Here is a 54267-nt window from a genome sequence, read left to right as displayed (position 1 = left end):
TCTCGCTCCGACACTGGACTTCGGATGATCTGCAGACTTGCGGGTAAAGGGCAGTCCTAGCCCAGCCAGCGCCGGGCATTGCGGAACATCCGCAACCATGGCGAGTCGTGCCAGCCGCGTGCCTCCCAATCGGCCGGATGCCACGACATCTGCACGCTGCGGAAGACGCGCTCGGGATGCGGCATCATGATCGAGAAGCGGCCGTCGGCGGTCGTGAAGCCGGTCGCGCCTGCGGGCGATCCGTTCGGGTTGTACGGGTAGGTCACGCTCGGCCGACCGCGGTGGTCGACGTGGCGCATCGCCACCAGTACCCGTTGCTCGTCGTCGCGCGAGGCGAAGACGGCGCGTCCTTCGCCGTGGGAGACGACCACCGGCAAGCGGCTTCCCGCCATGCCCGCGAAGAAGATCGATGGTGATGGAGGCAGTTCGACGAGCGAGAAGCGCGCCTCGAACTGCTCGACGCGGTTGCGTGCGAAGTGCGGCCAGGCGTCGGCACCGGGAATCATGGCGCGCAGCGCGCTCATCATCTGGCAGCCGTTGCAGACGCCGAGAGCGAAGGTTGCCGGGCGCGCGAAGAAGGCGGCGAAGTTGTCGCTCGCACGCGCGTTGAAGAGGATCGTCTTCGCCCAGCCCTGGCCGGCGCCGAGCACGTCGCCGTAGGAGAAGCCGCCACAGGCGACGACGCCGCTGAAGTCGGCGAGGTGCGCGCGGCCGGCGAGGAGGTCGCTCATGTGCAGGTCGACGGCGGCGAAGCCGGCGCGGTCGAAGGCGGCCGCCATCTCGACGTGTCCATTGACCCCCTGTTCGCGCAGGATGGCGACGCGCGGGCGGGCACCCCGGTTGATGAAGGGCGCCGCGACATCTTCCGCCGGATCGAAGCTCAGGTTGAACGAGAGCCCCGGGTCGTCTTTGTCGAGCAGGCGGTCATACTCCTCCTGCGCACATTCAGGATGGTCACGCAGGCGCTGCATGTGGTAACTGGTCTCGGACCAGGCGCGTTGCAGGTCGATCCGCGTCTCATCGAGCACCGCGCGGGCGTTGCGGATGATGCGGATACGGTCCCACGGGTTCGGCGCCCCGATGAACTGGCTGCACGCGCCGAGCCCGGCGGTGCGCAGGACGTCCATGACGCGACGGCGATCGGCCCGGCGAATCTGCACGACGGCGCCGAGTTCCTCGCAGAAGAGCGCGCGCAGCAGGATTTCGCAGGAGCGGCCACGGAGCAGATCGGGTCGCTTCTCGCTGCCGTCGACATCATTGCTCAGCGGGTCGTAGCAGAGACCGTCGGTGTCGAGCGAGACGCCGCAATGGCTGGCGAAAGCCATCTCGCAGACGGTGGCGAAGAGGCCGCCGTCGGAACGGTCATGGTAGGCGAGCAGCAGGTGCTCGCCGGCGAGTCGGCGGATGGCGGCCAGGAAGGCCGGCAGCAGGGCGGCATCGTCGACGTCGGGCGCGTCGCTGCCGGTGGCCGCATACACCTGCGCCAGCGCCGAACAGCCGAGGCGATTGCGGCCGCGACCGAGGTCGATCAGCAGCAGGTCGGTCTCGCCGGCGTCGAGCACGAGTTGTGGGGTGAGCGTCCGCCGCGCATCGGCGACCGGTGCGAAAGCGGTGACGATCAGCGACAGCGGCGAGACCACCTGCTTCTCGCTTCCGTCATCGGGGTCGCGCCAGGAAGTGCGCATCGACAGCGAATCCTTGCCGACCGGGATCGCGACGCCGATGCTCTGGCAGAGGTCGGAAACCGCGCGCACGGTGTCGAACAGGCGGGCGTCCTCGCCGGGGAAGCCGGCCGCCGCCATCCAGTTGGCGGAGAGCTTGACATCGCCGAGGTGGCCGACGTCGGCAGCGGCGATGTTGGTCAGCGCCTCGCCGACCGCCATGCGGCCCGAGGCGGCGGCGTCGATCGTCGCCAGCGGCGTCCGCTCGCCGATCGCGAACGCTTCACCGAGGTAGCCGTCGAAGGACATCAGCGTCACCGCGACGTCGGCACAGGCCACCTGCCACGGTCCGACCATCTGGTCGCGCGCACTGAGGCCGCCGACGCTGCGGTCACCGATGGTGATCAGGAAGCTCTTGTCGGCCACCGCCGGCAGACGCAACACCCGGTAGGCCGCTTCCCGGAGCTCCACGGCGTCGATCGCCAGTGGCACCGCCAGTGACGGCAGGCGCGTGGCGCTGCGCGCCATGCGCGGCGGTTTGCCGAGCAGCGCGTCCATGTCCATGTCCACCGGATCGTTGGCGAAGTGGCTGTCGCTGAGCAGCAGTCGCCTGTCGGCGGTGGTCGCACCGACGACGGCGAAGGGGCAGCGTTCGCGCTCGCAGATCGCCGAGAACTCGTCGAGCCGCGTCGGCGGGAGCGCCAGGACGTAGCGTTCCTGCGCCTCGTTGCACCAGATCTCGGCCGGCGACATGCCAGGCTCCTCGATCGGCACGGCGCGCAGCTCGAAGTGCGCGCCGCTGCCGGCGCCGTGGGCGAGTTCCGGCAGCGCGTTCGAGATGCCGCCGGCGCCGACATCGTGCAGCGACAGGATCGGGTTGCCGTCACCGGCTGCCGAGCCATCGCCCGCCGGTGCTCCCAGCTGCCAGCAACGATCGATGACCTCCTGCGCACGCCGCTGCATTTCCGGGTTGCCGCGCTGCACCGAGGCGAAGTCGAGATCCTCGGTGTTGCTGCCGGTGCTCATCGAGCTGGCAGCGCCGCCGCCGAGACCGATCAGCATTCCCGGGCCGCCGAGCTGGACGAGCAGCGTTCCCGGTGGCAGCGTGCCCGCCTTGAACGACTGCGCGGCGGCAATGTTGCCGATGCCGCCGGCGATCATGATCGGTTTGTGGTAGCCGCGCAGCAGCGGCGCGTCCGCAGTGCCGGTGAGCTGTTCGTAACTGCGGAAGAAGCCGGCGAGGTTCGGGCGGCCGAATTCGTTGTTGAACGCCGCGGCGCCGATCGGGCCCTCGAGCATGATCGCCAGCGGTGACGCGATGCGGGCCGGGCGGCCGTAGGCAGCGCTCGGAAGCTCCCAGGGTTGCGGCAGAGCGGGGATGGCGAGGTGCGATACCGCGAAGCCGCAGAGCCCGGCCTTCGGCTTCGAGCCGCGTCCGGTGGCGCCTTCATCGCGAATCTCGCCGCCGGAGCCGGTCGCAGCGCCGGGAAAGGGCGAGATCGCCGTCGGATGGTTGTGCGTCTCGACCTTGGCGAGAATGTGCGTCGGCTGCTCGTGGTAGCCGTAGCGAGCATCGCCGTCGGCGTGAAAGCGGCGCACCGTTGCGCCGGCGATGACCGACGAGTTGTCGGCATAGGCGACGACGGTGCCCTGCGGGTGCCGGCGGTGCGTCTCGCGGATCATGGCGAACAGCGTTTCGTCGCGCGCCTGGCCGTCGACGGTCCACGCGGCATTGAAGATCTTGTGCCGGCAATGCTCGGAGTTCGCCTGCGCGAACATCATCAGTTCGACGTCGCTCGGATCGCGCTGCGCGCGGCGGAAGAGGTCGACCAGGTAATCGACCTCGTCGTCGGACAGCGCCAGCCCGAGCAGGCCGTTCGCCTCGACCAGGGCGGCGCGGCCACCAGCGAGAAGATCGACCCGGCGCAGCGGCTGCGGTGGGAAGTGGCGAAACAGCTCCCGGGCCTGGGCGAAGTCGTCGAGCACGGTCTCCAGCATGCGGTCATGGAGGAGGGGAGCGATGAGCGCCCGCCCGGCGGCGCCGAGCGCGTGCGACGGGCTCGCCAGACGGTAGGCGATGCCGCGTTCGATGCGCTCGACCCACTGCAGGCCGCTGTTGTGCGCGATGTCGGTCGCCTTCGAAGACCAGGGCGAGATGGTGCCGATGCGTGGCGTGACCAGGAAGAGCTCGCCCGGCGGTGCGTCGTCGGCCGGACGTTCGGCGAGCAATGCTGCGAGTTGCCGGCGCTCGTCTGCCGTCGGTGGTTCGTGACTGGCGACGAAGTGCCAGTGGTCGGCGCTGAGCACCTGTGTGCCCGCGACGACCCGCGCAAGTCGCTGCTGCAGGCCCTGCAGGCGGAAGGACGAGAAGGCGGTGGCACCGCGGAGAGACAGGAGTTTGGCCATGGCGGGCTGGGCTCGGGGGCAGGCAGGCTGCGTTGAGGGAAGCCGGGATTATAGCCGACCCGCCCGCTCTGCCGCGGTGCAGCATGACGACTGCCCAGGGCGGCGGGGTGTGGGCGGCAGTTCATTGCCGTGCCGTCAGCTGTGGCTGCGAGGACGCCGGCTGCATTAGAATCCCCCCAGGTCCGGCAGGCGTCAGGTGCCGCTCGGCACCTGTCCGCTGACTTCTGCCGCACCTTTTCCGGGCCGAGGAAACCGCCATGAAAACAGGAACCCGCTCGCAACCGCTCTATCGTTCCGACGCCTTGCGCAGCGTCGAGCTGCTGGCAGCCGAACAGCCGCTGATGCAGCGCGCCGGGCTCGCGGCTGCCGAGCTGGCGACCTCGCTCTGCCGCCTGCAGGGGGCAGCGCTGCTGGTCCTGGCCGGACCCGGCAACAACGGCGGCGACGCCTTCGTCGCCGCCCGACTCCTGCGCGAACGCCGCTTCGCCGTCAGTCTGGTCTTCGCCGGCGAGGTCGGCCGCCTGCCGCCGGACGCCGCGGCGGCTTGCCGGCGCTTCCTCGACGATGGCGGGACGCTGCTCGACAGCATACCGGTCGGCGAGCGCTGGGCGATGATCATCGACGGCCTCTTCGGCATCGGCCTGCAGCGGCCGGTCGCCGGGCGCCACGGCGAGCTGGTCCTGGCAGCCAACACGCTCGCCGCGCGCGACCGCTGCCCGCTGCTCGCGCTCGACTGCCCGAGCGGCCTCGATGCCGACACCGGCAGGCTTTGCGGTGCGACCATCCGGGCCAGCCACACGATCAGCTTCATTGCCGGCAAGCCGGGCCTGCATACCGGCGACGGTCCGGATCATTGCGGCATGATCTCGGTTGCGTCGCTGGATCTCGACGCCGAGCGCCTGGCGAAGGCGAGTGCGCGCACGGTCGGCGTGGACCTGCTGCTCGATCACCTGCGGCCGCGCGCGCGCAACTCGCACAAGGGCAGCAACGGTGGCGCCGGCATCCTCGGTGGTGCGGCGAGCATGGTCGGGGCCGCCTTTCTCGCCGGTCGCGCTGCGCTGCGGCTCGGCAGTGGCCGCGTCTACCTTGGCCTGCTCGACGGGCAGGCGCCGGCGATCGACCCGCTGCAACCCGAACTGATGCTGCGGCAGCCGGAATCGCTGCTGGCGGCGCCGCTGACGGCGCTCGCCTGCGGACCGGGGATGGGCAGCGGCGACGAAGCGCGGGAATTGCTGCGACGCGCCAGCACGTTGCCGCTGCCGCTGCTGCTCGATGCCGACGCGCTGAACCTGCTCGCCGCCGAGTCGGGCCTGCGGCAGGAGGTGCTGGCGCGTGCCGCGCCGACGCTGCTCAGCCCGCATCCGAGCGAGGCGGCCCGCCTGCTCGACTGCACGACGGCAAGCGTGCAGGACGACCGGCCGCGCGCCGCCCGCGAACTCGCCGCGCGCTACCGCGCGGTGACGGTGCTGAAGGGCTGTGGCAGCATCGTCGCCGCGCCGGGCGGCGAGTGGTTCGTCAATACCAGCGGCAACCCCGGGCTGGCGACCGCCGGCACCGGCGACGTGCTCAGTGGCTTCATCGTCGCATTGCTGGCACAGGGATGGCCGGCGCTCGAGGCCATGCTGGCGGCGGTCCACCTGCACGGCGTCGCGGCCGACGAGCGGGTTGCTGCAGGCTGTGGGCCGATCGGACTGACCGCCGGCGAGATCATCGACAGCGCGCGCGCCGCGTTCAACCGCTGGGTCGCGCGTGGTCGATAGCCATGCCGGCGCGCGGCTGCCGCTTGCCGGCATCCTCCTCTGCCTGCTGGCGCTGTTCCTGTTCTCCGCGCTCGATGCGACGGCGAAGTACCTGAGCGCCTTCCTCGCCGTGCCGCTGCTGGTCTGGGCGCGCTATCTGGTGCAGTTGCTGCTGATGTTGCTGGGCGTCGCGCCGCGGCTCGGGAGCAGCATCCTGCTCACCCGCCGGCCGGGGTTGATGGCGCTGCGTGGCGTCACCCTGGCAGGCGTGACGCTGCTCGGCCAGATGGCGCTGACGACGCTGCCGCTCGCCGAGACGACGGCGCTGGTCTTCGTCGCGCCGCTGCTGGTGGCCCTCCTCGCCGGACCGCTGCTGCATGAGCGGGTCGGGTTGCGGACCTGGCTGGCAACCCTCGCCGGTTTCTGCGGGGTGCTGCTGATCGCGCGGCCGGATGGCAGCCTGAGTCCTGCCGGGGTGGCCTGCGCCCTGGGCGCGGCCCTCTTCTATGCCGCCTACCAGCTGCTGACGCGCAAGCTCGTCGCCAGCGAACCACCGCTGCGCCTGCTCTTCCATACGGCGCTGTTCGGCACGCTGGCGCTGACACCGCTGCTGCCCCTGCACTGGGATGGGCGGCTGCCGAGCCTGGGGCAAGGGTTGCTCATCGTCTCGCTCGGCGTCTATGGCGGTGTCGGGCACTTTCTGCTGATCCGCGCCTTGCAGCGGACGCCGGCATCGCTGCTCTCGCCGCTGCTCTACGTCCAGCTCGTCTGGGCCACTCTGCTCGGCTGGCTGGTCTTTGCGCAGTTGCCGGATGCGCTGACGCTGGCCGGCATGCTGGTCATCGGCGCGGCCGGACTCAGCCTGGCGGTCGGTTCTCGCCCTGGCAGCCTGCCGGGCTAGTCACGATCGGGTTCGCGCAATTCGACACCGGCCATCAGCGCGGCGAGCTGCGGCCGCGGCGGCAGACCGCTGCCGATCATGCCCAGCCTGGCGCTGGCGCAGGCGATGGCGAGGCGCGCGCTGTCCGCCAGTGACCAGCCGCGCAGCCAGCCGGCGATCTGGCCGGCGAGCAGTGCGTCGCCGGCGCCGACCGTGCTGTTGACGATCGTCGGTGGCGGGATCGCCTGCAGGCAGCGATCGGCGGTGACGAACAGAGCGCCGCGCTCACCCAGCGAAACCACCACCTGCTCGATGCCGCCGGCGACCAGTCGCCTGGCCACGGTGGCGGCTGCCGCGGGGTTGGGCAGATCGTCGCCGACCAGTTCCTCGAGTTCGGCGAGGTTCGGCTTGATCAGCCAGGGCGTGGCGGCGACCCCGTGGCGCAGGGCCGCTCCGCTGCTGTCGAGTGCGACCCGCTTGCCGGCCGCCCGCAGCCGACCGATCAGCTCGCCGCAGCAGGTGGCCGGGATGCCGGCCGGCAGGCTGCCGGCGAGCACGAAACAGCTGCAGTCGTCGAGCAGCGCGTCGACCGCCCGCTGGACGCCGGCCAGATACCCTTCACCGGCGAAGTTTGCGGGGAAGTTGATCTCGGTCACCTGCGGCGGCGCGCCGCTGACGATCTTGATGTTGCTGCGCGTGCGACCCGGGAAGCGCACACAGCGGTCGTGGATCCCCTTGCTGGCAAACAGGCGCTCGAAGACTTCGGCATTGTCGCTGCCGAGCAGCCCGGTGAGGGCAACGCCGACGCCGAGGTCGGCCAGGCAGGCGGCGACATTCACTGCCTTGCCACCGGCGTGGGTTTCCTCGCGGCTGACGCGATTCAGCGCTCCGGCAGTGAACACCGCGATGCCGATGTGCTGGTCGATCGCCGGGTTCAGGCCGATCGCGGCGACAGCCAGGGGAGGACTCATCGCGGACAGCCGCCGCCGACCGTTGCGCCGCCAGTCCGAGGCTGACCGCGGCTCATGCCGCGGGTTGCCGGGTGGCGAGGTGGAGTTCCGCGGCGAAGCCGCGCTCGACCGCGGGCAGTTGCAGCGAGCCGCCGTGGGCGCGCGCAATGAGATCGACCAGCAGCAGTCCGAGACCGCCGCCGGCCGCGTCGACCTGGCCGCTCAGCGCGTTCTGCAGGCGCTCCCTTTCTCCCTCGCTGACGCCCGTGCCGTCGTCGTGGACGCGCAGGACGTTGCTGCCCGGCAGCGACAGATGGATGGTCGTGGCACCGTGGCGCAGTGAATTGTCGAAGAGGTTGAGCAACGCGGCGGCGAGCAGGTCGGCATCGGCGGTCAGCCTCGGCCGGTCGGGAAGCTCGAATGCCAGACCCTCGACCGCGAGCCGCGGGATCAATTCGGCGACGTCGATGTCCTGTGGATGCAGCGCAGCCGAGCTGCGGAAGAGTGCCAGGAGGGCACCGACGACGCGGTGCAGGCGGCGCGCGGCGGTTCGCACGCGCTGCAGGCGGGGCTGCAGACTCGCCGGCGACTCGCGCAGGGCGACGGCGAGCTGTGCGTCGATGCCGGCGAGCGGGGTGCGCAGCGAGTGCGCGGCATGGCCGGTGAAGGCTCTCTCGCGCTCCAGTCGGAGCGCCAGTCGGCGGGTCAGTTCGGCGATGGCGCGATGCACCGGTTGCAGTTCCCTGCGCTCGGCCGGGCCGAGCGCCGCGCCAGGGTCTTCCGGATCGCCATCGGCGAGGTGCTCCGCCAGGCGCTGCAGAGGTCGCAGTTCGTGGCGAATCTGCGCCTGCAGCCAGACCTGTGCCAGCAGGGTGATCGCCAGCGTCGCCAGCGCTGCGTTCAGCGCCGTTTCTGCCAGCGCCTCCTGGCGCTCGGCGTGCGTCTGCGCGACATAGAGCCAGCGCCTGCCATCGGTCAGGGGAATGCCGAAGACGCGCCACGCGTCGCTGTCGCTGAAACCTCCGGAGGCAACCAGGCGCAGCGGCGTGGCGGGTGCCAGCGCCGAGGCGGCGACCACCTGCGCCCCGCTCTCGGCGAGGTGATCGACCACCTGCCAGGCAAAGCGCCCGCTGGCGCTCGTTGCCGGGCTCTCTGCGGAGCCTGCCGGCCCGATCGCCGGCAACTGTGACAGCGGACCGCGCAAACCCTCGGCTGCCGCCTGCAGCGTGTCGTCGAGCAGTTCGTCAACCTCGTCGTGCACGGTCAGCCAGACGGCAGCGGCGACGGCGATGATCCACAGCATCGACGAGGCGAGCAGTACGAGGGTCAGGCGAGCCCGGATCGAAGGTGGCGGCAGGGCTTTCACTGACCGCTCGCGAGACGATAACCGATGCCGCGCACGGTTTCGACCATCGCTCGCCCCAGCTTGCGGCGCAGGGCGGCGACATGGACCTCGACGGCGTTGCTGGCCCATTCGGCGGCAAAGCCGAGTACCAGTCTCTCGAGGTCCGCCTTGCTGACGATGCGGCCGGGGCGCAGAAGCAGCGCTTCGAGAATGGCCCACTCGCGGCTGGTGAGCTCGACGCGCTGTCCGCTCACCCGGACCGCGTGGGCGACCAGATCCACCTCGACCTCGCCGAAGCGCCGCCGCGTGTCGGCGCTGCCGGCGATTCGCCGGCTCACCGCGCGCAGGCGGGCCGCCAGTTCCTCTGGTGCGAAGGGCTTGACCAGGTAGTCGTCGGCGCCGCTGTCGAGGCCGCGGACGCGGTCATCGAGGAGGTCGCGCGCCGTCAGCATCAGCGCCGGCGTGGCGTCGCCGCGGCGGCGCCGTCCGCGCAGCCAGTCGAGTCCCGAACCGTCCGGCAACTGCCAGTCCACCAGCAGGGCATCGTAGGGCTCACCTTCGTGGGCCGCGACCTGTTGCAGCGTCCGGCACCAGTCCACGCGATGGCCGTCGACTGCCAGGAAGTCGCGCAGTCCCTCGCCGAGGATGTCGTCGTCTTCGATCAGCAGCAGTCGCATCGACTTTCTCCGAAGCCTGGCCGAGGTGGCCAGGCTGGCGATTGTACCGGAGCCTGCCGGCTCAGGGCGGTCGACCGCGGGCGGCAGCGGCTCGCTTAAGCGGCTCTTCAGGAGCGGCGCGCAGCATTATTGCCATGCCCATCTTGCCCACTCCCCCGCTCCCGTCACGGCGAGGACAGGCGCTTGCCGCTGACGGTCCTTTCGCGATTCCGGCGACCATCGAGCAGTTGCTGCTCGTGGCGAGCATCTTCTGGGTGCTGACGGCCAACCGGCCCTTTCTTGCCGCGATCGTCGGCGAGCGGTCGCTGACGGCGACCGGCACCTGGGGTCTGCTGCTGGCAACCGCTGTCCTGCTGGTCGCCATCCACTTCGCCCTGCTCGCGCTGCTGGCGACGCGTCTGACGGTCAAGCCGCTGCTGGCACTGATGATCGTCGCGACCGTCATCGCCTCGCATTTCATGTCGGCCTACGGCGTCCTGCTCGATCCGACGATGCTGCGCAACGTCCTGCGAACGGATTTCCTGGAAGCGCGCGAACTTCTGTCACCGGCGCTGGCAGTGGAGCTTGCGCTCTACGCGCTGCTGCCGCTGCTCTTGCTCTGGCGCGTACGGATCGCGGTGCGCCCGCCGCTGCGTGCCTGCGGCGCACGCCTGCTGGCGCTGTTCCTGGCGGCCGTGGCGATGGCCGGCTCGCTGGCGGTGGTCTACAAGCCACTGTCGTCGCTGCTGCGCAACCACAAGGAAGTGCGCTACCTGATCACGCCGGCGAACTACCTCTGGTCGCTTGCCAGTGTCGCAGCTAGCGATGCCCGTGGCGTGGCGAGGCCGCGCGCGCCGATCGGCCTCGACGCCGTGGCCGGGTCTGGTGTGGAAAAGGGCGACCGACCGCGCTTCGTCGTCGTCGTCGTCGGCGAGACCGCGCGCGCGGCGAACTGGGGGCTCAATGGTTACATGCGGCAGACGACCCCCGAGCTGGCCCGGCTCGACGTGATCAACTTCAGCCGGGTAGCGAGTTGTGGCACGAACACCGACGTGTCGCTGCCCTGCATGTTCGCTCCGGTCGGAAGGCGCAGCTATGACGCCGAGCGGATCAATGGCAGCGAGTCCCTGCTGCACGTTCTGGCGCGGGCAGGCGTCGGCGTGCAGTGGCGCGACAACCAGTCCGGCTGCAAGGGTGTCTGTGACGGCCTGCCGAGCGAAAGCGTCGCGACCATGAACCCGCCTGGTTTCTGCGATGGTGGGCGCTGTCTCGATGGCGGCCTGCTGCATGGCCTCGACGAGCGCCTGCGGCGCGCACGGGGGAGCAACCTGATCGTCCTGCACCAGCTCGGCAATCACGGACCATCGTACTTCCGCCGCCACCCACCGGCCTTTGCCCGCTTCCAGCCGGAATGCACGAACGACGACCTGAGCCAGTGTTCGCCCGAACAGATCGTCAATGCCTACGACAACGCCCTGCTCTACACCGATCATGTTCTGGCCAGCCTGATCAACATCCTGCAGGCTCGTGCCGGCGAGGTCGATTCGGCGCTGATCTACGTTTCCGATCATGGCGAATCGCTCGGCGAGGGTGGGCTCTACCTGCACGGCGTGCCCTACGCCATTGCTCCCAGCGTACAGAAGGAAGTGCCGATGCTGATGTGGTTCTCCGACGGTTTCCGCCGCAGCGCCGCGATCGATGCCACCTGCCTGCAGCGGCGGGCTGCCGCACCCGCCAGCCATGACCACCTGTTCCACACGCTGCTCACCCTGCTCGACGTGGGGACGGCGCTCTACGAGGCGGACTGGGATCTGCTGCGGGGCTGCCGCGGTCGCGAGCTCGCCGCGGGTTGATCGCTCGCCGCGGGCCCGTCATGGCAGCGGCCCAGCCGCCAGCGGCGACGCTGCGCGATAGGGCCCGCAGGTTCGGCCCCCGTTGCCGTCGCCTGCGGTTCACAGGCCGGCGAACAATTGCGCCGCTGCCTTCTGGCCGAGCTCGAAGTAGCGCTTCTGGGCGCTGCTGTCCTTCAGCGAGATCGTCATGCTCTCGAGGTCCTTCGGCCGCAGGACGTGCAGTGGCTTGGCGCAGTAGCGCCGGCCATCGATCTCGGCACTCTGTCGGCCCATGGCCGCGAGCATGCCGTTGATCAGCTTCGCCTGCGCGAAGACGCGGGTGTTGGGCAGGGTCAGCTGCATGTCGCTGACCAGCAGGTGCGTGTCGATGCTGTTGAACGGCAGGTTGAAGGCGCTCGACTGGTAGAGCTTGTCGAGTTCGCGGTGATAGTCGTAATCGGTGAAGTCGATGGCAATGATCTCGTCGACCTCATCGTCCTCGAAAAGCGTGCGCAGCGGGCTGTTGTCGAGATAGCCGCCTTCGATGAAGTAGTCGCCATCGATGCTGCAGGCACGGAAGTAGGGGATCGTCGTGATGCCGGCGAGGAAGGCGTCCATGAAGCGGTCGAGGCTGGCATCGTCCACGCTGGCGAGGATCTCGTTGATCCGGAAGACGTGGCCCTGCCGCCGGCTCAGATTGGTGGCGCGGATGTCCCAGCGCAGGGTCGCGAGATGGCGGGCCAGCAGGTCGCGGCGCTGCGGGTCGTCGAGCAGCAGCGATTTGCGGCAACTGGCTTTGTCGACGGTGAACAGATGCGTGCCCGTCGGCAGCAACTGCGGCCGCAGGCCGAGGAAGTTGCCGAGGATGTGGAAGATGTCGCCGATGCCCAGCCTGACGGTGCGCGTCAGTACTGGTGGCAGTTCCTCTTTCTCCCAGTCCCAGAGCAGGTAGTCGACGACGATGTTGTTGCCCGAGCTGGTCGAGGCGATGTGTACCAGCGGCACACCCTGTTTCCTCATCCAGACCAGCACGCCCTCGCTGAAGAAGCTCCGATAGCCGCCGCCCGAGGCGACGAAGCCGTATCTGGTCATGCCGTTCTCCTTTCCCGGTGCGAAGAAGCGGCTGCCGGGAACAGCCGCAGTGCCAGTGTGGCACAATCTGACGGCTGCTGCAGGGGCACACCGGTTGACACCGGTCGCCGGGCCGCTGCCGCTGCAACCCCCCGCCGATTTCCGGCGGCGTGCGAAACGCTCTCCGAGGAGGTGACTGATGGACGGCCTGCAGATGCTTGCCGGTTTTCGCAGCAAGTTCCGTGTCGATGAACTGCTGGTGGCGCACAATGAGGCGTGGTCGTGGTCGGTGCGGCCGGGGCAGGTGACGCTCGGTGCCGGCATCCTGTCCCTGAACCGGCACGCGGCGCGCTTCGCGGAGGTGACGGCGGCAGAGATGGCGGCCCTGGCCGAAATCGTCGGTTCATTGGAGCACGCCCTGCGCTCTGCCTTCGACTATCAGGCGATCAACTATCTGATGCTGATGATGGTCGACCATCACGTGCACTTCCACGTCATTCCACGTTACGAAGGGCAGCGCAGCTTTGCCGGTGTGGCGTGGGTGGACCGGGGCTGGCCGGCAGTTCCCGTCCTCGCCGAGGTGCAGCACGCCGATCGCTCGGAGTTGCCGGATCTGCTGCGGCAGCACCTGCTGGCTGCCCTGCCGCCAGCCGGCGCGCCGCCTGCTGACCGCTAGTCGCCTGGGCTTCGGCGTCAGCCGGCTGACCTGCCAGGCGTCGGCGCGGGAGCGACTGCGCGAGGCCAGAACGGGCGGCACCGTCGATTCGCTTCCCGTTCCTGGTGTCGGCGCTGCGCCCGTCGCCGTGTTGCGTGCGGCTGCCGACGATCGCCCGGCCACGCCGACGCCATCAGCCTTCGTTGCGCCAGTCGTGCAAGGTCTCCTTGCGTGGTGGCAGCGGGCTTCTGCCGGGATCGTCGCGGCGCAGCAGCGGGATTGCGGCCGCCAGGACGAAGACGACGCAGATGCCGAGGACGATCCACAAGGTGCTCATTCATCTCCTCCATTGGCGTCAGTTGCGGCGCATCGCCAGCGACTCGCCCGCTGCCCCGGTCCAGCAGTGCCGCACCGCTGCCGCGGGCGCGCTGGCCGCGATGCTGGCGGCGGCCAGCCGCCCCGTTCCAGGGGCCGATTAGACCGCAGTGCATGCCGGCTGGCAAGCCGCGGCACGCTGACGCGGCAGCCGCCATGCCGCGCGACGGCGGCAGTCGCAAAGGGCGCAGCCGTCGCCGGCGCAGCGATCCGGGGCAAGCTGCGGGCCGGGGCTGGCGCATTGACAGAAGCACCGGCGAACGACACAATCCGCCGCCTCGTCGCCGTCAGTGGCTGTCCTTGGGGAGCTCGATGATTCTGCTGCACGGCGCCCTCGCGATGCTCAGCGGCGCACTGGCGGCCTTGATTGCGCTCAGTCATCCGCTGTGGCCGGCTTCACTGGCACTCGCGCTGCTCGTCTGGTGCGTCGTCGTCTGCCGCAACCCGGTGATCTGGCTGGCCTTGTTGCCTGCCGGTCTGCCGCTGGCCGGCTTCTCGCCATGGACTGGCTGGATCGGCGTCGAGGAGTTCGATCTGTTCTGCCTTGGGGCAGCGGCCGGGTCGCTGAGCCGCCTCGTCCTGCAGCGGTTGTGGCCAGCCCGCTGGCTGCGGGCTGCCGAGAGGAACGCCGACGGACATGGCGACGAGCGGTTGGCTGGCCGTGTCCTGCTGCTGCCGACGGCATCGCCGTCGCGACTGCCGCTCAGCCCCGACAGCCGGCGCGGGCAGTGGCTGGCAGGATGCGCCCTCGCCCTGCTCGCAGCCTCATGTCTTGCCGCCGTCTGGCGTGGCCTGATTGCTGCCGGTGGTCCGCCGCTGGACTGGTTCGAGAGCTATGAAGAGCCGCTGAACTGCCTGCGCGTGGCCAAGAGCCTGCTCCTGGTGTTGATGCTGCTGCCGTCGTTGTGCGATCTGTTGCGTTGCCAGCCGCGCTCGAGCACGCGATGCCTTGCCGCGGGTACGGTCGCCGGTTTGGCGGTGGTCGTACTGGCGGCGCTCTGGGAGCGCCTGGCTCATCCCGGTCTGCTGGACTTCACGACGGCCTATCGCACGACGGCGTTGTTCTGGGAAATGCACGTCGGCGGTGCGGCGCTCGATGCCTTCCTGGCGTTGACTCTGCCTTTTGCCGTGCGCCCCGTGTTGCGCGCCGTCGCACCGGGCAGCTGGCTGGCCGCTGCGCTGCTGGCGTTGTTCGCGTGCTACGCTTGTCTGACCAGTTTTTCGCGGGCGCTCTATCTTGGCGTGGCGGTTGCAGTGGCAGTCCTCGTTTACAGCCACGCGCGGCAGGCGGGGTCGGCGGGGAGCGGTCGGCAGCACTCGCCGCGCTGGCGGCAGCGGGCCAACCGCGTCCTGGCCGGGATCCTGCTCGCCGAGGTGCTGCTGGTTGCCGGCAGCGGAGAGTTCATGGGCAGCCGGCTGGCGAGCGGCGAGCGCGACTTCGTCGGGCGGCTGACGCACTGGCAGGAAGGTCTCGGTCTATTGCAGGACGGCAGCGACATCCTTTTCGGCAGGGGTAGCGGTCGCTTTCCGGCCGACTACTCGACGCAGGTCGCCGGGCGCGAGATGCCGGGGCGGCTTCATCTGATCGACGACGACGAAGGTCGTCATCTGGGTCTCTCGGGAGTTCACTGGCGGACGCCGCAGCGGGGTCGCTGGGAGGTCCTGCAACGGGTTCCGGCGCCGCTTGCCGGGACCTACCGCCTCAGCCTCGCAGCCCGTTCGACGCAGCCGGCAGTGCTGGTTGCCAGCGTCTGTCACCAGCACCTCCTGTACTCCGCCGCCTGCGCCGAGTCAGCGGTGCTCGCTACGGGCGGCGGGCAATGGCGACGCTTCGAGCTGTCGCTGCACGGCAGCGCCCGGCTGCCGGTGTCCAGGCCGTTGCCGGTACCCGGCTTCTTCTCCCTGCGGCTCCTGGGTCCGGCTGGCTTCGTCGAGGTCGATGAGCTCAGCCTGGTCGATGGCAGCGGTCGCGCCATCCTGGCCAACGGCGATTTCTCGCAGGGCCTGACGCGGTGGTTCTTCGCCGCCCGCCACTACTTCCTGCCCTGGCATGTCGACAGCCTCTACCTCGAGATGCTGATCGACCAGGGAGCGATCGGGTTGTCTCTGCTGCTTGCCCTGATGGCGCTGGCGCTGGTCAATCTCTGGCGTCTTTGTCAGCGCGGGCACGAACTCGCACCCTATCTCCTGGCTGCGCTGCTGGCCTGCATGGCGACCGGCGTCTTCGTCAGCGTGCTCGACATGCCGCGCGTTGCCTTCCTGCTGTACCTGTTGCTCTGTTGCGCGCTGTTCATCGATGACGGCTCGCCTGCCCAGGTGCCGTCGCTGCCACGTTCCGGCAAAGCGCCGGACTGGCCGTCCGGTGTATAATCACCTTGTCAAGCAACCGAGCAATATCAATAACTTGCAATTTTATCAGATGATTATGTCGATGCTTCAAGGTGGTTTCTCGATGGTCTCCAAGCAGGGTGGCGGGTCTTCGCTGCCCGATTCTCAGCGGCCTGTGCATTAGGTCACGGTCACCCGTTCGCCGCGCTGATAGCCTTCGTGTCATGCGTTTCGCCGCGCCCTGCCGATGAAGCAGCGGGAGGGCACGGGTGGATTCGCTTCTCAACGGCGCACGCGGGGCGATGTTCATGCTTGCAGGGGGTCTATCGTGATCAAGGTGTTCAATCATTGGTTTCACCGGAAGACTGTCGCCCAGGTTGCCGTCGATCTGATGTTCCCGGTCGTTTGTGTGGTTCTCGCCGCCGTCTGGCTTGGCGGCGGGGCGAACCTGGAACTCGACAGGATCGTCTTCTACGCGATCATCTTCGCCCTGACGATGATCGTCCTGAATTCCTGGCTGGGCATGTACCAGCGCGTACACAGCCGGACGCTGGCGGAGACCCGTGCCCGCGCCGTGCTTTCGCTCTATCTGGCGATTCCGCTGGCGTACGTGGTCTTTTCGTTGCTGGCGATCTCCGATGTGGACCGTGGTTTCATGCTTCTCTCCGGACTGGCGGCGCTGTTTGCGACCCTCGTACGGCGTGTCCACGGGGCACACAGCCTGCCCGGGTCGTTGCTGCGCCACCGTGTGCTGGTCTTTGGCGCGGGCGAAGAAGCCGAGAACGTCGGTCGCGTGCTTGCCAAATCGGATCCCGACATCCAGATCGTCGGCTTCTATCCCAGCTCGAACGATCCCGAGGTGGTCGTTCCGTCACAGGTGGTCCTCTCGCAGGCGATGTCGCTTTCGGATACGGCGCACTCGCTGAAGGTTGACGAGATCATCGTTGCCGTTCGCGAACGCCGCGGGGGTGCGCTGCCCTTGCGCGAACTCCTCGACTGCAAGCTGTCCGGGGTCAAGGTGCTCGATCTCGCCACTTACTTCGAACGTGCGCTTGGGCAACTGCGCCTGGATTCGCTGCGCGTCGGCTGGATGATCTTCGGCGACGGTTTCCGGCAGACCTGGCGGCGGACGTTCTTCAAGCGGGCCTTCGACATCCTGGTTGCGCTGGTCCTGCTGTTGCTGGCGCTGCCGGTGATGCTCGTGACGGCGATCCTCATCGTGTTCGAGGACGGGTTCCCGGTGTTCTATCGCCAGGAGCGGGTTGGCCTCGATGGCCGCCTCTTTGATGTGATCAAGTTCCGCAGCATGTGCAACGACGCCGAGAGCGACGGCAAGCCGCGCTGGGCAGCCACCGACGATGATCGGGTGACACGCGTCGGCCGCATCATCCGCAAGCTGCGCATCGACGAGTTGCCGCAGCTCTACAATGTACTGACCGGTGACATGAGCATGGTCGGACCGCGTCCCGAACGCCCCTACTTCGTTGACCAGCTGACGCGCGACATCCCATTCTACGCCGTGCGCCACAGTGTCAAGCCCGGCCTCACCGGCTGGGCACAGGTCAGTTACCAGTACGGGTCGACGATCGAGGATTCGGTCCAGAAGCTGCAGTACGATCTGTACTACGTCAAGAATCACACCCTTTTCCTTGATATAGTGATCCTTTTTCATACCGTCGGAGTGGTCCTGACCGGCAAGGGTGCCCGCTGACCGGGCAACTGCCGCTCCGGTTGCTGCTTTCGACCGACGAGGACTACGGGCGCTGATGGACAGCAAGATGGCAATCATCTCGGCTTGGAGCTATGGCTTGGCGGGCGTGCTGGCGGCGCTGCTGACGCTTTACCTGGCGTCCGGCCGGCGAAACAGCAGTCGCAGCGGCGCGATGTTCCTGGCGGTCGCCCTGTGCACCGTCTGGGGGATGCTGGGGCTGGCCTTCGCGCTCACCGGCCAGGGGATCTTTCTCGCCGGCAACCTGTTGGCCGACGTGCTGCGCTTCGGCGGCTGGTATCTCTTCCTGATCATGCTGATGCGCCCGGAGTCTCCTGCCGAAGGTGCTGCGCCGACGGCTGGCATCGGATGGCTGAGTGCGATTGCCGGGCTGCTGGTGGCGTGCGGCTTCGTCGTGCAGGCGATGGCCGTCTTCGGTGTCGACGTCGTCGGCTCGTCGGCAAGGCTGGCGCTGTTTGCCTCGCTGGCGATGAGCGTCTTCGGTCTGGTCCTGGTCGAGCGTCTCTTCCGCAACGTCTCGCCGGATTTCCGCTGGAGCATCAAGCCGTTGTGTCTGGGCTTGGGGGGCGTCTTCCTGTTCGACCTCTACGTCTACTCGGACGCCTTGCTGTTCAATCGCATCGATGCCGACGCCTTCAGCATCCGCGGCTTCGCCCACGCGATCGCTCTGCCGCTGGTGGCCCTGTCCGCAATCCGCAGCCACGACTGGAAGCGGCGCCTGGTGATGTCGCAGCGTGCGGTCCTGCAGTCGGCGACCTTGCTGATCGTTGGCACCTACCTGCTCTTCATGGCAGCTGCCGGTTACTACGTGCGCTTCTTCGGTGGCGAGTGGGGGCGTGCCCTGCAACTGGCGCTGCTTTTCGCTGCCCTGCTGGTGCTGGTCGCGCTGACCTTCTCCGGCTCGATGCGCGCGCGCCTGCGCGTGCAGGTCGGCAAGCACTTCTTCAGCTACCGCTACGATTACCGCGAGGAGTGGTTGCGTTTCACCGCCACGTTGTCTGCTCAGGGCGGCTTTGCGGGTCTGGGCCGGCACGTGGTTCGTGGCTTGGCCGACATGGTCGAGAGCCCAAGCGGTGCGCTCTGGTTGAAGGATCCCTCTGGCCGCTTCCTTGCCCAGGCGGCATTCTGGAACATGCCTGCCTCGGCGGCCACCGAGGACGCCGACAGCCCGCTCTGCCGCTTTCTGCTCGACAGCGGTTGGGTGATCAACCTCGAAGAGTATCGCTCGCTGCCGCGCCGCTACGACGGGCTCGTGCTCCCGTCGTGGTTGGTCGAGGTGCCGAACGCCTGGCTGGTGGTGCCGCTGACCACCGGCAGCGAGTTGATCGCCTTCGTCGTGCTGGCGACGGCCCGCACGCGCATCGACGTCAATTGGGAGGTGAACGACCTCCTGAAGACGGCGGCCAGGCAGGCTGGTGCCTTCCTCGGTCAGATGCAGGCGAGCGAAGCGCTTCTCGAGGTACGCAAGTTCGATTCCTTCAACCGGATGTCGGCTTTCGTCGTCCATGACCTGAAGAACATCATCGCCCAGCTCTCGCTGATGCTGAAGAACGCCGAACGTCACCGTGACAATCCGGAGTTCCAGAAAGACATGCTGATGACCGTCGAGCACTCCGTCGAGCGCATGCGGCAGCTGATGATGCAGTTGCGGCAGGGAACGACGCCACTCGACGGGCCGCGCGGCATCGATCTGGCGGATGTCCTGCGGCGCATACAGACGGCCAAGTCGGGTCAGGGGCGCGAGGTCGAGTTGACCATCGAGGAGAAGCTGCTGGCGCGCGGTCACGAGGATCGCATCGAGCGGGTCATCGGCCACCTGGTGCAGAACGCGCTCGACGCCACCGAAAGTGGCGGCCGCGTCTGGGTCCGGATGGCCCGCCAGGGAACACAGGCTCTCGTCGAGGTCGGCGACACGGGGCACGGGATGAGTCCCGAGTTCGTTCGTGAACGGCTTTTCAAGCCGTTCCAGACGACCAAGCCGACGGGAATGGGAATTGGCGCCTATGAGAGCTTCCAGTACGTCCATGAACTGGGCGGCAGGGTCTCGGTGGACAGCGCGGTCGACGTGGGCACTCAGGTGGACCTCTTGCTGCCGCTGTTCGAGGCGGGCAAGGCACTGAAGTCGGATGAATTGTCGGGGAAACAGGAATGAGCGCTGCAAAATTGCCGCACCTGCTGATCGTCGAGGATGACCGCGCACTGCAGAAGCAGATCCGTTGGGCCTTCGATCAGTATGAGACCTTGGGCGCCGACGACCGCGAGACGGCGATGCAACTGATGCGCCGTTACCAGCCGCCGGTGGTGACGATGGATCTGGGTCTGCCGCCTGACCCGGACTCGGTGTCGGAGGGCTTCAAGCTGCTCGAGGAGATTCTGAGCTTCGCACCCGATACCAAGGTCATCGTGCTGACCGGCCAGAACGACCGCGCGAACGCCCTGCGGGCGATCGCCCTCGGTGCCTATGATTTCTTCGCCAAGCCCTTCGAGGTCGACCTGCTCGGCCTGACGATCCAGCGGGCATACCGGCTGCACGAACTGCAGAAGGAGAATGAGCGGCTGCAGGCGATGCAGCAGCCGGATGCGATGTCGGGAATGATCACCCGTGACCCGGATTTGCTGCGCGTTTGCCGGACGATCGAACGCGTCGGCGTCACCGACGCGACCGTGCTGCTGCTCGGCGAAAGCGGTACCGGCAAGGAGCTTCTCGCGCGTGGTCTGCACGAGTCGTCACCGAGGCGTCGCGAACGCTTCGTCGCCATCAACTGCGCGGCGATTCCCGACAACCTGCTCGAAAGCGAACTCTTCGGCTACGAGAAGGGCGCCTTCACCGGTGCCGGCAAGACGACGCCGGGCAAGATCGAGACGGCCAACAACGGCACGCTGATGCTCGACGAGATCGGCGATCTGCCGCACAACCTGCAGGCGAAGCTGCTGCGCTTCCTGCAGGAGCGGGTGATCGAGAGGATTGGCGGGCGGAACGAGATTCCGGTCAATGTACGGATCGTCTGCGCCACGCACCAGAATCTGCAGAACCTGATCAGCGAGGGTCGTTTCCGCGAAGATCTGTATTACCGCTTGGCGGAGATTGTCGTGAACATACCGCCGCTGCGTGCCCGGACGGGCGACGCCGCGCTGCTGGCACACGTCTTCGTGCGGCGTTTCGCCGCCGAGAACGCTCGCGGTGCCATGAGCCTGCGCGAGGATGCGCTGCGTGTGATCGAGGCCCACGCCTGGCCGGGGAACGTTCGGGAACTCGAGAACTGCATCAAGCGGGCGGTGATCATGGCTGATGGCAATCAGATCACTGCCGCCGACATCGGCCTCGGTGGCGCGACACAGGCCGAGGAAACAGTGCTCGACCTGCGCAACGCGCGTGACGAGGCCGAGAAACGGGTGACGATCGCCGCTCTGGCGCGCGCCGACGGCAATGTCGTCAAGGCTGCCGAACTGCTCGGTGTCAGCCGCCCGACGCTGTACGATATGATGCACAGGTTTGGGCTCAAGTGAGGCCTTCAGCTGGATGTTTTTCGGGCAAGCTTTTCGACACAGGGGGATTTTGATGAATACTCGTAACTCCGTGCCTGCGCTGCGCAAGGCGACCGCCTCGGCACTGCTCGCCACTCTGCTCCTGCTGGGCTGCGGTGGTGGCGAGAAGCCCGCGGATCTGTTGAATCAGGCGAAGGAAGCACTGCAGAAGAACGACCACAAGACGGCGGTGATCCAGCTCAAGAACGCCTTGCAGCAGGATCAGCAACTCGCCGAAGCCCGTTTTCTGCTGGCCAAGGCGCTGCTTGCGGGTGGCGATCCGGCTGGTGCCGAGGTCGAGTTGCGCAAGGCGCAGGAACTCAACTACTCGGTCGAACAGATCACCCCCCTGCTGGCCCGCACACTGCTGATGATGGGCCAGGCGGAGAAGGTGATCAAGGATCTGGCCAACGCCCCGTTGGCGACCGCCGAGGCGAGGGCGGACCTGCAGACGTCGATTGGCCAGGCCTATCTGTTGCAGGACAAGCCGCAGCAGGCGGAGGCAGCCTATGCCGCGGCGTTGGCGGCGCAGCCGGGCTATGCGCCGGCACTGATCGGCGAGGCACGGCTCAAAGCCACCGGCGGCGACCTGCCCGGAGCGCTGGCGATACTTGACCGCGGACTGCAGGATTCGCCCAGGTTGTACGAAGCCTGGCAGCTCAAGGGTGATCTGCTGCAGGCTCAGGGCGACGGTGCGGGGGCGATGGCAGCCTATCGCAAGGCGGTCGAAGTCAAGCCGGACTATCTGGCGGGGCACGCTGCGATCATGCGCCAGCAACTGGCCGAGAATCAGCTCGATGCGGCCGCGCAGCAGCTGACGACGATCAAGCAGTTCGCCGCCAATCATCCGCAGACGCACTACCTGACGGCCATGCTGGCCTACCAGAAGAAGGACTATCCCGCCGCCCGGGACGCCATCCTGCTGATGTTGCGCGTCGTTCCGGAAAACCCGCTCGGTCTGCAACTGGCCGGCCTCATCGAATACGAACTCAAGTCCTACCCGCAGGCCGAGGACTACCTCCTGAAGGCGCTGCCGAAGACACCCGAACTCGGCATTGCCCGCCGCGTGTTGATTGCCAGTTACCTGCGTGACGGCAAGCCGGCGAAGGCCCTGGCGCTGATCGAGCCGGTTCTCGGCAAGATCGACAAGGATTCAAACATGCTGGCACTGGCCGGACAGGTGTTCCTGCAGAATGGCCAAGTCGAAAAGGCCGGCGAGTATTTCGCCAAGGCGGCGGCGCTCGATCCGCAGAATGCCGGCAAGCGGACTTCGCTGGCGATGGTCAATCTGGCCCGGGGCGACACCGACACGGCCTTCCGCGACCTCGAACAGGTGGCTGCCGCAGACCCCGGCAATCGCGCCGATCTGGCGCTGATCACGGCGCATCTGCAACGGCGGGCGTTCGACCCGGCGTTGAAGGCGATCGCCGCCCTGGAGAAGAAGCAGCCCGAGAACCCGCTGGTGCACAACCTGCGCGGCACGGCGCTGCTTGGCAAGCGCGATGTGGCGGGCGCCCGCAAGAGTTTCGAGCAGGCACTCGCACTGAACGCCGCCTACTTCCCGGCGGCGGCGAACCTGGCCAGCCTGGACATGGCGGACAAGAAACCCGAGGAGGCGAAGAAGCGCTTCGAGGCGGTTGTCGCCAAGGATCCGAAGAGTACGCAGGGATATCTCGCCCTGGCGGAACTGCGCTCGAGAACCGGGGGCAAGACCGAGGAAGTCGCCACCCTGATCAACCGTGCGATCGCCGCGAATCCGCAGGAGCCCGCACCACGACTGGCGCTGATCGGCTTGTATCTGGGCAAGAACGAGGTCAAGAGTGCGTTGGCAGCCGGACAGGACGCGGTCGCCGCCTTGCCCGAGCGGCCGGAGATCCTCGACGCGGCCGGACGCGCGCAGCAGGCGGCGCAGGACTACAATCAGGCGCTGGCGACCTATGGCAAACTGGCGGCCCTGAAACCCGATCTGCCGCTGCCCTATCTGCGCATGGCAGAGATCGAGGTGGCGGCCAAGAACAAGCCAGCTGCCCTGGAAAACCTCAGGAAGGCGCTGCAGGTGCAGCCGAATTCGCTCGAGGCACAGCGCGGGATCATGATGCTCGAGCTCGATGCCGGGCGGGCGGCCGAAGCCATTGCGGTGGCGAAGGAGGTCCAGAAGCAGCGGCCGAAGGAGGCGATCGGTTATCTCTTCGAGGGCGACGCGCAGGCTGCGCTGAAGAACTGGCCGGCAGCCATTGCCGCCTACCGTCTGGGGCTCAAGGAGGCTGGAGGTCCCGACGTGGCAGCCAAGCTGCATCTCGCATTGGCCAGCAGCGGCAACTTGAGCGAGGCGGACAGCTTCGCCGCCGGCTGGCTCAAGGAGAACGCCAAGGACACGCGTTTCCGCTTCTACCTGGCAGGCCACGCGACGGCACGCAAGGATTATGCGACTGCTGCCCGGCACTACCGCGTGCTGCTCGAGGCGCAGCCGGACAATGCGATCGTGCTCAACAATCTGGCCTGGGTGGGCGCCCAGACCAAGGACCCGAAGGCCATGGAGTATGCCGAGAAGGCGAACAGGCTGGCACCGAACCAGCCGGCACAGATGGATACCCTGGCGGTGCTGCTGATGGAAAAGGGCGACACGCAGCGGGCGCTCGAGCTGTTCCGCCAGGCACTGGACCTGGCGCCGCAGGCAGCGGTGATCCGCGTCAACTATGCGCGGGCGCTGATCAAGGCAGGCCAGAAGGGAGAAGCCAAGAAGCAGCTTGATGAGGTCGCCAAGCTGGGCGACAAGTTCCCGGCGCAGGCAGAGGTCGCGGAGCTGCAGAAGGGTCTGTAGTCAAGCGGAGGCTTGCTGAAGTCAGCGCGGAAAACCAACTGAATGGAGTGTTCATGACTATTGTTGCTGTGGTGGGTCTCGGTTACGTCGGTTTGCCTCTCGCCGTCGAGTTCGGCAAGAAGATGCGGACCATCGGTTACGATCTGTCGGCGAGCAAGGTGGCGCACTATCGCCGCCACGTCGACCCGACCGGTGAGGTCAGCAGCACCGATCTCGCGGCGGCCATCCACCTCGAAGTCGGCAACGATCCGACGGCTCTGGCGGCGGCGGACTTCGTCATCGTTGCCGTACCGACGCCGGTCGACCCGGCGCACCAACCGGACTTCGGTCCGTTGATCGGCTCGTCGGAGGTGGTCGGGAGGAACCTCAAGCGTGGCGCGACCGTCGTCTTCGAGTCGACGGTGTATCCGGGCGCGACCGAGGAAGTGTGCATCCCGATCATCGAGAAGTGTTCCGGGATGAAATGGAAGCAGGACTTCTTCGTCGGTTACTCGCCCGAACGGATCAATCCGGGCGACAAGGAGCGGACGCTGACGAAAATCGTCAAGGTGGTCTCCGGTGACACCCCGGAAACCCTCGAGCGCGTTCGCCAGATGTACGCCAGCGTCATCACGGCCGGCGTCTTTCCGGCGTCGAGCATCAAGGTTGCCGAGGCTGCCAAGGTCATCGAGAACACCCAGCGCGACCTCAACATCGCCCTGATGAACGAACTGGCGATCATCTTCGATCGTGTCGGCATCGACACCGTCGAGGTCCTCGAGGCGGCGGGCAGCAAGTGGAACTTCCTGCCCTTCCGGCCGGGACTCGTCGGTGGTCACTGCATCGGCGTCGACCCCTATTACCTGACGCACAAGGCGGAGATGCTCGGCTATCACCCGCAGGTGATCAACGCCGGGCGGCGGATCAACGACGGCATGGGCAAGTTCATTGCCGAGCAGACGGTCAAGCAGTTGATTCGCAATGGCTGGCAGGTCAAGGGGGCACCGATCATCGTCCTTGGCCTGACCTTCAAGGAGGACTGTCCCGACCTGCGCAACTCGCGCGTCATCGACGTCATCCGCGAACTCGAGTCCTACGGTGCGCGCGTGATCGTGCATGAACCGGTGGCCGATGCAGCCGAGGCACGGCACGAGTACGGCGTCGAGCTGGCGCCGTGGGACGAACTGCCGGCGGCAGCGGCGATTGTCGCTGCGGTTGCCCACCGCCAGTTCAAGGAGCGTCCGTTGTCCGATTTCGTCGGCAAGCTGCAGCCCGGCGGTGTGCTGACCGACGTCAAGAGCATGTTCAACGAAGCGCAGCTGGTGGCGCACGGGGTGAGCGTGTGGCGTCTGTGAGTTTTACTGCGGCGCCGGTGTTGTCGTCGCTCGCTGAGCGGTTGCGGCAGCGCCCGGCGCGCTGGCTGGTGACGGGAAGCGCCGGCTTCATCGGCTCGCACCTCGTCGAGAACCTGCTCCGTATGGGCCAGACGGTAGTCGGGATGGACAACTTCGCGACCGGCCACCGGCGCAACCTGGACGAAGTGCAGTCGCTGGTTGGCGTCGAAGCCTGGCACCGGCATCGCTTCATCGAGGCCGACATACGCGACCTCGACGCCTGCCGTGAAGCCTGCCACGGGGTGGAGATCGTCCTCCACCAGGCGGCCCTCGGTTCGGTGCCGCGCTCGTTGGCCAATCCGTTGGCGACCAATGCCAGCAATGTCGACGGTTTCCTCAACATGCTCGTCGCCGCCCGCGATGCCGGCGTGCGGCGGTTCGTCTATGCGGCGTCGAGTTCGACCTACGGCGATCATCCGGCGTTGCCCAAGGTCGAGGAACAGATCGGCCGGCCGCTGTCGCCGTACGCCGTCAGCAAGCTGGTCAACGAGTTGTACGCCGACGTCTTCGCGCGCTGTTATGGCCTGCCGTCGGTCGGCCTGCGCTACTTCAACGTCTTCGGCGCGCGCCAGGACCCCGAGGGGGCCTACGCCGCGGTCATCCCACGCTGGACGCGCGCGATGCTGCTCGGCGATGTCGTGACGATCAACGGTGACGGCGAGACCAGTCGCGACTTCTGCTTTGTCGACAATGCCGTGCAGGCCAACCTGCTGGCGGCGACGAGCGACGATGCGGCGGCAGTGAATCAGGTATACAACGTCGCCGTCGACGACCGTACTTCGTTGAACCGGCTGTTCGACGTCCTGCGGGAGGCCTTGCTCGACTTCTGTCCCGACGTGCGCGACTTGCGACCGGTGCATGGCGATTACCGACCAGGCGACGTGCGCCACTCGCGCGCCGACATTTCCAAGGCCAGGCGTCTGCTTGGCTATTTTCCAAGCCACCGGATCGAGGAGGGGGTTCGGGCGGCGATGCCGTGGTACGTGTCACGTTTCGGCGTGGCCGCTGGAGTTCGTTGATGAAAGCTTCCTGTCTTGGCTGTTCCGCCCTGATGCGCCGGGGTGCAATCCTTTTCTGCGGCCTGCTGGGTCTTGCCGCGCCATCCCTTGCCGCTGCCGCCGGCGTCGCGGCCAAGGAGTCCGAGGCCGAGCGCCGGCTGGCGCTGCGCAAGGAGGCTCTGGCGCACGAGCACGGCGAGGGCGTGCCGCGCGATTACGCGCGCGCGGTGAAGCTCTATTGCGAGGGCGCCCGAATGGGTGATGCCGAAGCGCAGTTCAACCTCGGCTGGATGTACGCCAATGGTCGCGGCATCGAGCGCGACGATTCCCGGGCGGCGTACTTCTTTGCCCTGGCGGCGAGGCAGGGACACGAGCAGTCGCAGAGGATGCAGCGATTCGTCGGCGAGCCGGCGGCGACCGTTCCCGATTGCATGCGCGGCTTCGCCTTCCTCGACGACGGCAAGGATGTCCTCGTACCGATCACCGAAATGCAGAAAAAGGTCGTCGGTCTGGTCAACCAGCTGGCACCGGAGTACGGCGTCAGTCCGCGGCTGGCTCTGGCGGTGATCCGCACCGAATCCAACTTCAATCCGGCAGCGCTGTCGAACAAGAACGCGCAGGGGTTGATGCAGCTCATTCCCGATACTGCGGCACGGTTCAACGTCCGGCAGCCATTCGATCCGGAGCAGAACCTGCGTGGCGGGCTGGCGTATCTGCGCTGGCTGCTGGCCTATTTCGAGGGCGACGTCAGTCTGGTTGCCGCCGCCTACAACGCGGGCGAGGGCGCGGTCAATCGCTACCGCGGCGTGCCGCCTTATGCCGAGACGCAGGGTTACGTCAAGCGGATCATCAGCATCTTCAAGCGCGACGATCATCCCTACGACGCCAAGGTGACCACGCCGTCGCCGGAGTTGCCGCGCATCCGTTCGATCCGGGGAGTGTAGGATGCAGGCCGTGCCTTCGGCCTTGCGCCACCTGCTGGCCGCCGTTGCCGTTGTCTGTGGCCTGCTGGGCCTGGCAGGGACGGTGGCAGCCGAACTGCCCGATGTCATCGAGCGGATCAAGCCATCGGTGGTCGTCGTCGGGACGCAGCAGGTGACCCGCAGCCCGCAGTTCGTCATGCGCGGAACGGGCTTCGTCGTCGGCGACGGCCGCACGGTGGCGACCAATGCGCACGTGGTCGCGGCAGCGATCGACGAGGCGGCAGGCGAGAAGCTGGTCATCCTCGTCCGGCCGGCCGCTGGCAAGGCACAGCAGCGGCCGGCCAGGGTCGTCGCGGTGGACAAGGGGCACGATCTCGCGCTGCTGCGCATCGATGGCCCGTTGCTGCCGACCCTCACCCTGCACGAATCGGAGCCCGTGCGCGAAGGCCAGGCGATCGCCTTTACCGGCTTTCCCATCGGCGGCGCGCTGGGGTTGTCGCCGGTCACGCATCGCGGCATCATTTCGGCGATCACGCCGATCGTCCTGCCGGGGGCCAATGCCCGCGAACTGAACGCCCGTGTCGTGCAGCAGATCAGGGAAGGCAGTTTCGACATCTATCAGCTCGATGCGACGGCCTACCCGGGCAACAGCGGCGGCCCGCTGTTCGAGGTCAGCCGCGGCGAGGTGCTTGGCGTCATCAACATGGTCTTCGTCAAGGAAAACAAGGAATCGGTTCTCAGCAAGCCGTCCGGGATCAGCTTCGCCATACCCGTGCGTTTCCTGCGCGAGCTGTTGCAGAAGAGCGGCACGCAGTAAATCTTCGCTTCCCCGGGCCCTGGCCGATGCCCTGGTGCTGCCGCGCCATGCGGCCGGGGCAGTCCTTGCCCGACAGGGAAATCGATCATCTGCCGCCGCGGTCTCCTTGTCGGACCCGGCTGCCAACGGCCTGTTGCCGGTGAGCGGTGGCTGCCTTCCTGCGCACGAACCTTCATTTTGCGGCTGTCTGAGCCGGCTTCTGGTAGCATGCTCGCTGCTCCGACGGACCGTCAATGACCGCCTTGCTCGCTGAAGTCTTTTCCGCCTCCGGGCCGCTCGCCGCGGCGGTTCCCGGTTATCGTCCGCGGTCGCAGCAGCTCGAACTGGCAGAACGCATTGCCGCCGCCATGGCGGCCAACGCGGTGCTCGTCGCCGAAGCCGGCACCGGCACCGGCAAGACCTATGCCTACCTCGTTCCGGCGCTGCTCTCGGGGGGCAAGGTGATCGTGTCCACGGGGACGAAAAACCTGCAGGACCAGCTTTTCGCGCGCGACATTCCGACCATCCGCAAGGCTCTCGGCCTGCCGGTCCGGGTTGCCCTGCTCAAGGGCCGTGCCAACTATCTCTGCCACCACCATCTCGCACGCTCGCTCGCCGATGGCCGCTTCCTGACGCGCGAGGATGCTGCCTGGGCGCAGCGCATCGCACGCTTTGCCCAGCAGACGCGCAGTGGCGACAAGGCAGAGTGTGTCGATGTGCCCGAGAACGCGACGGTGTGGCCGATGGTCACCTCGACGCGCGACAACTGCCTCGGGCAGGACTGTCCGCAGCACAAGGAGTGCTTCGTCCTTGCTGCCCGCCGTGAGGCGCTGGCCGCCGACCTGGTGGTGGTGAACCATCACCTCTTCTTCGCCGACGTGATGCTGCGCGACGAGGGCACGGCGGAACTCCTGCCGGCCTGCAACACGGTGGTCTTCGACGAAGCGCACCAGTTGCCAGAGGTCGCCAGCCTGTTCTTCGGCGACAGCGTCTCGACCGCGCAACTCCTCGAACTTGGCCGGGACGCGCAGAGCGAAGCGCTGACGGCGGCGCGCGACTGCCTCGACCTGCCACGCCTGAGCGTCCGGCTGGAGAAGGACGTGCGCGATCTGCGGCTCACGCTGCCGGTCGAGCCGGCGCGTCATGCACTGCCGCAGCTTGCCGCCCGACCCCGGTTTGCCGAGGCCCTGGCGACCACGATCGCAGCCGTCGAGGCGCTGGCCGCCCTGCTCGAGACGCAGGCGCAGCGCAGCGAGGGGCTGGACAACTGCTGGCGGCGTGCGGGTAGCCTGCTGCAACGGCTGCAAGCCTGGCAGGCCGGCACCAACGACGACTTCGTCCGGTGGGCCGAGACCTATACGCACGCGCTGCAGCTCAATGCCACGCCGCTGGCGATCGCCGGCATCATGCAGAAGCAGATGAGCGGGCATCCGCGCGCCTGGATCTTCACTTCCGCGACGCTCGCCGTGCAGAACGACTTCGGCCACTACTGTGCGGAGATGGGCCTGGTCGATGCGTCTTCGGCGCGTTGGGAGAGCCCCTTCGATTATCCGCGGCAGGCGCTGCTCTACGTGCCGCGCAATCTGCCCGAACCGAACGCTCCCGACCATGCCGAGGCGGTCGTCGGCGCAGCGTGGCCGGTGCTGCGCGAGAGCGGCGGCCGCGCCTTTTTCCTGTGCACCTCGCTGCGCGCGATGCGCCGGGTCCACGAACTGCTCGCCGACCGGCTCGCCCGCGACGGTCTCGAGCTGCCGCTGCTGCTGCAGGGCGAGTTGGGCAAGAACGAGTTGCTCGAGCGCTTTCGCCGCCTCGGCAATGCCATCCTGATCGGCAGCCAAAGCTTCTGGGAAGGCGTCGATGTCCGTGGCGAGGCGCTGTCGCTGGTGGTCATCGACAAGCTGCCGTTCGCCCCACCCGACGACCCGGTGCTGTCGGCACGACTCGATAGGCTGCGCAGCGAAGGCCGCAATGGATTTCTCGAGTACCAGCTGCCGCGGACGGTCATCAACGTCAAGCAGGGGGCGGGCCGGCTGATTCGCGATGAGAGCGACCGCGGCGTGCTGATGATCTGCGATCCACGCCTGATCGCCAAGACCTACGGCAAGCGGATCTGGCGCAGCCTGCCACCGATGCGGCGGACGCGCGAGCTGGCCGACGCGGTGGCCTTCTTCAGACCGGCAGCCGGTGCCAGCGGTGCATGAACGCGCAACTGCCACCATCGCTGCAAGAACTCCTGCCTGCCGACTGCCGTGCCGCGGCGGAGCTGCTGAATCGTGGTTGCGCCTGCATCTCGGTCGATCACCAGTCGCTGCGGCGGGAACTCGCGGCCTGTGCGCGTGACGCCGGGGCGAGTGACTGGCTGGCGAGCCGCCCGCACCTGTTTGCCAACAGCATGGTCTTCGTCGGCGCACTGCACCTCGAGCGGATGGCGCGGACGATCGCCGCCATCGAACGGGTGGTCGCGCTGCCTGCCTACCAGCAGCGGGTGCTCGCCTACGCGCCGGCGGTGGCGCAGCACGCGCCGGCAGCCGCGGGTGTCTTCCTCGGCTACGACTTCCATCTCGCTCCGCAGGGGCCGCAACTCATCGAGATCAACTCGAATGCCGGTGGTGCGCTGCTCAATGCCGGTCTCCTGCGGGCGCAACGGGCGTGTTGTGCGGCGGTGGCGCAGATCATGCCGCAACCGCCGCCGGTCGAGCGTCTCTTTCTCGACATGTTCCGCAACGAGTGGCGGCTGGCGCGGCCGGAAATGGCGGCGACGCGTCCGCTGGCACGTGTCGCGATCGTCGACGAGGCGCCGGCCGAGCAATACCTGGCGCCGGAGTTCGAGCTCTTTCGCCGGCTCTTTGCCGACAATGGCATCGCTGCGCTGGTCGCCGATCCCGCCGAGCTGTCGTACGATGGCGAGCGGCTGCATTGCCGCGGCGAGGCCATCGACCTGGTGTACAACCGGCTGACCGATTTCGCGCTCGCCGCGCCACGCAACGCCAGCCTGCGCCAGGCCTATCTCGCCGACGCCGTCGTCCTCACGCCGCATCCGCGGACGCATGCGCTGTTCGCCGACAAACGCAATCTGCTGGCACTCGGGGACCAGGAGTGGCTGCGGGCGATCGGCGTGGACCATGGCGACCGCGAGCTGCTCGCCAGCGGCATTCCACGTACCGAAGAGGTCACGCCAGAGAACGCCGACGCTTTCTGGGCCAGCCGCCGGCAGTGGTTCTTCAAGCCGGCCGCCGGTTTCGGCAGCAAGGCGGCCTATCGCGGCGACAAGCTGACGCGGCGGGTGTTCGCCGAAGTCGCACGCGGCGGCCATGTCGCGCAGGCCGTCGTCAGCCCCTCCGAACGCCGCCTGCTGATCGACGGTGTCGAGCAGGACTTCAAGCTCGACCTGCGCAACTATGCATACCGCGGTGCGGTGCAACTGGTTTCGGCGCGCCTCTACCGTGGCCAGACGACCAATTTCCGGACTCCCGGTGGCGGCTTCGCCGCGGTCCTCGCCGTTCCCGGGCAGCGTCGCTGCCTCAGCTGCGAATGAGGATCTTCGGCATCACGGGCTACTCCGGTTCTGGCAAAACGACGCTGATCGAGCGCATGCTGCCGCAGATGATCGAGCGTGGCCTGCGCGTCTCGGTGCTCAAGCACGCCCATCACGACTTCGACGTCGACCGTCCGGGCAAGGACTCGTTCCGTCACCGCCAGGCAGGGGCCAGCGAAGTGCTGCTCGTCAACGCGTCGCGCTGGGTGCTGATGCGCGAACTGCGCGGTGCGCCCGAGCCGACGCTGGCCGAATGCGCGAGCCGTTTCTCGCCCTGTGACCTGCTCCTCGTCGAGGGCTTCAAGCGCGAGCCGATCGCCCGCCTCGAGGTCCATCGGCCGGCGCATGGCAAGCCACCGCTGTGGCCGGAGCAGCGGCAGATCGTCGCGGTCGCATCGGACGAGGCAGAGCCGGCGGGTCTGCCGGCGGGGCTCCGCTGGCTGGACCTGAACGACGTGCCGGCGATCGTCGCTTTCATCCTCGATCATCTTCAACGCACGGAGGAAGCCGATGCTGTCGTTTGAAGAAGCACTTGAGCGTCTGCTCGCGGCGGCTCCGGCGGTCGCCGAGGTCGAGTCGCTGGCGACGCGACACGCCGATCGACGTGTCCTCGCGCAGGCACAGATGGCGACGGTCGATTCGCCGCCGCTCGACAATTCGGCGATGGATGGCTATGCCGTCGCGCTTGCCGATGTCCCGCGGCCGGGGATTTGCCTGCCGGTGACGCAGCGCATTCCGGCCGGCAGCGTCGGCAGCCGGCTGCAACCGGGAACTGCGGCGCGCATCTTCACCGGCGCGCCGCTGCCGCCCGGCGCGGACGCGGTCGTGATGCAGGAACTGTGCGAACACGCTGCGGCACGGGTGCGGATCAACCACCTGCCGCAACCAGGCGAGCACATCCGTCGGGCGGGCAGCGACATCGCCGCCGGCAGCGAGATTCTCGCCTGCGGCCAGCGCCTGCGGCCACAGGACACGGCGCTCGCGGCGTCGGTCGGCATCGCCTCGTTGCCGGTTTTCAGGCGCCTGCGGGTGGCGCTGCTGAGCACCGGAAACGAGCTGCGCATGCCGGGCGAACCGCTGCCGCCGGGGGCGATCTACAACGCCAACCGCTTCCTCCTCGCGGCCCTGCTCGAACGGCTCGGCTGTATCGTCGACGACGCCGGCGAGGTCGCTGACAGCCTGCCGGCGACGCAGGCCGCGCTGCGCGCCGCGGCCGGAAAGAACGACCTGGTGCTCTCGTCCGGTGGCGTCTCGGTCGGCGAGGAGGATCATGTCCGGGCAGCGGTCGAGGGCGCTGGCCGGCTCGAAATGTGGAAGATCGCGATCAAGCCGGGGAAGCCGCTGGCTTTCGGCCATCTGGCGACGAACGGCCGCGAGGTTCCCTTCGTCGGGCTGCCCGGCAACCCGGTATCGTGCCTCGTCACCTTCCTGATGCTGCTGCGGCCGCTGCTTCTGCGGATGCAGGGGGTGCGCGAGGTGGCCCCGGCGAGCTACCGCTTGCGCGCCGATTTCGACTGGCCAAGCCCGGATGCGCGGCGCGAGTTCCTGCGCGTCCGCAGCCATGCCGGCGGCACGGTCGAGCTCTTCGGCAACCAGGGCTCGGGCGTCCTGACCTCGGCGGCTTGGGGCGATGGCCTGATCGACAACCCACCGCAGCAGGTGATCCGGCGTGGCGACGCGGTCTGCTTCATGCCTTTCTCGGCCTTGCTCGACTGAATCCGGGAGACACTGATGCTGAACATTCTCTACTTTGCTTCGGTGCGCGAGCGCCTCGGCCGGTCCGCCGAGGAGCTGGCGCTGCCAGCCGGTGTGCGCGACGTCGCCGGCCTCATTCGCCATCTCGGCCAGCGGGGCGGTGCGTGGGAGGACTTGGCCGGGACCAGGAACCTGCGCTGTGCCGTCAACCAGCAGATGGTGCCGCTCGAGTCACCGCTCGCCGATGGCGACGAGCTGGCTTTCTTTCCACCGGTGACGGGGGGCTGAGGCATGCCGGTGCGCATCCAGGAAGCCGATTTCGACATCGGCAGCGAACTCGCCGACCTCTGCCGTGCCGAGCCGCGGGTCGGTGCTCTGGCATCCTTCGTCGGCCTCGTGCGCGATGTCAGCGGTGGCGACGGCGTCAGCGAGATGAGCCTCGAACACTACCCCGGGATGACCGAGAAGGCGCTGGCGGCGATCGTCGGCGAAGCGCTGCAGCGCTGGTCGCTGATCGACGCCCTGGTGATCCATCGCGTCGGCCGCCTGCTGCCCGGCGACCGCATCGTCCTCGTTGCCGTCGCCGCCGCGCACCGCGCCGAGGCCTTCGCCGCCTGCGAGTTCATCATGGACTACCTGAAGACGCGGGCGCCGTTCTGGAAACGCGAGTTGACTGCGGCAGGGGCGCGCTGGGTCGAGGCGCGTGATGATGACGACCGCGCCGCCGAGCGCTGGCGGCAGCCGGGCGGGTGAGGTGGATCCTGCCGGTGTTGGCTGTGCCATGTGGAGAGGACGAGGCATCCAACCGCCATCGGGGCCGCATCTGCAGACCTGCTCCCGATGGTCCTGGCTCGATTTGCGCTGGATTCTCCCATGCGTGCATCGGCAAAGGGGCTTGCCGCCAGGCGGCGGGCGCAGCCTGATGCTACCGCGCGATCGGTTGATCGAAATCCAGCTCGAGGCTTGGCTATGCCAGCGGAGTGGCGTCGCTTTGCGTCGCCACCGCGCACGGCGTTAGGCCGCGCGCTGCGCCGTGCGGGTCAGCACGGGGCAGCCCGAGCAACAGCGTCGCGGCTTCGCGGGCGTGCCGGCGCTGTCGACTTCGACCGGGAAGCGGCGGACGACGCCCCGGACGCCGCACGTCGCCGAAAAAGAACCGGTCGCCGCCGGCGAAGTGCCGATCGTCACCGCGGTCGAACCCGAATGGACATCAGTGGTTGCCGGTGGTGGTCCGCATCGACGCTTCGTCGTACAACCAGGTGTCGTCGAAGAACGTCACGGTGCCGCTGGCCAGGTCGTGTTTGCCGCCGATGATGCCCACCTTGCCGGCGGCGATCATGTGCTCGAGGATGGTGCTGCGGTTGACGATCGAGCGCACCGAGCGACGCACGTTGAGGTCGGCGACGTTCTCGACGAACGCGGCGTTCATCGAGTTGCGCGCTGCCGGATCGAGTGTCCTGTTCTCTTCATAGACGGCGGGCTGGATTTTCGACAGCAACTCGGTCAGGTTGCCAAGCTCCACATGGTCGCATGCGCCCTTGATCGCGCCGCAGGAGGTGTGCCCGAGCACGACGATGAGCTTCGACCCGGCCACGTGGCATGCGAATTCGAGGCTGCCGATGATGTCGGTGTTGATCACGTTGCCGGCGATGCGTACCGAGAAGATGTCGCCGAGGCCCTGGTCGAAGATGAGTTCCGCGGACGTGCGGCTGTCGATGCAGCTGACGATGGTGGCGAACGGCCACTGTCCGTCGCGCGTCTGGTTGGCCTGTTGCAGCAGGTCGCGGCTCACGCGCAGGTTGTTGACGAAGCGCGCGTTGCCCTCCTTGAGGAACTGCAGGGCAAGCGCCGGGTTGACGGAGGCTTGGGTTTCGGACGTATGCGCTTTCATGGCGGAAGAAGCTTCCTTCGCGGTCATTGATGTTGACCGCGATGTTACCGACCGGTGAAAATAATGAACAATCGATATTCATGATGATTGGCATAGATCAGTATCTATGAATGCAACCTTTCGCCAGCTGCGTCTCTTTCTCGCGCTTGCCGACCACGGCAGCGTCACAGCGGCCGCAGCGGCCTGCCACGTGACGCAGCCGACGGTATCGATGCAATTGCGCGAGTTGGCCGACGCCGTCGGTCTCCCCCTCCATGAGCAGATCGGCAAGCGCCTCCACCTGACCGCGGCGGGCGAGGCGCTGGCGGCGACGGCGCGGGCGATGCTCGACGAATGGCTGGCGTTCGAGCAGGCCGTCGATGCGATGAAAGGGCTGGAACGGGGACGCCTGCGCGTGTCGCTGGCGAGCACCGCGAAGTATTTCGTGCCGCGCCTGCTGGGCAGCTTCTGTGCGGCGCACCCGAACATCGAGATTGCGCTCGAAGTCCTGAATCGCGACGGTGTCGTCGCCCGTCTGCGCGAGAACCGCGATGACCTCTACATCATGTCGATGCCGCCCGAGAACCTCGACCTCGAACGCCACGAGTTCCTGCCCAATCCGCTGGTCCTCATCGCCAACGAAGGGCACCGGCTGGCGGGGCGGCCCCTCGAACTCGCGGACCTCGCGGCCGAACGCTTCATCCTGCGCGAACGGGGTTCGGGGACACGACTGGCGTGCGATGCTCACTTCGCATACCATGGCTTCGTTCCCGAGGTGCGGCTCGCGCTGGGCAGCAACGAGGCGATCAAGCAGGCCGTTGCCGGGGGCCTCGGCCTGGCGGTGATCTCGCACCACGCCCTGGCCGCCCGACCCGCGGGCGATCAGCTCACGATTCTCGATGTGCAGGGCTTCCCGCTCCAGTCCCGCTGGTTCACCCTCTACCCACACGGCAAACGCCTGTCTCCGGTGGCGGCCGTCTTTCTCGAACACCTCGAGCAGACGGCATGCGAGCCGGTTGGGCGCCGTGACTCCTGCTGGCACGGACAGACTCTGGCCGAGGGATGAGTGGTGCAAGGTCCACAGGCCCGCTGTCGACGCGCCATCCTGTTGTGATAGCCTTGCCGTTCCAGAACCCACAAGGAGATTCTTCAATGAAGGAACAAGCCATCGGCAAGCGCCTCAATGGCGCCGCCATCGGACTCGCAGCGCTGTCACTCGCGCTGCTCGCGGCGTGCGGCAAACAGGCGGAACCGCAGGTGGACCGTGTCGCTGCGGAAGCCAAGGCGAAGCTTGAAGCAGAAGCGAAGGCGGTCGAAGCGGCGGCCAAGGAAGCCGAAGCACGCGCGATCGCCATCGAGAGCTACGTCTATGCCTACCCCCTGGTGACCATGGAGATGACGCGCCGGGTGATGACCAATGTCGCCGCAGCGGAAGGGTCGCGCGCACCAATGGGGCAATTCGTGCGGATGCGCAGCTACCCCGACGCCGCGTACCGCGATGTCACGGCGCCGAACGCCGACACGCTGTACACGACCGCCTGGATCGACGTTTCGAAGGAGCCCTGGATCCTCAGCCTCCCGGACATGAAGGACCGCTATGCCCTGTTCCCGATGCTCGACGGCTGGACCAACGTGTTCCAGGTTCCGGGCAAGCGGACGACGGGCACCAAGGCACAGACCTATGCCATCACCGGACCGGGCTGGTCGGGCGAATTGCCCGCCGGCGTGACCGAATACAAGTCCCCGACGGGCATCGTATGGATTCTCGGGCGCATCTATTGCACCGGCACCCCCGAGGACTACAAGGCCGTTCATGCCCTGCAGGACAAGATTTCGGTCGTGCCGCTGTCCGCCTACGGGCAATCCCGCACGCCGACCCCTGGAGTGGTCGACCCGGCCATCGACATGAAGACCGCCGTCCGCGCGCAGGTCGATGCGCTCGATGCCAGCGCGTACTTCAAGCTCTTCGCCGAGCTGCTGAAGAGCAATCCGGCGGCGGCCGATGATGCTCCGATGCTGGCCAAGCTTGCCAGGATCGGTGTCGTTCCGGGGCAGGACTTCGACGCAGCCAAGCTCGATCCCGCCGTTGCCAAGGGCCTTGCCGGTGCCCCCAAGTCGGCACAGGAACTGATCATGGACTGGATGAAGGGCGGCATCGTCGCGGGCGACTTCAAGCTCGAGCACGGCTGGCTGTTCACCACGAAGACCGGCCTGTACGGAACGAACTACATCCAGCGCGCGCTCGTCACCGCGATCGGCCTCGGCGCCAACCGGCCCGAGGATGCCGTTTATCCGACCTCGGAGGGACCGGACATCGCTGCCAAGTACAGCGGCGAGAAGAAGTACGTCATGCGCTTCGAGAAGGGCCAACTGCCGCCGGTGAACGGGTTCTGGTCACTCACCATGTACGACGCGGACTATTTCTTCGTGGACAACAAGCTGAATCGCTACAACCTGAGCCAGCGCAACAAGTTCAAGACGAACCCGGATGGGTCGGTCGACCTCTATATCCAGAACGAATCGCCGGGCAAGGACAAGGAATCGAACTGGCTGCCGGCACCCAACGGCCCCTTCGTCCTGATGATGCGCCTCTACTGGCCGAAGGAAAACGCACCATCGATTCTGGATGGCAGTTGGAAGGTTCCCGAGGTCAGGGAAGCTTCCTAGGCGCACGTCCGGACCCGGCGAAGATCGCGTCTGCCGGCGCGTGATGGTGCGCAGACAATGAGCGCGCCGCCGGGGTGAAGTCTGTGCCGCCGCGGCGCCGCGCACGCGGGGTAGGGGCATCCCGCGTGGCAGCGGCGCTGGTGATGCGTCAGCGCTCGGACAGCAACCGTACCCGCCGCCGCTGCTTCGCGTGATCGGTGGCGTTTCGGATAGCAGGATGGACTTCGATTCCCACGGCTACGCCGTCACCCCGCCTGTCTGCGGCGGCAGCATCTCCGAGCCCAAGGTGACCGCGACGCGACGACGGCCTGGCGCCACTCCGGTCGCAGCAGGGACCGGTCCATCAACTCGTCAGCGGCTCGGCGTGGCGCATTGAACTGCGCCCGGTCGGCCCCATATGCATGTCATCGACCCATTTCCGGCAAGGAGTGCAGCACATGCGTTTGGACAAACTGACGACGAAGTTCCAGCAGGCACTGGCCGATGCCCAGAGCCTCGCGATTGGCCACGACAACCAGATCATCGAACCGCAGCACCTGCTGCTCGCGCTGCTGCAGCAGGAAGATGGCTCGACCGCATCGCTGCTGGCACGCGCCGGCGTCAATGTGCAGGCGCTGAAGGCGGCGCTGCTGCAGGCGGTCGGCCGCCTGCCGAAGGTGCAAGGGCATGGTGGCGAGGTGCAGGTGGGGCGCGACCTGGCGAACCTGCTCAACCTCACCGACAAGGAGGCGCAGAAGCGTGGCGACCAGTTCATCGCTTCCGAACTGTTCCTGCTCGCACTCGCCGACGACAAGGGCGACTGCGGCCGGCTGGCGAAACAGCACGGACTGGTCAAGGCTTCGCTCGAACAGGCGGTGGCTTCGGTGCGTGGCGGTCAGGCGGTCGACAGTCAGGAAGCCGAAGGACAGCGACAGTCGCTTGCCAAGTATTGCATCGACCTGACGGAGCGTGCCCGTCTCGGCAAGCTCGACCCGGTGATCGGCCGTGACGACGAGATCCGGCGGGCGATCCAGATCCTGCAGCGGCGGACGAAGAACAATCCGGTGCTCATCGGTGAGCCGGGCGTCGGCAAGACGGCGATCGTCGAGGGGCTCGCGCAGCGCATCGTCAATGGTGAGGTGCCGGAAACGTTGAAGGGCAAGAAGGTCCTCAGCCTCGACATGGCGGCTCTGCTCGCCGGTGCCAAGTACCGCGGTGAGTTCGAGGAGCGGCTGAAGGCCGTGCTCAAGGAAATCGCGCAGGAAGAGGGGCGGATCATCGTCTTCATCGACGAACTGCACACGATGGTCGGCGCCGGCAAGGCCGAAGGCGCGATCGACGCCGGCAACATGCTGAAGCCGGCGCTGGCGCGTGGCGAGCTGCACTGCGTCGGTGCGACGACGCTCGATGAGTACCGCAAGTACATCGAGAAGGATGCGGCCCTCGAGCGCCGTTTCCAGAAGGTGCTGATCGACGAGCCGAGCGTCGAGTCGACGATCGCCATCCTGCGCGGCCTGCGCGAAAAGTATGAGCTGCACCACGGTGTCGACATCACCGACCCGGCGATCGTCGCCGCTGCCGAGCTGTCGCATCGCTACATCACCGACCGCTTCCTGCCCGACAAGGCGATCGACCTGATCGACGAGGCGGCGGCGCGGATCAAGATGGAGATCGACTCCAAGCCCGAGGTGATGGACAGGCTCGACCGGCGGATGATCCAGCTCAAGATCGAGCGCGAGGCCGTGCGCAAGGAGCGCGACGAGGCGTCGAAGAAGCGCATGCACCTGATCGAGGAGGAACTGCTCAAGCTCGAGCGCGAGTACAACGACCTCGACGAGATCTGGAAGGCGGAGAAGTCGCAGGTTCAGGGCAGCGCGCAGATCAAGGAGGAGATCGACCGGCTGAAGGCGCAGATGGCCGAACTGCAGCGCAAGGGGCAGTACGACAAGCTGGCCGAATTGCAGTACGGCCGGTTGCCGCAACTCGAAGCGCAGATGAAGGCTGCCGAGAAATCCGGCGATGGCGGTGGCCAGAAGCGACTGCTGCGCACGGAGGTCGGCAGTGAGGAGATCGCCGAGGTGGTGTCGCGGGCGACCGGCATCCCGGTGTCGAAGATGATGCAGGGCGAGCGCGAGAAGCTGCTGCAGATGGAGGAGCGCCTGCACCAGCGCGTCGTCGGGCAGGACGAAGCGGTGCGCCTGGTGGCGAACGCGATCCGCCGCTCGCGCGCCGGGCTCGCCGATCCGAACCGGCCCTATGGCTCGTTCCTCTTCCTCGGTCCGACCGGAGTCGGCAAGACCGAGCTGTGCAAGGCGCTGGCCGCTTTCCTCTTCGACTCCGACGAGCACCTGATCCGCGTCGACATGAGCGAGTTCATGGAGAAGCATTCCGTATCGCGCCTGATCGGAGCGCCGCCGGGCTACGTCGGCTACGAGGAGGGGGGCTACCTGACCGAGGCCGTGCGTCGCAAGCCGTATTCGGTGATCCTGCTCGACGAGGTGGAGAAGGCGCACGCCGACGTCTTCAACGTGCTGCTGCAGGTGCTCGACGACGGGCGCATGACCGACGGCCACGGCCGTACGGTCGATTTCAAGAACACGGTGGTGGTGATGACCTCGAATCTCGGTAGCCAGATGATCCAGCAGATGGCCGGTGACGACCATCAACTGATCAAGCTGGCGGTGATGGGCGAGGTGAAGTCGTACTTTCGGCCCGAGTTCATCAATCGCATCGACGAGGTCGTCGTCTTCCATGCGCTCGACGAACAGCACATCCGCTCGATCGCGAAGATCCAGCTTGGCTATCTCGAACGGCGTCTGGCACAGATGGAGCTGCAGCTCGAGGTGACCGACAGTGCCCTGGGGGAAATCGCCACTGCCGGCTTCGACGCGGTCTACGGCGCGCGGCCGCTGAAGCGTGCGATCCAGTCGCAGATCGAGGACCCGCTGGCCAAGGCTATTCTCGAAGGGCGTTTCGCCGCCGGAGAGCGCATCCGCGTCGCCTCTGAAGGCGGCATCATGCGTTTCGCAAAGGGTTGAAGGAGATCGTAGCCATGATCAGCATCGTTTACAACAGCCAGCAGTATGCGATCGTTGCCTACCCGACGCACGGGGCCCTGGAATTGGTCGACAAGACGTGCAGCCGCAGCCTGTTCGTGCACGGGGCGGTGGCGGGCGGGTTGCGCCGGGCGATCGAGAGCATTCCCGACGAGCAGCGCAGCGAAGAGTCGGTCGATGCGCTTCTGGACGAATACTGCGCCGGCACGGCGCGGCCGATCGTGCTGCACTGAGGCTTGCGGGCGTCACCGGGCCGCTGCCGGGGATGCCCGACGGGCGTATAATCGGCGGCAGTTCGCCGCCGTGGCGGGCACTCTTACCGGGAGCAGGCGAGATGGCGCTGTACGAATCCGATCACACCAAGTTCATGCGCGAGATGCTGGCGCAGCACCCCGAGTGGGCCGAGGATCAGAGGCGGGGCAGGGCGATCTGGTGGGACAGGAAGGTCGACCTCGAAGAGCAGAACGCGCTGCGGCAGGCCAGCGAGCCGCAGCGTCCGTATCCCTACGACGTCAATTTCGAGCAGCGCTGAGCCGCCGCCGGGGGCGGTTCCGGCCGCGCGCTGCGGGTGTCTTCGAAGGGAGCGGCAAGGCGGAGCCGGATGGCTGGTTTGGCAGCAGGCCGCGGGGCCTGTCTCCGACCCCGGGCAGCGCCGCAACAACAGCTAGTTGTTGAGCGGTTTGACGACGCGCTTCACCGCTGGATCGTCCGGGTGTGGGTGGATGGTGAAGCCGAGTTTGGTCATCAGGCTGAACATCTTGCTGTTCATCGACAGCACGTCGCCGACGATGCTGCGGTAGCCCTTGATGCGGGCACAGTCGATCAGCGCGCTCATCAACTTGCGCCCGACGCCGTGTCGCTGCCAGTCGTCGGCGACGGCAAGCGCGAATTCGACCGACTCGCCGTCCGGGTTGGTGACATAGCGCGAGACGCCGATCTGGACTTCCTGGCCGTCGGCATCGGGTAGTGTCGCCACCAAGGCCATCTCGCGGTCGTAATCGATCTGCGTGAAACGCACCAGCATCGTCTGCGTCAGCTCGCGGATGGTGTCCATGAAGCGGTAATACTTGCTCTCGTCGGACATGCCGATGACGAAGCGTTGTTCGCGTTCGGCATCTTCGGGTCGGATTGGCCGGATGGTGACGGTACGGCCGTCGGGCAACTCCCATTCCTGGATCAGGTGCACCGGGTAGGGGTGGATCGCCATGTGCGCGTAGCGGTCACCGGAAGGCGCTGCATAATCGATGACGATGCGGGCATCGGCGGCGATGCCGCCACTTTCGTCGACAATCAGCGGGTTCAGGTCGAGTTCCTGCAGCCACGGCAGTTCACAGATCATCTGTGACACATGCAGGAGGATCTCCTCGAGTGCCTCGTGGTTGATCGCCGGCATGTTGCGGAACTCGCCGAGCAGTTTCGAGGCGCGTGTCGACTGGATCAGGTCGCGCGCCAGGAAGCGGTTGAGCGGCGGCAGCGCCACCGCGCGATCGCTGAACACCTCGACCTCGGTGCCACCCGCGCCAAAGGTGATGATCGGCCCGAAGATCGGGTCGCGCGAGACGCCGATCATCAGCTCGCGGCCGTTCGGCCGGGCGAGGAAGGGCTCGATCGACAGGCCGTTGATGCGTGCGGTCGGATGCCGTTTCTTCACCGTCTCGATGATGTCGTGATAGGCGTTGCGGGCTGCCGGCGCGTTGGTGATGTTCAGGCGCACGCCACCGACCTCACTCTTGTGGAGAATGTCGGGCGAGTCGATCTTCATCGCGATCGGGAAACCGATCTGCTCGGCGAGGAGCAGCGCCTCGGTCGGCGTATGCGCGACCATGGTCTGCGCCACCGGAATGCGGAAGGCGCGCAGGATGGCCTTCGACTCCATCTCCGAGAGCAGCTTGCGCCGCTCGTGCAGCACGGCCTCGATCAGCATCTTCGCGCCTTCCGTCTCCGGACGCGAGTGCTTCGACGATGGCGCCGGCGTTTGCAGCAGCAGCTTCTGGTTCCAGTAGTAGGTCGAGATGTGATAGTAGAGCTCGATCGCGGTTTCCGGCATGCGGAACGACGGAATCCCGGCGTCCTCGAGCAGGCTGCGCGTCTCGTGAACCTGTTCTTCGCCCATCCAGCAGGTGAGGATCGGCTTGGCGGTCTGCAGGTCGACCTCGATCACCGCCTTGGCGACTTCCATCGGCTGCGTCATCGCTTGCGGCGAGAGCATCACCAAGACGCCGTCGACGGCATCGTCCTCGGCCACCGCCAGGGTGGCGTCATGGTAGCGCTTCGGCGTCGCGTCGCCCTCGATGTCCACCGGGTTGCTCTGCGACCAAGTGCGTGGCAGAGTGGCATTCAGCTTCTGCATCGTCTCCGTGGAGAGTTGTGCCAGCGGAATCTCGAGATCGCCCGCACGGTCGGCGGCCATCGCGCCGGGTCCGCCACCGTTGGTGATGATCGCCAGGCGCTTGCCCTGTGGGCGGAACTTCGACGCCAGCGCCTTGGCGGCGTAGAACAACTGGCCGATGTTCTTGACGCGGACGACGCCCGCGCGCCGCACGGCCGATTCGAAGACAATGTCGGAGCCGGCCGCCATTCCCGAGTGCGTTTCGACTGCCGCCAGGCCGCCGGCGTGGCGGCCGGCCTTCAACAGGACGATCGGCTTGATGCGCGCTGCCGAGCGCAGCGCGCTCATGAAGCGGCGGGCATCGCGGATGCCTTCGACGTAGAGCAGGATGTAGTGCGTCAGGTTGTCGTAGATCAGGTAATCGAGGATTTCGCCGAAATCGACGTCCGCCGTGCCGCCGAGCGAGATCACGCTGGAGAAGCCGATGCGGTTGCTTCTCGCCCAGTCGAGAACCGCCGAGCAGATCGCGCCTGACTGCGAAACCAGGGCCAGATGGCCGGAGTCGGCGTGCACGCGGGCAAAGGTGGCGTTGAGGCCGAGGTTGGGACGAATGATCCCGAGACAGTTCGGGCCGAGCAGGCGGACACCATAGCTGCGGGCGATCTCCATCATCTTGCGCTGCAGTGCGGCGCCGGAATGACCCGCCTCGGCGAAACCGGAAGTGATGACGATCGCGTTCTTGACGCCGCTGCGGCCACACTGCTCGATGACCCCAGGCACCGTCTGCGGGCGGGTGACGATCACCGCCATCTCGACACGGGCGCTGATCTCTTCGATCGACTTGTACGCCTGGACGCCCTGGATGCTCTCGTGGGCCGGGTTGATCGGGTAGAGACGGCCGCGGTAACCCGATTCGAGGATGTTCCTGAACAGGACGTTGCCGACCGAATCAACGCGGTCGGAAGCGCCGATGACGGCGACGGATTTCGGCTCAAACAGTGTCGTGAGGTAGTGGTGTTCTAGCATGATGGCCAATCACCTCCCGGGTGAGAGGTGTTGCGGTGGTGGATGTTGCACTGCATCAATTTACCACAACCAGTCGCCGAAGTCTCTAGGGAGCAGCTTCCAATCGACCGCCATTGCGGCATTCCGCACGCTTCGGGCCAAATCCCGCCACCCTGCGGGCGTGCGTGCGTGGCGCTGGCCGCAATACCCGTGCCGGCTGCCGTGGCGTCGAGCCGCCGGCTCATTCGGCGACGATGCTGTCGATCAGCAGGTCGGAACGCAGCGTGCGGTACATCGGGCACTTGTTGGCGATCGCCAGCAGTGCGCTGCGCTGGTCTGCGCTCAGGTCGCCTTCGAGGCGGATCTGGCGAACGATGCGATCGCGCTTGCCGCTTCCGGCCACATCGACGCGGTCGTGCTGCAGCTCGACGCGTACCCGCGCCAGTGGCAGCCGCTTGCGCTGGGCGTACATGCGCAGGGTGATCGAGGTGCACGCGCCGAGGCTGGCGAGCAGCAGGTCGAAGGGCGCCGGACCGCTGTCCTCGCCACCCAGGGCGGGGGGCTCGTCGGCGAGCAGCCGGTGCTTGCCGATCTCGATCGTCTGCTGGTAAGGTCCGCGTCCGTTTTCGCTGACGACGACCCGATCGTGCTGCCTGTCTTCTGTCATTCCGCTTCTCCGACGCGATGGCACGGATGATAATCGAAAGGCGGTCGCGGCTCACATTTTCCGTTTCGCTGTGGCGCGCCACGACCTGATCACCTGGCTCTGAGCGGGCGACCGGGCGATCAGGCAGCGCCGCAGATGCGGCTGGCCAGAGCGTCGATGCCGCCGGCGCTCAGATCGGCGGTGGACAGGGTCACCGGTGCCGTGAAGCCGGCGTAGTTCTGTTTCTGTGAGCGGCAATAGAGCGGGTCATAGTGCAGTTGCAGCAACTCCCTCACCAGTTCGCGCCAGGAAGCGTTGCGCGCGTACCCCGACCAGCGCTGGATGGCCTCGCTGCCCTGCAGATCGCGCAGGGCGTGCAGGCGGGCGAGCAGCCAGTCCGGGTCGCCCAGGAAATACTCGTAATCGCGCAGGAGGAAGTCGACGCGGGAATCGATCGATGCCTCGATGGTGATGCATTCACCGGCGCGCATGGTCTCGATCAGCGCTTCAGGCACCTGCAGCGAACCGATCTTGCGACTCTCGGCCTCGACGAACACCCGCCGGCTGGGGTCGAGCGCCGTCAGCGCGGTCAACAGGCGCGATTCAAACATCTTCTGCGACGGTTGCCGGCAGTTGGGCAGGACGCCCAGCACCGAGCCCTTGTGGCAGGCCAACTCCTCGAGGTCCAGGATCTGCTCGCCACGCGCCCCGATCGCCTGCAGGATACGGCTCTTGGCGCTGCCAGTCGCGCCACAGAGCACCCGCAGCGAAAGGCCCCGGGGGATCTCGGCGAGACCGGCGATGACCAGCCGGCGATAGGTCTTGTAGCCGCCTGCGAGCTGTTGCGCATCCCAGCCGATGCGCCGCAGGATGTGCGTCAGCGAGCCGCTGCGCTGACCGCCCCGCCAGCAGACGACAAGAGGTTGCCAGTTCCTGTCGCGTTGGCAGAAGTGGCTGCGCAGGTGGCCGGCGATGTTCTCGGCGACGTAGGCCGCTCCGATCCGGCGGGCGGCGAAGGGTGACACCTGCTTGTAGAGCGTGCCGACCTCGCTGCGCTGCCGGTCGTCGAGCACCGGGCAGTTCACCGATCCTGGAATGTGGTCGTCGGCAAACTCGGCCGGCGAGCGGACATCGATGATCTCGTCGAAGGCAGACAGATCGGCAAGCTGTCCGATCGTCGCGATATCGTGTTTCATGCCGCGAGCGCCTCCGGCTTTCGGGCCTTCATTTTAGCAGCGGTGCCAGTCCCCGCCAGATGTTGTCGAGCAACAGCGGCTGCGCCTCGGCGGTCGGGTGCAGGTTGTCGGCCTGGAACAGTTGTGCCTGTGTCGCGACACCGTCGAGCAGGAAGTCTACCTGTGCCGTCTTGCGGGCCCTGGCCACTTCGGCAAAGGTGGCGTGGAACTGCGCGGCATAGGACCCGTAGTTGGGCGGGATGCGCTGGCCGACGAGCAGGACGCGCGCGTTCCTCTGTTGCGCCTTGGCGACGATCGCCGTCAGGTTGTCGCGCAGTTGCGCCAGCGGCAGTCCGCGCAGGCCGTCGTTGGCGCCGAGCGCGACGATGACCACCCGCGGCGAGTGCCTGTCGAGGGCGTCGTCGATCCGTGCCCGGCCGCCGCTGGTGGTTTCACCCGAAATGCTGAGGTTGACGACCTTATAATCGAGCTTCTTCTCCTGCAGCCGCCTGCTCAGCAGGGCTGGCCAAGCGGCATCCTGGCGAATGCCGTAGCCCGCCGACAGCGAGTCACCGAAGACGAGGATGTTCATCGCCGCAGCGGCGGTGCCGCTGGCGAGCAACATCAGGCCGGCAAGCAGGAGGCGGCGACGGTTGGGGAAAGCGGGCATGGTTCGGGAAACATCTTTGGTCGTTGAGGTCAGGGAACTCGCCAAACGCGTGGACAACGGTGGCGAGCCGTTGACCATTCTGCACGATATTTCGTTCGTCGTCGCCGCCGCGGAGACGGTGGCGATCGTCGGTGCCTCGGGTTCCGGCAAGTCGACGCTGCTCGGCCTGCTGGCCGGGCTGGACCGGCCGAGCAGCGGTTCGGTACGACTGGCAGGCGCCGAACTCGGCGGGCTCGACGAGGACGCACGGGCGGTGCTGCGCGGGCGCCTGCTGGGCTTCGTCTTTCAGAGCTTCCAGTTGCTGCCGTCGCTGACGGCACTGGAGAACGTGATGCTGCCGCTCGAACTGGCTGGCACAGCCAATGCCCGCGACCAGGCTGCGTTCTGGCTGCAGCGGGTTGGCCTGGGCGAGCGCCTGCGGCACTATCCGAAGCACCTGTCGGGCGGCGAGCAGCAGCGTGTCGCCCTCGCGCGCGCTTTTGCTCCCGGGCCGCGGCTGGTGCTGGCCGACGAGCCGACCGGCAACCTGGATGCCGCGACCGGCCACCAGGTGATCGAGCTGATGTTCGCGCTCAATGCCGAGCGCGGGACGACGCTGATCCTCGTCACCCACGACGAGGAGATTGCGGCCCGCTGCGCGCGGCGCCTGCGCATGCATGCCGGCCAGCTGGAAGCGATGCCCTGATCTCGCGGGCGGCGGCGACGCCGCTGCGGACCGCTGCCTCGAGCGTTGCCGGATACTCGCCGCAGGCATGGTCACCCGCCAGCCACCAGCCGGCGAGAGCCGTCCGTGCACCCGGGCGCGCCAGACCGGGGCGGCAGGAAAAGGTTGCCCGCTGCTCGCGGATGACCTGCTGCCAGAGAACGGGTGGCAGGCTGTGGCGCAGGGTGGCCGCGAGCTGCCCGGCGAGCCGCGCCGCCAGCGTCGCGTTGTCGAGCTCCTGCCATGGCCCGTGGGCGCTGAGGACGAAGGCCAGGATGCCGGCGGTGCCGCAGAGCGCGCCGCGGTCGAAGACCCACTGGCCGACGTCAGTCGACGAACGGGGGGCGAGGCCGAGCATCGGCAGCGGCAGTGAGACCTGCGGCGGAAAGCCGAGGTAGACCGTCGCGATCGGCTCGAAGCGGTAGGCGGCGAGGGTCTGTGCCAGCTCGGCCGTGGCCCGATGACCGGCGAGCAGAGCGGGCGCATGCTGCGCCGCGACGGCGATGACGGCGCAGTCGAAAGCCTCGCCGAGAACTGCCGGTCCCGCTTCGATGCGGCGAATCCGGCAGCCGTTGCGAATCTCGCCACCGTGCCGGCGGATGAAGCTGGCTGCGGCGGCCGGCAGCAGCTGGTCGAGATCGGCCGCCGGCAGCAGCAGGTCGGTTGCCGCGCGGCCGCTGCCGAGGCTGTCCCGCAGGGTGTTGGCGAAGATGCGGGCGGAAGCGGCCGCCGGCGGCGTATTCAGCGCGGCGAGGCAGAGTGCTTCCCAGAGATGGCTGCGCAGTGCGCCGCGCTGGCCGTGGCGGTCGAGCAGTTCGGCGACGCTGTCGCCTTCCGGCACGCGATAGCCGTTGCGCTGCAGGGCGCGCAGAAAACGGGCCGCCGCGAGCTTTTCGCTGAGCGTCGGGCCGGCAGCAGCGAGCAGTCCGGCGGCGAGATGCAACGGCGGCGGCAGCCGGGGCAGACGGAGCCGGAAGGGCCGCGGCAGGCTGCCGGGAAAGCGCAGCTCGAGCGGCAGTCGCAGCAGCAGTCGCTCGGGATCGGCGCCGACCGTCCGCATCAGGCGCAGGGTTTCGTGGTAGGCGCCGACCAGGATGTGCTGCCCGTTGTCGAGTCGATGCCCGTGCAGCTCGACGCTGCGTGCGCGGCCGCCGAGTTGCCTGGAGGCCTCGAAGAGGGTGACCCGGAACCCCGCCTGCGCCAGTTCGACCGCCGCCGCCAGTCCTGCCCAGCCGCCACCGACGACGGCGGCCTTCATCCCCGCGCCCAGGTGCGCCAGGCGATCCACAGCTTGCGCAGCGGCGTCAGCGAAGTCCGCTGCCGCAGCACCTGGCAGCCATCGCGCCGGATCTCGTCGAGCAGCGTGCGATAGATCGCTGCCATCACCAGCCCGGGACGTTGCTGCCGGCGGTCCACCGCCGGCAGTTGCGCAATCGCCTGCGCGTAGTAGCTCTCGGCACGCTCGACCTGGAAGTCCATGAGGCGGCGGAAGTTTTCCGAATGGCGGGCGTTGAGGATGTCGGCGGCCGGCACCTCGAAGCGTTGCAGTTCGTCGATCGGCAGGTAGATGCGGCCCCGGCGGGCATCCTCGCCGACATCGCGGATGATGTTGGTGAGCTGGAACGCCAGGCCGAGATCGTGCGCGTACTTGCGCGTCCGACGATCCTGATAGCCGAAGATCTCCGCCGCGAGCAGACCGACGACGCCGGCGACCCGGTGACAGTAGAGCGACAGGGCGCGAAAGTCGAGGTAGCGTGACTGCTGCAGATCCATCTCCATGCCGTCGATGATCTCCTGCAGCTGTTCCGGTGGCAGGCCATACTCACTGCTCGCCGCGTGCAGCGCCTGCGACACCGGGTGCTGTGCCTGGCCGCTCGCCAGGCGCGCGACTTCCTGACGCCACCAGGCGAGCTTGGTCGACGCGAGCTGCGGGTCCTGGCATTCGTCAACGACGTCATCGACCTCGCGGCAGAAGGCGTACAGCGCGGTGATCGCGCGCCGCTGCGCGGCCGGCAGGAAGACGAAGCTGTAGTAGAAGCTCGAACCGCTGCGGGCCGCTTTCTGTTGGCAGTATTCGTCGGGAGTCATCGGCAGTCTCGGAGTTGCCAGCCGGCGATCATACTCCCAAGAATCGCCATCGCGGCGACCTTCGCGATGTCGTCGCCGGGCGTGCCGTTGGCCAGGCACGGGTCGCCGTCGGGCGCTCGCGCCGGCCGCTGGCGGGCCTGACGCACGGCGCCGTCGAAAGCGGGTAGACTCTTGCCGCGTCGCCCGGATTGCTCGCCGTTGGCAGCGCTGCGGCGAGTCCGACGAACCCTTTTTGCGGCAGGTCACGAGGATGCGCGTGCTTCTCGTTGAAGACGACCCGATGATTGGCAGGAGCGTGCAGCAGGGACTGCGGCAGGATGGCTGCGCGGTCGACTGGGTGCGTGATGTGCGTGCCGGCGAGCTGGCGCTGGCGACGGCACCGTACGAGCTGCTGCTGCTCGACCTCGGGTTGCCCGGGGAATCTGGTCTCGATCTGCTGGCCAGGTTGCGGCGTGCTGGCAAGCGGCTGCCGGTGCTCGTCATCACTGCCCGCGATTCGGTTGCCGACCGCATCAAGGGGCTCGACACCGGCGCCGACGACTATCTGGTGAAGCCTTTCGATCTCGACGAACTGTCGGCACGAATGCGCGCCGTGCTGCGTCGGCATGCCGGACGGGCCACGCCACTGCTCGTCGCCGGCGATCTGCAGCTCGATCCGGCAACGCACGAGCTGACGCAGAACGGTCAGCCGGTACTGCTCTCGGCGCGCGAGTTCGCGCTGCTGCAGGCGCTGCTGGAACGTCCGGGGACACCGCTGTCGCGCGCCGACCTCGAGGAGCGACTGTATGGCTGGGGCGAGGAAATCGGCAGCAACGCCGTCGAGGTGCATATCCACTCGTTGCGGCGCAAGCTGGGCGCCGGGAGGATCAGGAACATCCGTGGCGTCGGCTATCTGGTACCGCCGGCACCATGAAGTCGATCCGCCGCCAGCTGCTGCTGGCACTCCTGGCGGTGATCACCCTCGCCACTCTGGCGGGAGCGCTGGCGGCCTATCGGACGGCGCGCGACGAAGCCAGTGCGTTGCTCGATTACCAGTTGCGGCAACTGGCGCTGTCGTTTCGCGACGAGGCGCGGCATGGTGCGCTGCGGTGGAAGCCGGGCAGCGACGATGCCGAGGAGTTTTCGGTCCAGATCTGGGCAGCCGACGGGACCCGCATCTACCTGTCGCATCCACTGCAGGATTTGCCGCACCAGGTGCCTCTGGGTTATGTGACGGTCGATACCGGCAGCGGCAAGTGGCGGGTCTTCGGCCTGCAGCAGGCCGGGCAGGTGATCCAGGTGGCGCAGCCGATGCAGCTGCGCGACCGCCTGGCGCTGGCGGCTGCACTGCGCATCGTCGCGCCTTTCCTGCTCCTGCTGCCGGTGCTCGCGGTACTGATCTGGGTCGTCATCGGCCGCGGCCTGCGGCCACTGGTCGACGTCGCGCAGGCAGTCGGCACGCGCACCGCCGTTGCGCTCGATCCATTGCCCGACCAACAGGTGCCGGCCGAGGTGGTGCCACTGGTCGTGGCGCTGAACGACCTCCTGCTGCGCCTGCAGCGAGCGCTCGAGCAACAGCGCGAGTTCGTTGCCGATGCGGCACACGAACTGCGGACGCCGCTGGCGGCACTGACGCTGCAGGTGCAGCTGGCCGAGCGCGCCGCCGACGCCGCGGCGCGCAGCGAAGCCTTCAGCGAGCTGAAGGGCGGCCTGCAGCGCGCTACCCATTCGGTGCAACAGTTGCTGACGCTGGCGCGACTGGAGCCCGGTGCGGGTGAGTCGACACTGCAGCCGGTCGACTTGCGGCAACTCGCGGCGGAGGTCATCGTCGATCACCTGTTGCTGGCCGAGGCGAGGCAGATCGATCTCGGAGCGCCAGCACAGCAGCAGTCCTGCTTGGTCGCCGGCGACGCCGATGCCCTGCGCATCCTTCTTGCCAACCTGGTCAGCAATGCCTTGCGCTTCACGCCGCGTGGCGGGCGGGTCGATGTCGTGACCGGCAGCAGCGACGATCTGCCGTTCGTCGAAGTCTGTGATTCGGGAGGAGGAATCCCGCCCGCCGAACGCGAGCGGGTGTTCGACCGCTTCTACCGCCGCGCGGCAGCCGGCGAGGCGGGCAGCGGGCTCGGGCTGGCGATCGTCAGGGCCATTGCCGAGCGCCACCGCGCACGCGTCCTGCTCGCCGATGCAAGCCTCGGCGGCCTGCGTGCGCGTGTCGAATTTCCTCGCCTGGCGCCACCTTGACCGAGATGTCCGGGGCCATTGTTGTGCTAGAGTCTGCAGTGGCAGCATGCCTTGCTCGCGGAGCGGGTCGCGAGGCTTGGTGCCAGGGGAAAAGGTCTGAACCGCCGGGGGGGCCCGGTCTTCGCCAGCAAGAGGTCGTCGATGGCCACGGAAACGGAAATCAAGCTGTCCCTGTCGGCGGCTGCGGCTCAACGATTGCTGGAACTGCCGCTGCTGGCGGGCAGCGAACGCAGCACGAAGTTGCTGCGCAACACCTACTACGACACAGCGGACCGCCGCCTGCGGCGCGAACGAATCGTCGTTCGCTACCGGCAGCACGGGCGCCAGTGGTTGCTGGGCGTGAAGACGGCGCCGCCGCTTGCTGCCGGGCTGGCGCAGCGTGGCGAATGGGAGGCGCCTGGTCGGGCAGGCGACTTTGATTTCGCACATGTGGACGACGTCGCCGTCCGCGAGCTTCTTGAATCCCTGCGCGATGAACTGCAGCCGGTGTTCACCACCCGCTTCCGGCGCGAGGCGCATGTCTTCGCGCCACGTTCCGGTGTGCGCATCGAAGTCGCGCTCGACCGTGGCCGGATAGAGGCCGCAGGACGCCGTCAGAGCATCCGTGAGGTTGAGATCGAACTGTTGTCGGGGTCGCTGAGCGATCTCTTCGCTGTCGCTCTCGATCTCCAGGCCGGCGTGCCGATGCATCCCGAAGCGGGCAGCAAGTCGGAGCGCGCCTACCGCCTCCTCGATGCCGCACCCCTGCTGGCAGTCAAGGCGCAGCCGGTCGCCGTGCACGCCGACATGCCGACGATGGACGCCTTTCGTCTGATCGCGGCGGCGTGCATCGGCCATCTGCAGGCCAATGAGCAGGGTGTCCGTGACAGCGGGGAAGCGGAGTTCGTCCATCAGGCACGGGTTGCCATCCGTCGCCTGAGGTCGGCGATCCGCCTCTGGGAGCCGCTGCTGCCCGAAGCTTTCGTCGCCCGCTTCGATCCGCTCTGGCAGGCGCTGGCGACACAGCTTGGCGACAACCGAAACTGGGATGTCTTCCATGCCGAGACCCTGCCCGTTCTGGCCGAGGTCTTCGCCGGCAGGGTTGACGCCGCTCGTCTCGCAAGCCGCGTGCAAGGCCGTTGTGCCAGCTACCGTCGGGTGAGCCGCAGGGCACTGCAGTCGGAGGACTATTCGCGGCTGTTGCTCGATTTCAGCGCCGCACTGGTCGATCTGCCCGTTTCGCCGTCTGGCCCGGCTGGCCGGCTGGGCGATTTCGTTCCGCGCTGCCTGGGCAAGCGCGCACGGCGTGTCAATGAGCGCGCAGCGGCGCCGTTGCAGACCGACGTCGCCGCTCGTCATCGCCTGCGCGTCGCGTTCAAGCAGCTTCGCTACGGCCTCGAGTTCTTTTCTCCACTGCTGGCCGGCCCATTGCTGGCCGACTACCTCCAGTCGGCGACCGCGCTGCAGGAGATGTTGGGGCGGCTCAATGACCTTGCCGTGGCGACGCAACTGGTGGCCACAGTCCTGCCGGCTGCAAGCCGGGTTCAGGTGCAGGACTGGCTGGCGGCACAGACTGCAGCGCTGTTGCCCGAGTTTGCGCAGTTGCTCGACGATTTCCAGCAGCGACTGCCGCCATGGCAGTCGCCGGAGCGGCCGGCCGGTGACCGCTCGCGCTCGCGACAGCCTGCCTACAACTTGTAGATCCAGCTGGCGATGACGAAGTAGTTGAGAACACCGAGGATGTCGATGGCGGTGGTGACGAACGGGCCGGTCGCCACTGCCGGATCGACCTTCATGCGCTGAAAGATCATGGGCAGCAGCACCGCCAGCAGGGCGGCACCGGTCATGTTGCCGAGGATCGTCAGGCGGACGACCTGCCCGAGTTGCAGGCTGTGGTGCATGAAATAGCCGTAGACGGCGAGAATCACGCCGTAGAAGGCGCCCAGTGCCAAGCCGACCCGCAGTTCCTTGAGGACCAGCGGCAGCGTGTCCTTGACGTCGATGGCGCCGGTTGCCAGGCCGCGTACGGCGACGGTTGCCGACTGCACGCCGACGTTGCCCGCCATGCCCATGATGACCGGCAGGAAGGCGCTGAGGACCAGCACCTGGCCGAGGATCTCCTCGTACTGTCCAATCACCGCTGTCGCCGCCAGGCCGCCGATGAAGGCCGCCAGCAACCAGGGCAGGCGGATGGTGGCGATCTTCAGCGCCGAATGGGTGAGCGTCTCCGACTCGCTGGTACCGGCCATCTTCAGCATGTCGCGCGTCGTCTCTTCCTCGATGACGTCGATCACGTCGTCGACGGTGACCATGCCGACCAGGACGTTGTCCTCGTCCACCACCGGGATGGCGAGCAGTCGATACTTGTCGACGAGCATCGCGACCGTGGTCTGGTCGGTATCCGTGGTCACCTTCATGACTCGCCGGTTCATGACCTTGTGCAGGGGCGTGCCTGCTCGCGTGAGCAGCAACTGCCGCAGCGACACGACACCCACCAGACGGCCCATCTCGTCGGTGAGGTAGAGATAGGGCGATATTGTTGATTGTTCATACCGTTGTATGCGATATTTCGAGTCAGTTCTCA

The 54267-nt window shown here is 67.3% G+C and carries 42 protein-coding genes; 28 read left to right on the top strand and 14 right to left on the bottom strand.

Annotation, left to right across the window (positions count from 1 at the left end):
* Window positions 1–56 precede the first annotated feature (56 nt).
* Window positions 57–4067 carry a phosphoribosylformylglycinamidine synthase gene (gene purL, locus NFW30_RS18055; RefSeq protein ID WP_295349460.1) on the bottom strand — a complete coding sequence of 1337 codons (4011 nt, stop codon included), beginning with the start codon at window positions 4065–4067 and terminating at the stop codon, window positions 57–59.
* 257 nt (window positions 4068–4324) lie between these two features.
* On the opposite strand from purL, the gene NFW30_RS18050 reads away from it, so the two are divergent.
* Together NFW30_RS18050 and NFW30_RS18045 are read left to right on the top strand one after the other, a co-directional pair.
* Window positions 4325–5827 (top strand): NAD(P)H-hydrate dehydratase, encoded by a 1503-nt coding sequence (locus NFW30_RS18050; RefSeq protein ID WP_295349458.1) that lies wholly within the window; start codon window positions 4325–4327, stop codon window positions 5825–5827.
* Complete coding sequence (locus NFW30_RS18045) at window positions 5817–6707, top strand: DMT family transporter (RefSeq protein WP_295349456.1); 891 nt, start codon at window positions 5817–5819, stop codon at window positions 6705–6707. The genes NFW30_RS18050 and NFW30_RS18045 overlap by 11 nt, the downstream gene beginning before the upstream one ends.
* Here the strand turns inward: NFW30_RS18045 and NFW30_RS18040 are convergent.
* Genes NFW30_RS18040 through NFW30_RS18030 form a run of 3 tightly spaced genes read right to left on the bottom strand, consistent with a single transcriptional unit; the run spans window position 6704 to window position 9658 of the window.
* On the bottom strand, window positions 6704–7657 hold the full coding sequence (locus NFW30_RS18040) for a 1-phosphofructokinase family hexose kinase (protein ID WP_295349454.1): 954 nt from the start codon (window positions 7655–7657) through the stop codon (window positions 6704–6706). The two genes, NFW30_RS18045 and NFW30_RS18040, sit on opposite strands and share 4 nt — an antisense overlap.
* Before the next feature lie 52 nt (window positions 7658–7709).
* Window positions 7710–9002, bottom strand: coding sequence for an ATP-binding protein (locus tag NFW30_RS18035; protein WP_295349452.1), 1293 nt, complete (start codon window positions 9000–9002; stop codon window positions 7710–7712).
* Window positions 8999–9658, bottom strand: coding sequence for a response regulator transcription factor (locus NFW30_RS18030; RefSeq protein ID WP_295349451.1), 660 nt, complete (start codon window positions 9656–9658; stop codon window positions 8999–9001). Before NFW30_RS18030 ends, NFW30_RS18035 begins: the two co-directional genes overlap by 4 nt.
* A 134-nt stretch (window positions 9659–9792) precedes the next feature.
* Here NFW30_RS18030 and NFW30_RS18025 point away from each other — a divergent pair, with 134 nt between their 5' ends.
* Window positions 9793–11490 (top strand): phosphoethanolamine--lipid A transferase, encoded by a 1698-nt coding sequence (locus tag NFW30_RS18025; protein WP_295349449.1) that lies wholly within the window; start codon window positions 9793–9795, stop codon window positions 11488–11490.
* Between the two features lie 99 nt (window positions 11491–11589).
* On the opposite strand, the gene NFW30_RS18020 is transcribed toward NFW30_RS18025, so the two are convergent.
* The gene (locus tag NFW30_RS18020; protein ID WP_295349448.1) at window positions 11590–12561 is read right to left on the bottom strand and encodes a patatin-like phospholipase family protein; all 972 of its coding nucleotides are present in this window, start codon (window positions 12559–12561) and stop codon (window positions 11590–11592) included.
* 178 nt (window positions 12562–12739) lie between these two features.
* On the opposite strand from NFW30_RS18020, the gene NFW30_RS18015 reads away from it, so the two are divergent.
* Window positions 12740–13216 (top strand): HIT family protein, encoded by a 477-nt coding sequence (locus NFW30_RS18015; protein WP_295349446.1) that lies wholly within the window; start codon window positions 12740–12742, stop codon window positions 13214–13216.
* Between the two features lie 172 nt (window positions 13217–13388).
* On the opposite strand, the gene NFW30_RS18010 is transcribed toward NFW30_RS18015, so the two are convergent.
* Complete coding sequence (locus NFW30_RS18010; RefSeq protein WP_295349443.1) at window positions 13389–13532, bottom strand: hypothetical protein; 144 nt, start codon at window positions 13530–13532, stop codon at window positions 13389–13391.
* Between the two features lie 350 nt (window positions 13533–13882).
* On the opposite strand from NFW30_RS18010, the gene NFW30_RS18005 reads away from it, so the two are divergent.
* From NFW30_RS18005 to moaE, 15 genes are all read left to right on the top strand, one after another.
* Window positions 13883–15940 (top strand): hypothetical protein, encoded by a 2058-nt coding sequence (locus NFW30_RS18005; protein WP_295349441.1) that lies wholly within the window; start codon window positions 13883–13885, stop codon window positions 15938–15940.
* 286 nt (window positions 15941–16226) lie between these two features.
* Entirely contained in the window at window positions 16227–17609 is a 1383-nt protein-coding gene (locus NFW30_RS18000; RefSeq protein ID WP_295349439.1) for a TIGR03013 family XrtA/PEP-CTERM system glycosyltransferase, read from the top strand.
* A gap of 67 nt (window positions 17610–17676) precedes the next feature.
* On the top strand, window positions 17677–19779 hold the full coding sequence (gene prsK, locus NFW30_RS17995) for an XrtA/PEP-CTERM system histidine kinase PrsK (RefSeq protein WP_295349437.1): 2103 nt from the start codon (window positions 17677–17679) through the stop codon (window positions 19777–19779).
* The gene (gene prsR / locus NFW30_RS17990; RefSeq protein WP_295349435.1) at window positions 19776–21134 is read left to right on the top strand and encodes a PEP-CTERM-box response regulator transcription factor; all 1359 of its coding nucleotides are present in this window, start codon (window positions 19776–19778) and stop codon (window positions 21132–21134) included. Before prsK ends, prsR begins: the two co-directional genes overlap by 4 nt.
* 52 nt (window positions 21135–21186) lie before the next feature.
* Entirely contained in the window at window positions 21187–23973 is a 2787-nt protein-coding gene (prsT, locus tag NFW30_RS17985) for an XrtA/PEP-CTERM system TPR-repeat protein PrsT (RefSeq protein ID WP_295349433.1), read from the top strand.
* Window positions 23974–24026: 53 nt separating this feature from the next.
* The gene (locus tag NFW30_RS17980; protein ID WP_295349431.1) at window positions 24027–25307 is read left to right on the top strand and encodes a nucleotide sugar dehydrogenase; all 1281 of its coding nucleotides are present in this window, start codon (window positions 24027–24029) and stop codon (window positions 25305–25307) included.
* Window positions 25308–25324: 17 nt separating this feature from the next.
* Window positions 25325–26365 (top strand): SDR family oxidoreductase, encoded by a 1041-nt coding sequence (locus tag NFW30_RS17975; protein WP_295349462.1) that lies wholly within the window; start codon window positions 25325–25327, stop codon window positions 26363–26365.
* Window positions 26365–27288, top strand: a complete 924-nt coding sequence (locus NFW30_RS17970; protein ID WP_034936197.1) for a transglycosylase SLT domain-containing protein — start codon at window positions 26365–26367, stop codon at window positions 27286–27288. Before NFW30_RS17975 ends, NFW30_RS17970 begins: the two co-directional genes overlap by 1 nt.
* A 1-nt stretch (window position 27289) precedes the next feature.
* A complete protein-coding gene (locus NFW30_RS17965; protein WP_295349428.1) occupies window positions 27290–28084 on the top strand; it encodes a serine protease in 795 nt (264 codons plus the stop codon).
* A 233-nt stretch (window positions 28085–28317) separates the two neighbouring features.
* Complete coding sequence (locus NFW30_RS17960) at window positions 28318–30264, top strand: ATP-dependent DNA helicase (protein ID WP_295349426.1); 1947 nt, start codon at window positions 28318–28320, stop codon at window positions 30262–30264.
* Entirely contained in the window at window positions 30261–31598 is a 1338-nt protein-coding gene (locus NFW30_RS17955; protein ID WP_295349424.1) for a hypothetical protein, read from the top strand. Before NFW30_RS17960 ends, NFW30_RS17955 begins: the two co-directional genes overlap by 4 nt.
* Window positions 31595–32122 carry a molybdopterin-guanine dinucleotide biosynthesis protein B gene (gene mobB, locus NFW30_RS17950; RefSeq protein WP_295349422.1) on the top strand — a complete coding sequence of 176 codons (528 nt, stop codon included), beginning with the start codon at window positions 31595–31597 and terminating at the stop codon, window positions 32120–32122. The genes NFW30_RS17955 and mobB overlap by 4 nt, the downstream gene beginning before the upstream one ends.
* Entirely contained in the window at window positions 32109–33314 is a 1206-nt protein-coding gene (gene glp / locus NFW30_RS17945; protein ID WP_295349421.1) for a gephyrin-like molybdotransferase Glp, read from the top strand. Before mobB ends, glp begins: the two co-directional genes overlap by 14 nt.
* Before the next feature lie 15 nt (window positions 33315–33329).
* Window positions 33330–33581 carry a molybdopterin converting factor subunit 1 gene (gene moaD, locus NFW30_RS17940; protein ID WP_295349420.1) on the top strand — a complete coding sequence of 84 codons (252 nt, stop codon included), beginning with the start codon at window positions 33330–33332 and terminating at the stop codon, window positions 33579–33581.
* A 3-nt stretch (window positions 33582–33584) separates the two neighbouring features.
* Complete coding sequence (moaE, locus tag NFW30_RS17935) at window positions 33585–34046, top strand: molybdopterin synthase catalytic subunit MoaE (RefSeq protein WP_295349418.1); 462 nt, start codon at window positions 33585–33587, stop codon at window positions 34044–34046.
* A 457-nt stretch (window positions 34047–34503) separates the two neighbouring features.
* Here the strand turns inward: moaE and NFW30_RS17930 are convergent, their stop codons facing one another.
* The gene (locus NFW30_RS17930) at window positions 34504–35184 is read right to left on the bottom strand and encodes a carbonic anhydrase family protein (protein WP_295349416.1); all 681 of its coding nucleotides are present in this window, start codon (window positions 35182–35184) and stop codon (window positions 34504–34506) included.
* Window positions 35185–35290: 106 nt separating this feature from the next.
* Between NFW30_RS17930 and NFW30_RS17925 the strand changes: the two genes are divergently transcribed.
* The 5 genes from NFW30_RS17925 (at window position 35291) to NFW30_RS17905 (ending at window position 41397) form a co-directional block, all read left to right on the top strand.
* A complete protein-coding gene (locus NFW30_RS17925) occupies window positions 35291–36229 on the top strand; it encodes a LysR family transcriptional regulator (RefSeq protein WP_295349414.1) in 939 nt (312 codons plus the stop codon).
* Window positions 36230–36315: 86 nt separating this feature from the next.
* Window positions 36316–37830 carry a DUF1254 domain-containing protein gene (locus tag NFW30_RS17920; protein WP_295349412.1) on the top strand — a complete coding sequence of 505 codons (1515 nt, stop codon included), beginning with the start codon at window positions 36316–36318 and terminating at the stop codon, window positions 37828–37830.
* 437 nt (window positions 37831–38267) lie between these two features.
* Window positions 38268–40847 carry an ATP-dependent chaperone ClpB gene (clpB, locus tag NFW30_RS17915; protein WP_295349410.1) on the top strand — a complete coding sequence of 860 codons (2580 nt, stop codon included), beginning with the start codon at window positions 38268–38270 and terminating at the stop codon, window positions 40845–40847.
* A gap of 14 nt (window positions 40848–40861) precedes the next feature.
* Window positions 40862–41098 carry a DUF3567 family protein gene (locus NFW30_RS17910; protein WP_295349408.1) on the top strand — a complete coding sequence of 79 codons (237 nt, stop codon included), beginning with the start codon at window positions 40862–40864 and terminating at the stop codon, window positions 41096–41098.
* Window positions 41099–41199: 101 nt separating this feature from the next.
* Window positions 41200–41397, top strand: a complete 198-nt coding sequence (locus NFW30_RS17905; protein ID WP_295349406.1) for a DUF3460 family protein — start codon at window positions 41200–41202, stop codon at window positions 41395–41397.
* 132 nt (window positions 41398–41529) lie between these two features.
* On the opposite strand, the gene NFW30_RS17900 is transcribed toward NFW30_RS17905, so the two are convergent.
* The 4 genes from NFW30_RS17900 to NFW30_RS17885 all read right to left on the bottom strand — a co-directional run bounded on the left by NFW30_RS17900 (window position 41530) and on the right by NFW30_RS17885 (window position 46690).
* Window positions 41530–44220, bottom strand: coding sequence for a bifunctional acetate--CoA ligase family protein/GNAT family N-acetyltransferase (locus NFW30_RS17900; RefSeq protein ID WP_295349404.1), 2691 nt, complete (start codon window positions 44218–44220; stop codon window positions 41530–41532).
* Window positions 44221–44440: 220 nt separating this feature from the next.
* A complete protein-coding gene (locus NFW30_RS17895; protein WP_295349402.1) occupies window positions 44441–44866 on the bottom strand; it encodes an OsmC family protein in 426 nt (141 codons plus the stop codon).
* A 119-nt stretch (window positions 44867–44985) separates the two neighbouring features.
* Window positions 44986–46041: a tRNA 2-selenouridine(34) synthase MnmH gene (gene mnmH, locus NFW30_RS17890; protein WP_295349400.1), complete on the bottom strand. Its 1056-nt coding sequence runs from the start codon at window positions 46039–46041 to the stop codon at window positions 44986–44988.
* Window positions 46042–46069: 28 nt separating this feature from the next.
* Window positions 46070–46690 (bottom strand): arylesterase, encoded by a 621-nt coding sequence (locus NFW30_RS17885; protein WP_295349398.1) that lies wholly within the window; start codon window positions 46688–46690, stop codon window positions 46070–46072.
* On the opposite strand from NFW30_RS17885, the gene NFW30_RS17880 reads away from it, so the two are divergent.
* On the top strand, window positions 46689–47375 hold the full coding sequence (locus NFW30_RS17880) for an ABC transporter ATP-binding protein (RefSeq protein WP_295349396.1): 687 nt from the start codon (window positions 46689–46691) through the stop codon (window positions 47373–47375). The two genes, NFW30_RS17885 and NFW30_RS17880, sit on opposite strands and share 2 nt — an antisense overlap.
* Here NFW30_RS17880 and hpnE read toward each other — a convergent pair.
* Together hpnE and hpnD are read right to left on the bottom strand one after the other, a co-directional pair.
* On the bottom strand, window positions 47296–48651 hold the full coding sequence (gene hpnE / locus NFW30_RS17875; RefSeq protein WP_295349394.1) for a hydroxysqualene dehydroxylase HpnE: 1356 nt from the start codon (window positions 48649–48651) through the stop codon (window positions 47296–47298). The genes NFW30_RS17880 and hpnE overlap by 80 nt on opposite strands.
* Window positions 48648–49481 (bottom strand): presqualene diphosphate synthase HpnD, encoded by an 834-nt coding sequence (gene hpnD, locus NFW30_RS17870; protein ID WP_295349392.1) that lies wholly within the window; start codon window positions 49479–49481, stop codon window positions 48648–48650. Before hpnD ends, hpnE begins: the two co-directional genes overlap by 4 nt.
* 250 nt (window positions 49482–49731) lie before the next feature.
* Between hpnD and NFW30_RS17865 the strand changes: the two genes are divergently transcribed.
* The 3 genes from NFW30_RS17865 (at window position 49732) to NFW30_RS17855 (ending at window position 53384) form a co-directional block, all read left to right on the top strand.
* Window positions 49732–50394: a response regulator gene (locus NFW30_RS17865; RefSeq protein ID WP_295349390.1), complete on the top strand. Its 663-nt coding sequence runs from the start codon at window positions 49732–49734 to the stop codon at window positions 50392–50394.
* The gene (locus tag NFW30_RS17860; RefSeq protein ID WP_295372437.1) at window positions 50391–51704 is read left to right on the top strand and encodes an ATP-binding protein; all 1314 of its coding nucleotides are present in this window, start codon (window positions 50391–50393) and stop codon (window positions 51702–51704) included. Before NFW30_RS17865 ends, NFW30_RS17860 begins: the two co-directional genes overlap by 4 nt.
* 141 nt (window positions 51705–51845) lie before the next feature.
* A complete protein-coding gene (locus tag NFW30_RS17855; protein ID WP_295349386.1) occupies window positions 51846–53384 on the top strand; it encodes a CYTH and CHAD domain-containing protein in 1539 nt (512 codons plus the stop codon).
* Here the strand turns inward: NFW30_RS17855 and mgtE are convergent.
* On the bottom strand, window positions 53372–54267 hold an 896-nt coding region (mgtE, locus tag NFW30_RS17850), incomplete at its 5' end, for a magnesium transporter (protein ID WP_295372434.1). The genes NFW30_RS17855 and mgtE overlap by 13 nt on opposite strands.

The organism is Accumulibacter sp., from assembly GCF_023806635.1.
Classification (GTDB): Bacteria; Pseudomonadota; Gammaproteobacteria; order Burkholderiales; family Rhodocyclaceae; genus Accumulibacter.
The sequence above is the reverse complement of the archived record's forward strand: the minus strand, read 5'-3'. Positions and strand labels throughout refer to the sequence as shown.

Coding starts and splice junctions, on each gene's coding strand:
- purL (WP_295349460.1), bottom strand. CDS start 4,067: ATGGCCAAACTCCTGTCTCTCCGCGGTGCCACCGCCTTCTCGTCCTTC.
- NFW30_RS18050 (WP_295349458.1), top strand. CDS start 4,325: ATGAAAACAGGAACCCGCTCGCAACCGCTCTATCGTTCCGACGCCTTG.
- NFW30_RS18040 (WP_295349454.1), bottom strand. CDS start 7,657: ATGAGTCCTCCCCTGGCTGTCGCCGCGATCGGCCTGAACCCGGCGATC.
- NFW30_RS18030 (WP_295349451.1), bottom strand. CDS start 9,658: ATGCGACTGCTGCTGATCGAAGACGACGACATCCTCGGCGAGGGACTG.
- NFW30_RS18025 (WP_295349449.1), top strand. CDS start 9,793: ATGCCCATCTTGCCCACTCCCCCGCTCCCGTCACGGCGAGGACAGGCG.
- NFW30_RS18020 (WP_295349448.1), bottom strand. CDS start 12,561: ATGACCAGATACGGCTTCGTCGCCTCGGGCGGCGGCTATCGGAGCTTC.
- NFW30_RS18015 (WP_295349446.1), top strand. CDS start 12,740: ATGGACGGCCTGCAGATGCTTGCCGGTTTTCGCAGCAAGTTCCGTGTC.
- NFW30_RS18010 (WP_295349443.1), bottom strand. CDS start 13,532: ATGAGCACCTTGTGGATCGTCCTCGGCATCTGCGTCGTCTTCGTCCTG.
- NFW30_RS18005 (WP_295349441.1), top strand. CDS start 13,883: ATGATTCTGCTGCACGGCGCCCTCGCGATGCTCAGCGGCGCACTGGCG.
- prsK (WP_295349437.1), top strand. CDS start 17,677: ATGGCAATCATCTCGGCTTGGAGCTATGGCTTGGCGGGCGTGCTGGCG.
- prsR (WP_295349435.1), top strand. CDS start 19,776: ATGAGCGCTGCAAAATTGCCGCACCTGCTGATCGTCGAGGATGACCGC.
- prsT (WP_295349433.1), top strand. CDS start 21,187: ATGAATACTCGTAACTCCGTGCCTGCGCTGCGCAAGGCGACCGCCTCG.
- NFW30_RS17980 (WP_295349431.1), top strand. CDS start 24,027: ATGACTATTGTTGCTGTGGTGGGTCTCGGTTACGTCGGTTTGCCTCTC.
- NFW30_RS17970 (WP_034936197.1), top strand. CDS start 26,365: ATGAAAGCTTCCTGTCTTGGCTGTTCCGCCCTGATGCGCCGGGGTGCA.
- NFW30_RS17965 (WP_295349428.1), top strand. CDS start 27,290: ATGCAGGCCGTGCCTTCGGCCTTGCGCCACCTGCTGGCCGCCGTTGCC.
- NFW30_RS17960 (WP_295349426.1), top strand. CDS start 28,318: ATGACCGCCTTGCTCGCTGAAGTCTTTTCCGCCTCCGGGCCGCTCGCC.
- NFW30_RS17955 (WP_295349424.1), top strand. CDS start 30,261: ATGAACGCGCAACTGCCACCATCGCTGCAAGAACTCCTGCCTGCCGAC.
- mobB (WP_295349422.1), top strand. CDS start 31,595: ATGAGGATCTTCGGCATCACGGGCTACTCCGGTTCTGGCAAAACGACG.
- glp (WP_295349421.1), top strand. CDS start 32,109: ATGCTGTCGTTTGAAGAAGCACTTGAGCGTCTGCTCGCGGCGGCTCCG.
- moaD (WP_295349420.1), top strand. CDS start 33,330: ATGCTGAACATTCTCTACTTTGCTTCGGTGCGCGAGCGCCTCGGCCGG.
- moaE (WP_295349418.1), top strand. CDS start 33,585: ATGCCGGTGCGCATCCAGGAAGCCGATTTCGACATCGGCAGCGAACTC.
- NFW30_RS17930 (WP_295349416.1), bottom strand. CDS start 35,184: ATGAAAGCGCATACGTCCGAAACCCAAGCCTCCGTCAACCCGGCGCTT.
- NFW30_RS17925 (WP_295349414.1), top strand. CDS start 35,291: ATGAATGCAACCTTTCGCCAGCTGCGTCTCTTTCTCGCGCTTGCCGAC.
- NFW30_RS17920 (WP_295349412.1), top strand. CDS start 36,316: ATGAAGGAACAAGCCATCGGCAAGCGCCTCAATGGCGCCGCCATCGGA.
- clpB (WP_295349410.1), top strand. CDS start 38,268: ATGCGTTTGGACAAACTGACGACGAAGTTCCAGCAGGCACTGGCCGAT.
- NFW30_RS17910 (WP_295349408.1), top strand. CDS start 40,862: ATGATCAGCATCGTTTACAACAGCCAGCAGTATGCGATCGTTGCCTAC.
- NFW30_RS17905 (WP_295349406.1), top strand. CDS start 41,200: ATGGCGCTGTACGAATCCGATCACACCAAGTTCATGCGCGAGATGCTG.
- NFW30_RS17900 (WP_295349404.1), bottom strand. CDS start 44,220: ATGCTAGAACACCACTACCTCACGACACTGTTTGAGCCGAAATCCGTC.
- NFW30_RS17895 (WP_295349402.1), bottom strand. CDS start 44,866: ATGACAGAAGACAGGCAGCACGATCGGGTCGTCGTCAGCGAAAACGGA.
- mnmH (WP_295349400.1), bottom strand. CDS start 46,041: ATGAAACACGATATCGCGACGATCGGACAGCTTGCCGATCTGTCTGCC.
- NFW30_RS17880 (WP_295349396.1), top strand. CDS start 46,689: ATGGTTCGGGAAACATCTTTGGTCGTTGAGGTCAGGGAACTCGCCAAA.
- NFW30_RS17885 (WP_295349398.1), bottom strand. CDS start 46,690: ATGCCCGCTTTCCCCAACCGTCGCCGCCTCCTGCTTGCCGGCCTGATG.
- hpnE (WP_295349394.1), bottom strand. CDS start 48,651: ATGAAGGCCGCCGTCGTCGGTGGCGGCTGGGCAGGACTGGCGGCGGCG.
- hpnD (WP_295349392.1), bottom strand. CDS start 49,481: ATGACTCCCGACGAATACTGCCAACAGAAAGCGGCCCGCAGCGGTTCG.
- NFW30_RS17865 (WP_295349390.1), top strand. CDS start 49,732: ATGCGCGTGCTTCTCGTTGAAGACGACCCGATGATTGGCAGGAGCGTG.
- NFW30_RS17860 (WP_295372437.1), top strand. CDS start 50,391: ATGAAGTCGATCCGCCGCCAGCTGCTGCTGGCACTCCTGGCGGTGATC.
- NFW30_RS17855 (WP_295349386.1), top strand. CDS start 51,846: ATGGCCACGGAAACGGAAATCAAGCTGTCCCTGTCGGCGGCTGCGGCT.